The sequence below is a fragment of the Janthinobacterium sp. NKUCC06_STL genome (assembly GCF_019345455.1).
In the GTDB taxonomy this organism is placed as follows: domain Bacteria; phylum Pseudomonadota; class Gammaproteobacteria; order Burkholderiales; family Burkholderiaceae_D; genus Janthinobacterium; species Janthinobacterium rivuli.
Map to the genome: position 1 here is coordinate 228,158 of NZ_JAHKQY010000004.1, position 57,671 is coordinate 285,828.

28 protein-coding genes and 9 pseudogenes (2 of these 37 running past the window's edge) are annotated in these 57,671 nt (G+C 51.9%); 21 read left to right on the forward strand and 16 right to left on the reverse strand.

All coding sequences use genetic code 11. The annotated features are described in order from the left end of the window. The 6 genes from traF to KO539_RS16745 form a co-directional block, all read left to right on the forward strand. On the forward strand, window positions 1-476 hold the 3' portion of the coding sequence (gene traF, locus KO539_RS16720) for a conjugal transfer protein TraF (protein ID WP_219310611.1). 379 nt of this gene lie to the left of the window's left edge; the window shows 476 of its 855 coding nt (coding positions 380-855); the start codon falls outside the window, past its left edge; it ends in the stop codon at window positions 474-476. A 10-nt stretch (window positions 477-486) separates the two neighbouring features. Next, window positions 487-1,908, forward strand: coding sequence for a conjugal transfer protein TraH (locus tag KO539_RS16725; RefSeq protein ID WP_219310612.1), 1,422 nt, complete (start codon window positions 487-489; stop codon window positions 1,906-1,908). A 37-nt stretch (window positions 1,909-1,945) separates the two neighbouring features. Continuing rightward, window positions 1,946-4,810 (forward strand): conjugal transfer protein TraG N-terminal domain-containing protein, encoded by a 2,865-nt coding sequence (locus tag KO539_RS16730; protein ID WP_219310613.1) that lies wholly within the window; start codon window positions 1,946-1,948, stop codon window positions 4,808-4,810. Between the two features lie 449 nt (window positions 4,811-5,259). Next, window positions 5,260-5,838, forward strand: coding sequence for a hypothetical protein (locus tag KO539_RS16735; RefSeq protein ID WP_219310614.1), 579 nt, complete (start codon window positions 5,260-5,262; stop codon window positions 5,836-5,838). 32 nt (window positions 5,839-5,870) lie between these two features. After that, window positions 5,871-6,869, forward strand: a complete 999-nt coding sequence (locus tag KO539_RS16740) for a S49 family peptidase (RefSeq protein WP_219310615.1) — start codon at window positions 5,871-5,873, stop codon at window positions 6,867-6,869. A gap of 122 nt (window positions 6,870-6,991) precedes the next feature. Then, window positions 6,992-8,233, forward strand: coding sequence for an RNA-guided endonuclease TnpB family protein (locus tag KO539_RS16745; RefSeq protein ID WP_141169651.1), 1,242 nt, complete (start codon window positions 6,992-6,994; stop codon window positions 8,231-8,233). 754 nt (window positions 8,234-8,987) lie between these two features. Here KO539_RS16745 and KO539_RS16750 read toward each other — a convergent pair. The 4 genes and pseudogenes from KO539_RS16750 to KO539_RS16765 form a co-directional block, all read right to left on the reverse strand. Next, window positions 8,988-10,085 carry an HNH endonuclease gene (locus tag KO539_RS16750; RefSeq protein ID WP_219310616.1) on the reverse strand — a complete coding sequence of 366 codons (1,098 nt, stop codon included), beginning with the start codon at window positions 10,083-10,085 and terminating at the stop codon, window positions 8,988-8,990. Window positions 10,086-10,094: 9 nt separating this feature from the next. Further along, window positions 10,095-10,826 carry an NYN domain-containing protein gene (locus tag KO539_RS16755; protein WP_219310617.1) on the reverse strand — a complete coding sequence of 244 codons (732 nt, stop codon included), beginning with the start codon at window positions 10,824-10,826 and terminating at the stop codon, window positions 10,095-10,097. 194 nt (window positions 10,827-11,020) lie between these two features. Further along, window positions 11,021-11,686, reverse strand: a pseudogene (locus KO539_RS16760) (IS30 family transposase); the annotation flags it as partial. Between the two features lie 35 nt (window positions 11,687-11,721). Next, window positions 11,722-15,933 (reverse strand): DUF4365 domain-containing protein, encoded by a 4,212-nt coding sequence (locus tag KO539_RS16765; protein ID WP_219310618.1) that lies wholly within the window; start codon window positions 15,931-15,933, stop codon window positions 11,722-11,724. A gap of 56 nt (window positions 15,934-15,989) precedes the next feature. Here KO539_RS16765 and KO539_RS16770 point away from each other — a divergent pair. Then, a pseudogene (locus KO539_RS16770) lies at window positions 15,990-16,594 on the forward strand (DDE-type integrase/transposase/recombinase); the annotation flags it as partial. Window positions 16,595-16,659: 65 nt separating this feature from the next. Here the strand turns inward: KO539_RS16770 and KO539_RS30230 are convergent. Further along, window positions 16,660-17,856 (reverse strand): Fic family protein, encoded by a 1,197-nt coding sequence (locus KO539_RS30230; protein WP_219310620.1) that lies wholly within the window; start codon window positions 17,854-17,856, stop codon window positions 16,660-16,662. A 201-nt stretch (window positions 17,857-18,057) separates the two neighbouring features. Beyond that, window positions 18,058-18,232: pseudogene (locus KO539_RS16780) on the reverse strand (IS481 family transposase); the annotation flags it as partial. Window positions 18,233-18,736: 504 nt separating this feature from the next. Between KO539_RS16780 and KO539_RS16785 the strand changes: the two are divergent. Further along, window positions 18,737-19,510, forward strand: a complete 774-nt coding sequence (locus tag KO539_RS16785; RefSeq protein ID WP_157814846.1) for an HNH endonuclease — start codon at window positions 18,737-18,739, stop codon at window positions 19,508-19,510. 445 nt (window positions 19,511-19,955) lie between these two features. Here the strand turns inward: KO539_RS16785 and KO539_RS16790 are convergent, their stop codons facing one another. Continuing rightward, on the reverse strand, window positions 19,956-21,662 hold the full coding sequence (locus KO539_RS16790; RefSeq protein ID WP_219310621.1) for a type I restriction enzyme HsdR N-terminal domain-containing protein: 1,707 nt from the start codon (window positions 21,660-21,662) through the stop codon (window positions 19,956-19,958). Window positions 21,663-21,899: 237 nt separating this feature from the next. Continuing rightward, window positions 21,900-22,850, reverse strand: a complete 951-nt coding sequence (locus tag KO539_RS16795; protein ID WP_102295951.1) for an IS481 family transposase — start codon at window positions 22,848-22,850, stop codon at window positions 21,900-21,902. Window positions 22,851-23,035: 185 nt separating this feature from the next. Here KO539_RS16795 and KO539_RS16800 point away from each other — a divergent pair. Continuing rightward, window positions 23,036-23,275 (forward strand): annotated as a pseudogene (locus KO539_RS16800) (IS5/IS1182 family transposase); the annotation flags it as partial. Between the two features lie 104 nt (window positions 23,276-23,379). Further along, a pseudogene (locus KO539_RS16805) lies at window positions 23,380-23,721 on the forward strand (helix-turn-helix domain-containing protein); the annotation flags it as partial. A 610-nt stretch (window positions 23,722-24,331) separates the two neighbouring features. On the opposite strand, the gene KO539_RS16810 reads toward KO539_RS16805, so the two are convergent. Continuing rightward, a complete protein-coding gene (locus tag KO539_RS16810) occupies window positions 24,332-25,045 on the reverse strand; it encodes a hypothetical protein (protein WP_219310622.1) in 714 nt (237 codons plus the stop codon). Then, entirely contained in the window at window positions 25,042-29,541 is a 4,500-nt protein-coding gene (locus KO539_RS16815; RefSeq protein ID WP_219310623.1) for an AAA domain-containing protein, read from the reverse strand. Before KO539_RS16815 ends, KO539_RS16810 begins: the two co-directional genes overlap by 4 nt. 783 nt (window positions 29,542-30,324) lie before the next feature. On the opposite strand from KO539_RS16815, the pseudogene KO539_RS30715 reads away from it, so the two are divergent. Continuing rightward, a pseudogene (locus tag KO539_RS30715) lies at window positions 30,325-30,496 on the forward strand (RNA-guided endonuclease TnpB family protein); the annotation flags it as partial. A gap of 145 nt (window positions 30,497-30,641) precedes the next feature. On the opposite strand, the gene KO539_RS16820 reads toward KO539_RS30715, so the two are convergent. Next, complete coding sequence (locus KO539_RS16820; RefSeq protein WP_219310624.1) at window positions 30,642-34,604, reverse strand: DUF4365 domain-containing protein; 3,963 nt, start codon at window positions 34,602-34,604, stop codon at window positions 30,642-30,644. Between the two features lie 558 nt (window positions 34,605-35,162). On the opposite strand from KO539_RS16820, the pseudogene KO539_RS30235 reads away from it, so the two are divergent. Further along, window positions 35,163-35,613: pseudogene (locus KO539_RS30235) on the forward strand (IS5 family transposase); the annotation flags it as partial. Window positions 35,614-35,683: 70 nt separating this feature from the next. On the opposite strand, the gene KO539_RS16835 reads toward KO539_RS30235, so the two are convergent. The 3 genes and pseudogenes from KO539_RS16835 to KO539_RS16845 form a co-directional block, all read right to left on the reverse strand. After that, complete coding sequence (locus KO539_RS16835) at window positions 35,684-36,523, reverse strand: HNH endonuclease (RefSeq protein ID WP_219310626.1); 840 nt, start codon at window positions 36,521-36,523, stop codon at window positions 35,684-35,686. 11 nt (window positions 36,524-36,534) lie between these two features. Continuing rightward, window positions 36,535-38,019, reverse strand: a complete 1,485-nt coding sequence (locus KO539_RS16840; RefSeq protein ID WP_219310627.1) for an AAA family ATPase — start codon at window positions 38,017-38,019, stop codon at window positions 36,535-36,537. A 453-nt stretch (window positions 38,020-38,472) separates the two neighbouring features. Then, a pseudogene (locus KO539_RS16845) lies at window positions 38,473-38,823 on the reverse strand (integrase core domain-containing protein); the annotation flags it as partial. A gap of 252 nt (window positions 38,824-39,075) precedes the next feature. On the opposite strand from KO539_RS16845, the gene avs3a reads away from it, so the two are divergent. The 3 genes from avs3a (at window position 39,076) to KO539_RS16860 (ending at window position 47,102) form a co-directional block, all read left to right on the forward strand. Further along, a complete protein-coding gene (avs3a, locus tag KO539_RS16850; RefSeq protein ID WP_219310628.1) occupies window positions 39,076-45,435 on the forward strand; it encodes an AVAST type 3 anti-phage nuclease/ATPase Avs3a in 6,360 nt (2,119 codons plus the stop codon). Next, window positions 45,401-46,096 (forward strand): AVAST type 3 anti-phage proein Avs3b, encoded by a 696-nt coding sequence (gene avs3b, locus KO539_RS16855; protein ID WP_219310629.1) that lies wholly within the window; start codon window positions 45,401-45,403, stop codon window positions 46,094-46,096. Before avs3a ends, avs3b begins: the two co-directional genes overlap by 35 nt. A 604-nt stretch (window positions 46,097-46,700) precedes the next feature. Next, on the forward strand, window positions 46,701-47,102 hold the full coding sequence (locus KO539_RS16860) for an immunity 22 family protein (protein ID WP_219310630.1): 402 nt from the start codon (window positions 46,701-46,703) through the stop codon (window positions 47,100-47,102). Window positions 47,103-47,150: 48 nt separating this feature from the next. Here the strand turns inward: KO539_RS16860 and KO539_RS16865 are convergent. Then, a pseudogene (locus KO539_RS16865) lies at window positions 47,151-47,330 on the reverse strand (transposase domain-containing protein); the annotation flags it as partial. A gap of 35 nt (window positions 47,331-47,365) precedes the next feature. Further along, window positions 47,366-47,578, reverse strand: a complete 213-nt coding sequence (locus tag KO539_RS16870) for a hypothetical protein (RefSeq protein WP_219310631.1) — start codon at window positions 47,576-47,578, stop codon at window positions 47,366-47,368. 1,040 nt (window positions 47,579-48,618) lie between these two features. Between KO539_RS16870 and KO539_RS16875 the strand changes: the two genes are divergently transcribed. From KO539_RS16875 to KO539_RS16900, 6 genes are all read left to right on the forward strand, one after another. Continuing rightward, complete coding sequence (locus KO539_RS16875) at window positions 48,619-52,374, forward strand: hypothetical protein (protein ID WP_219310632.1); 3,756 nt, start codon at window positions 48,619-48,621, stop codon at window positions 52,372-52,374. A 96-nt stretch (window positions 52,375-52,470) separates the two neighbouring features. Next, window positions 52,471-53,235 (forward strand): abortive infection family protein, encoded by a 765-nt coding sequence (locus KO539_RS16880; protein WP_219310633.1) that lies wholly within the window; start codon window positions 52,471-52,473, stop codon window positions 53,233-53,235. A gap of 44 nt (window positions 53,236-53,279) precedes the next feature. Further along, window positions 53,280-53,555 carry a hypothetical protein gene (locus KO539_RS16885; protein ID WP_219310634.1) on the forward strand — a complete coding sequence of 92 codons (276 nt, stop codon included), beginning with the start codon at window positions 53,280-53,282 and terminating at the stop codon, window positions 53,553-53,555. Window positions 53,556-53,800: 245 nt separating this feature from the next. Then, window positions 53,801-55,606, forward strand: a complete 1,806-nt coding sequence (locus tag KO539_RS16890) for an ATP-dependent endonuclease (RefSeq protein ID WP_219310635.1) — start codon at window positions 53,801-53,803, stop codon at window positions 55,604-55,606. Continuing rightward, window positions 55,599-57,380, forward strand: a complete 1,782-nt coding sequence (locus KO539_RS16895; protein ID WP_219310636.1) for an ATP-dependent helicase — start codon at window positions 55,599-55,601, stop codon at window positions 57,378-57,380. The genes KO539_RS16890 and KO539_RS16895 overlap by 8 nt, the downstream gene beginning before the upstream one ends. A gap of 31 nt (window positions 57,381-57,411) precedes the next feature. Further along, window positions 57,412-57,671, forward strand: partial view of a hypothetical protein gene (locus KO539_RS16900; protein ID WP_219310637.1) — the 5' end (the start) only. It continues 430 nt past the right edge of the window; the window shows 260 of its 690 coding nt (coding positions 1-260); its start codon is at window positions 57,412-57,414; its stop codon lies beyond the right edge, outside the window.

Genomic DNA, 57,671 nt, shown 5'->3' on the forward strand with positions numbered 1-57,671 from the left:
TGGCGTGGGCCAATCCGGACCTGGACCCCACCACGCAGGGCCGGCCCGTCAATGTCCAGGCGCTGGAGGTATTTGAACAGGTGCAGATGCAGGAGCGGTCATCCGCCCTCGCCAACATCGGGACCGACCACATCCTGATGTTTTTCTTCCGTGGCGATTGTCCGTACTGCCATGCCTATGGGCCGGTATTGCGGGCATTCTCCTCGAAGTACCGTATCCAGGTGCTGCCAGTCAGCCTGGATGGCGGCGCGGTGCCGGGCTTTACCAATGCCCGCACCGACAACGGTACCGCCGCCACGCTCAACGTCAAGCAAGTTCCGGCGCTGTTTTTGGCACAGCCCATCACCGGCAAGATCATGCCGGTCGGTTTTGGTGTGCTGTCGGAAGGCCAGCTGGTGGAACGGATCGACGCCCTGCGGCCGCGCGCCGCAGAAGCCGTCGAAGCGCCGCTGACAACCAATTACTCATCTCGTTAAGGAGCTCATCATGCCTATGCGCAAACTCATCATCGCACTATCCCTGTCCACCAGCACCCTGTACACCCATCCGGCCTTCGCCGGTGACCTGAATGCCGAAGTCAACAAGATGTTCAACGACCTCGGCGCGATAGGCAACTACTCTGCGCCGGGCGCCTTCCGTGGCCAGGTCTACAACACCTATAGCGGCGGCAGCCTGATGCTGCGCGCGCCGAACAAGACATACCAACTCATGGCCATCAACTACCCGACGGCCAAAGCCGGCTGCGGTGGCATCGATCTTTTCGGCGGCTCGTTCTCCTACATTTCGGCGGCCGAATTCAAGAACATGCTCAAAAACGTCACCTCCGCGCTGCCAGGCGTAGCGTTTCAGCTCGCGCTCGAATCGGTGTCCCCGCTACTCGGCGGTATCACCAAGTGGACCAAAAACCTCGAGTCCATGATGACGAATGCGCAAATCAATTCCTGCAACACAGCCAAATCCCTGGTCTCGTCGGCCGCCGAGGCCACGGGGTTCAGCTCCAGCAAGGCCTGCGAGGACATCGCCGTCTCGCTGGGCCTCGAATCGGACTATGCCGCCGCAGCCGTTCGCTGCAAATCCGACAAGGGCTCCATTCTCGATACGGCACGCAAATCTTCCGATCCCCTGGTCAAAAACAAGGCCCCGTTCGTCGGCAACCTCACCTGGGAATCGCTCAAGCTCGCCGGCAACTACCTGGACGACAAAGAGCGGGAAATGGTCATGAGCATGGTCGGCACCGTCATTTTCTATCCGGAAGGACGAGACGACAACCCAATTGCTCCGACCTTCACTTCCATCTCCCAGCTGCTCTATGGCCAGTCGGACGCTGGCGGCGGGAACGTCCACCAAACAGTGTTGCGGTGCAACAATTTTACAACGTGTGACCAGGTTACCGTGGATCCCGCCTACGTCCACACGCCATTTACCGCCAAGGTTGAAAAACTGATGCGTTCTATCGCTTACAAAATCGAGACGCGCACACCGATTCCCAACATGTCGCCGGAGGTCGGTTTTGTGAACCAGACCAGTGAGCCTGTCTACCGCATGCTGTCGATCGGCGCATCGTTTCCTTCTGCCACAGCCAATGAGCAGCTGATTGCCACCTATCGGGATGTGATTGCCGCGGATTACGCCTACATGTTTCTCGAGAAGAACCTCAGGTTGGGTATGGGGGCACTCGAAAAGGATTTCACGTTAAACACCCAACAAAAGATAAGAGCGCAAGAAATCCGGCTGCGTGCCAAAGACATGCTGGCCCAGCTGTCCCGCGAAAAGGCCCTTGTCTACCAGAAAGTAGGCTCTATCACGGTGGTGTCCAACCACCTGGAACAACTGTCACGGCAAATGCGCGCGAATATTCCGCAGCAGGTACTCGATCTGCTGGGACGCCAGGCCGCCTATCTGCGTTGATAAAAAGTAGAGAAGTAAAAGAAGGAGGTAAATAGTCATGTGGGAAATTTTCGCTTACCAGAACTCGGACAGTTTGTACGGGCTGATGAATGCAGTGGCCGCCATGGTCGGCGCCAACACCTACCGAAATGCTCTCGGCATCGTTGCCGTGTGCGGCTTCGTGGCCGCACTGGTAGGCTATGCCTTCGCCCCGGAAAAGATGGTGGGCTGGAAGTGGCTCGCCTCGGTCGTCCTGGTATTTTCAGTACTCGTAGTGCCAAAGGTCACTGTCGGTATTGTCGACAAGACGGGAGGTTCGGCCGAAGTATTCGTCGACAACGTCCCGTTCGGCCTGGCGGTGCTTGCTTCGCTGACCAGTACGGTCGGCAATAGTCTGACGGAACTCGAAGAAACAGCCATGCAGGTGATTCCGGGGCCCGCCGGCATGCCGGATAAGCTGAGCTATCAGAACAATGGACTCATGTTCGGCAGCCGGCTGGTGCGCGAAACGTCCAAGGTCGTGTTCCAAAGTCCGTACTTCAGGAACGATCTGATTAATTTTCTGCACCAGTGCACGATGTTCGATCTGGCCTCTGGCTACCTGTCACCGGAAGCATTTGCGACCTCTGGTGACGTTTGGGCGCTCATGGGGGATCCCAATCCTGCCAGGTTTACCGGCGTCACGAATGCGGCCGGTACCTCGGAAGTGCTCACCTGTCCTCAGGCATATACAAAGCTATCGGCGAAAATGCCGGCCGAAGTTCAGCGCATCCAGGGCACACTGGCATTCCGCATGAATCCGACGCTTCCTGGGACGGTAGCCTCGGCCCTGATCGCGGACCAGATACAGCAAGCCTATCTGAAAGCAAAAATTGCCGACGCCTCGGCCAGCGCTGCTGATATCATCCGCCAAAACGCACTCATCAATGCTGTGAACGACACTAGCCTTCTGGCTGGCCAAAAGGACAACGATCCGGCCACGATGCTGCTGGCTGTCGGCCGCGCGCAGGCGGTGGTTCAGACCAATGCGGCGTGGATCAATGCTGGGAAAATAGCTGAACAAGCACTGCCCGTCATCCGTAACGTGGTCGAAGTGGTGGCGTACGCGATGTTCCCGCTGCTGATCCTGCTCCTTATGCTGGCTAACGGCAAAGATACCGTGGCTGGCTTCAAGAACTATGCGTCTGTGCTGATTTGGATCCAGCTTTGGCCGCCGTTGTATGCCATCCTCAACTACGCTGCGACCATGTATGCAATGCGCGATTTGGCCGCCGCGGCCAGCGTAGGCAACGGGGTCAACGCCCTGTCGCTGACTACTTCCTCGACCATTTTTTCCAGCGCCATTTCTGGCGAAGCCGTCGTCGGCTATATGACCATCAGCATTCCCTTCATTGCCTGGGCTGCCCTCAAGCGCATGGAGAACTTCGGCACCGCGCTCGTCGATGGCATGCGCCTGTTGCAAGGCAATGTGACCACTGCCACCAATTCGGCGGCAACAGGCAACGTATCTATGGGAAATGTCGCCATGGACCAGATGACCTTGGCGCCTGTCCGCTCGTCACCGTTCTTCAGAAGTCGGCAAAATGATTTTTCGGGGAACACGTATACAGGTGGTGAACTGTCTGGAATCACGGCAGGAAAAGCATTTGCCAATGAGGGGCCTGTTTCGAAGATCGTCGACGCCAAGATTACGCAACAGCACGTTGCAGCCGCTAGGAAGTCCGCTAGCGCGGCAAAGTCTGAGGCCATCGCAGCCACCAATGATAAAGCCGCAGTCCTGTCGGACGCGCTAACACATTCGCAAGGAACCTCTGGTATTCAAAACGCGTCTAAAGGTACAAACAGGGCTAGTACAGAAGGTTTTGGACAACGTACGAACGAGCTCCGCCAAGTGGCCGAGAATGTGGCCAAAGCAACTGGGGCCACCGAGCAGCAAGTAGCAACCGTCGCATTTGGCGGCGCTGTTGAGTTTAAGCCCGGCATACCTGGAGTCGGAAGCGTCGGTATATCTGCTCGTGGTGCCAAGGATTACGTCGCATCGATTGACCAACAACTAAAAGAGATCAAAAATAAACTAAGTAGTGAAGAAGTAACAAAATTTAAGGAATGGGGAGAAATGCTTGCCAAAAATACTAGCTTATTGAATTCGGTAATATCGGACCATAGAAATGGGCAAGAGATCGCTGCAAGATTGACAAATTCTGTTTCTAGATCTGAAAGAGCGGATGCAACGCTTCGAGAACAAGAAGAATATTCAAGAACTGTCTCCGGGGCATTTGAACGCGGTGAATTAATGAGCATCGATCTTGCAAAAAATCCTAAAAACATCGACTTGTTTGAAGCGCTACTCTCACATGGCGAGAGTAGCGCTTCCGCTCAAATACTATTTGATTCGCATTTAGGTAGTATCGCGAAGTCACCGATTATTCCTAGCACAAAATCTAATCTTCCGAATTCATTTAAAGCTGTTCGAGAAATTTATCATCGTGATAAATCCGACCTGTCTTTGAATCCGGATTTAATAAAAATTCACAAAAACAACAAATTAAAGGTGAATCAAAAACCTTCCGGGAAAATAGGGGGCAGCGGGGAGGTTGCCGATGCAAGCGGCACAAGCTTACAGCGAGAAGGAAAAAGCTGGGTTGAAAAGGAACAAGTGAGAATCAAAGAATCCCCATCGCCATTGCAGAAGGAAATTTCTAACAAATACGACGCTTTAGACCGAGAAGTAAATCAATCAAAGAAGGATTTTTACAAATCTACAGGCATTAAAGAAAACCCATCAGGACACATTGCGACAGATAAATCTCTTTTTGGAAATGCAAATGAACAAGTTACTGAAGATCCCGATGTCGTTGCCAAACATTTCCAATATCTAAAAAGAAAGGCGAAAGATAATTTGAATAAATTAATAAATAAATAGACGCACATTAATTCTCCCTAGATAACCATCTAGCATCTAAACTTGAATTGCCATGCTCATCGATTCTGTATGACGGATTTTTTATGAGATTTCCATCATAAAAATCGGTATCGTATCGATGAGCATGAGAGCGCAATGTGGTTTCCCCACTGCATTTGTGAAATTTCGTAATTATATAATGTATAAGGTAAATCAATTCATATAGCATTACAATAAAAATGAAACCAATTATCGAAAAAATGGCTGTTACCGTTGTAGATTCGCCATATCCGAGAACGCCACCGAAGATCGATCCGACGATTCCACACATCAATACTTTCTTTAAATGAATCATGAACTTCCTCCACGAACAGGTGACCAAGAAAGGAAATAATAGTGATATTTTTTCTTTTTTCAAGTATGTAAATATAAATTCAGACTGAATAACTTTACGGAAGGACATTAAAATCATGTATGGCTGGAAATTTTTATCAATTATGATTTTCCTTTCTTTAAGTCTTTTTTCAACTTCGTCGCATGCTGTAGCCTTCGCAAAAAAACCGACGGATGACTCGGTCTGCGATTTAGCGCCGAAGACCACGAGTCGGTTAGGGCAAAGGACCTTCGTTGAAGCCGGCACGCGCGATGAGAGCGAAATTTATGCTCGGCTCGCCCTTCGCTTCGTCACAAAGGCGTGTACAAATGGCCAGGTTTTGCTTTTGCACTCCGAGGATGGAACAGAGTTCGACGAGCAATATTTTCGCGCCGTTACAGCTCAGCTATGTAGCGCCTCTGCGGTAAAACGAGAATCTGCCGCTACTCAAGAACGCCCACATGCTTTCATGCTGGAATGCCCGATCTCGAAGATCAAAGAAGCCACCGCAGCATTAGCCGAAATGGAAAAAGCAAAACCGACGGAAGCCATGATCGCGGACGGTGCGCCGATGCGAAGTGCGCAGCCAAACCGGAGAGAAGAAGAAAAAAAAGCGTGTGGTGACAAGATGACCTGGGAAACTGTCGTACTGGGTTGGGGGGGCAGTTGTCGCTAACTTATCGCGCCTAGCCCCCCCAAGGAAACGCCATGGAAAACAAAGACGACAAGAGTCAAGCTGAACTGCAGGCCGCCAATCTCGCACTACTGATGTTGGCTGAGATACGCGAACAACGCGCGGGATTCAGGGAAGAACGCCTGGCGCTTGAACGGGATCGAAAATTTGCTCGCCGCCTCACCGTGGCGCTGAAGTCGTTGCTCGTTCTCATGCCACTCCTGTTCGGCCTGTACTTTTTCATGCAAATGTTGCAGTTTAAAATAGGTCCCTTCGGCCCGGTCATAGGCATAGTGCACATCGAAGGCGAGATCGCTGCAACCTCACTCGCGTCCGCAGACAAGATCGTGCCGGCCCTGAAGCGCGCGTTTGAGTCAAGCAACGTTACTCAGATAGTTCTGGCAATAGACAGTCCTGGCGGCGCGCCGGCCGAGGCCGAGCGTATCGGAAACGCGATTCACTCTTTTAGGAAAAAGCACCCGAAACCGGTAGTGGCGGCGATCAGCAACGTTGGCGCATCGGCTGCCTACATGATTGCCTTGCACGCCGACAAGATCATCGCCGGGAAATACAGTCTGGTGGGATCGATCGGCGCCATCATCGCGCCATGGCAGCTGTCGCGTGCGCTGGACCGCCTGGAAATCTCGCAGCAGGTATATGCATCCGGTCACCTGAAGGCATTCTTGAATCCGTTTACACCGCCTAGCCAGGACGCGCAAGCCAAGGCGCAGGATTTGGTGGACAGGGTAGGGCGAACATTTTTGCGCGAACTAGAGGAACGGCGCGGCCGCGTACTGCGGCACGACGTCAACTACGCCAGCGGGGAAATCTGGAGCGGGTTAGAGGCAAAGGAAATTGGCCTGATCGATGCCATCGGCACGGTGGATGACTTCGTGGATGCTCAAAAGGAGGGGACTGCATTCAACTTTGGACCACACCCTGGCGGATTTGGCCAAATGGGTGCCCTGATCTCAACCTCGCTCATTTCTTCGCTCGACGACATCATCGCGAGGCAGAGGTTTCAGCTCAGGTAGAGGAGGGAGAGCGGAGGTGCAATTCAGTACGGTATGCAATCCATGTCAAGCAAAAATACGGCGCAAATTGGTTAGCTTTCTTGTGGCCGATACTGCCTTTGCAGGAGTAAGCTTGAAAAATCATGGAAAGATATCAAGCCTACAGGTTCGAGTTGAGACCAACCGGCGAACAGGAGCGCGCCATGCGCCGCTTCGCCGGTTCTTGCCGGTTCGTCTACAACAAAGCCTTGGCTCTGCAAAAAGAAAATCACGCAGCCGGCAACAAATTCATCAGCTATGTGGCCATGGCGAAATATCTGACAGCATGGCGCAACAGTTCCGAAACCCCTTGGCTGTCGGACACGCCGTGCAGCAGCTCGCAGCAAGCTTTAATAGACCTCGATAGGGCATTTAAAAACTTCTTTGAGAAGCGTGCCGGTTTTCCCAAGTTCAAACGCAAGGGTACGGGTGATGCCTTCCGCTACGCGAGCTCGAAGGAGTTCAAACTCGATAAAGGTAATGACCGTGTCTTTTTACCCAAGCTGGGCTGGATACGCTACCGCAACAGCCGCGAGGTCTTCGGCGAGTTGCGCAAAGTCACCATTAGCAAATCATGCGGCAAGTGGTTCGCGTCGATTCTGACCCGTCGCGAGGTCGAACTTCCCTTGCCTAAAGCAGCGACGGCGATCGGCATTGACGTTGGGATCGCCCGCTTTGCCACCCTGAGCGACGGCAGCTTCATCGCGCCGCTCAACAGCTTCAAGAAACACCAGCAGCGCCTGGCGCGCTACCAGCGCCGTATGGGCCGTAAGGTCAAATTCAGCAGTAATTGGAGGAAGGCGAAAGCGCGCGTCCAGAAAATTCACACCCGCATCGTCAATGCCCGTAAAGACTTCCTCCACAAAATTACCGCAGCAATAACCCAAAACCACGTGCTCGTCTGCATTGAGGATTTGCAGGTAGGGAAAATGTCCAGGTCCGCCAAAGGCACTGTCGAACAGCCGGGCAAGAGGGTCAGTCAAAAGTCGGGGCTGAACCGCGCCATTCTCGATCAGGGATGGGGCGAGTTTAGGCGGCAGCTAGACTACAAGATGGCGTGGAACGGCGGTATGCTCCTGGCAGTGCCGCCGCACCACACTAGCCAGACATGCCCAGCTTGCGGCCACGTGTCGGAAGACAATCGGCAGACGCAGGCAAATTTCCAGTGCGTCAATTGCGGTTACACAAATCACGCCGATACAGTTGGCGCGATAAATGTGCTTGAGCGGGGGCACCGCTTGCTAGCCTGTGGAGAGATGGCGCAGTCAGGCCGCTCGAAGAAGCAGGAACCCGCCGAAGCGTGTCGCAACTCATCGCGCCGCGCTGTAGAAATCTCTGTCCTTTAGGCAGGGAGGATGTCAAATCCTGGAGCGGGGGCACCGCTTGTTAGCTTGTGGAGCGATGGCGCAGTCAGGCCGCTCGAAGAAGCAGGAACCCACCGAAGCGCTTCGCAACTCATTGCGCCGCGCCGTAGGAATCCCCTTCCTTTAGGGCGGGGGGGATGTCAAAATTGCTCGATGTATGAATTGGGAACCGGCTCCCTGTCGTCCAAGGCCTCCGCCATATAGGCGAATGACTGGGAGCTGATCGGCCGACCGCGTTGCATGGTCTGATCCGGCAACACGGTCGATCCGCATGGGTGACGCAACAGTTACCGAAGCAGTCTCAGGGTAATAGCCAACAGCCGGCCGCACCGGCGCCGTGGACCTGATCGACCATTTGCCGGCGTCGCCGCAAGGTTGACTAGCAACGCAGCACCTGGTCGCGATGAGGGCGGCACCGGGCGGAACTGATTTGGTTCATCAGTTGGTTCATGCGGCCAGCCGGGCAAGAAGGTCAGCCAGAAGTCGGGGCTGCACCGTGCCATTCTAGATCAGGGCAGGGACGAGTTCAGGCGGCAACTCTCCTACATAATGGAATGGGACGGTGGCACGTTGCTGGCCACGCCACCGTACCACACCGGCCAGACGTGTCCGGCTTAGGACGCGGGACGGGAACGGAGCGTACGCCACCGCATCAACAGTAAGTTGCTCCGGGTCTTATAAAAAGCCCAACTTCAAGCGACTTGCGAGCGGCTAGTGAGTTCGTGGCGATTCACTGTCAGCTCTGGAACACTTTTTCACGGTGATATTCGAGATATGGCGTAACTTCCTTAGGCAAAAAACGAAGTGGCATAGGTAGTCCTAACTCGGTCCTGTGCCTCTCGTGCAAGCGTGGGGAAATCATCATCTGACCATCGTTGCCGAAACTGATTAAGCCTATGTCAAACAAGGCGTCCAAGTTTGCCGATAGGAGCAAGCCATTATGCTCATCCAGCTTTTGCTTGCCCTTTGAAGTAGCCCAAGGCTTGATGTGAGAAGCAATGAGAAGTTCACGGCAATTAATGCCAGTGACGGCACACGCGCCACCCCAAATACGGATTAAGTCCTCACGGAATTGACCCTGACCACGCCGAGCATTGATGTAGGTTAGAACACTGGTGATTGGCTCACCTTCGTTCGCCATCTCCTCAGCACTGATCGGTTCGGATGGAGCGCATTGAATAGCGTCACTGAGACGTTGCCACTTCTCGCCACGCTGTTCTAAAGGTATCGCATCAAGAAAACGAGCTGCAACCGAACGCTCAAGATTGGTGTAGGTCCCGAACATGCCAAGCAGTTTTGCTTGACCTGTAATTTCCCTTGGATTGAGTGTCACAGGTTCGTCAAGCCACAAAAAATAATCATCGGGACACAGCCAGTTAGGTATCCAGTGTAGATCCTTCTTCCAGTCAGCCAAAAAATCTTTACGACTGCCTCCATACTGATGCTGAACATTAGGAACCGCCCAGGCATCGTTTTGAAGGTTGTTCAAAGAAAGGGCTTTAGCGAGCTTTTCACGTTGTTCTCTGTGATGTTCGGCAGCGAGACAAACGGCATTTCCAGCAATGCCTACAAGCTGTTGGACATTGTCATGCGAGACGGTCATGAAGACAAAAGTTTGACCAGCGTTTTCGTCAATTGGTGCATTGCCAAGACCCTCAGTGTGAAACACTCGGAAGCGCTGTTGTCCTTTCTGTAGCAACATCCGTGAGGAGTTGTTCCATTCCTCATGACCGTAGCCGGTGTCTTTGGGGTAGCCACTGGACGCAATGACCCCTGACGGCGCGACGTATGCTTGAGTGTTCCAAAAAATAGGCTTTTGAATGAAGAGCGCCATGTCTGTCCTCTACTTCAAGCGAACGAACAGATGAACATGAGGAGAATCTTCCCTATGAACCTCTTTGACCTCAACAAATGAGAGCTTCCGCATCAGCTCACCGAGCTTTTCACAGCCATAGTTCCGAGGATCGAAAGCTGGACTGTTCTTGATGATTAGAGCGCCCACACCAGCAAGGGCAGCAAAGCCATCATCTCTTGCAGCAGAAGTAATCGCCTTGCGAATAATTTCCTCCGTTTCACCGAGATTGATAGGTGTTGGTTTGGCAGCGCTTTTACCTGTTGGCTTGGTTGTTGATGCCGCTGCCGGCCGCAAAATTTCGGTATAGATGAACTTGTCGCATGCGGCTACAAACGCGGCAGGAGTCTTCCTCTCACCGAAGCCATAGACAACCAAGCCAGCCTCACGAATGCGCGTAGCTAGGCGAGTAAAATCACTGTCGGACGACACCAAACAAAAGCCGTCAAGTTGCTGCGCATGGAGCAAATCCATTGCATCAATGATGAGGGACGAGTCCGTAGAGTTTTTGCCAGTGGTGTAGCTGAACTGCTGGATAGGTTGAATCGCCATAAGATGAAGCGTATCTTTCCAACCCTTGAGATTGGTAGTGGTCCAGTCACCATAAGCACGTTTTACAGACGCCGTGCCATACGTGGAAACTTCTTCTAAGAGCTCCTTGATGATAGAGGCTTGCGCGTTATCCGCGTCAATCAAAACTGCTAATTTTGCGTTAGTGGTCATTGGTGCTTATCCTATTTATGGTTCTTAACCTGGTTCGCGCACGTCACGGATAGCAAGAGGGCGGCGAGATGACCGACCTTCTTAGAATTCCTGTTAAAATGGCAACCCACCAATTATAGCGAGTTGTTCAAAGGAAATGCGGCTTGACATGTCATTTCCACAGTAGGATATGTGTAGTCGTTTAATGGGCGGACTCAACCGGTCCTCGCAACACTAGACTGTTGAACAAATTTTAGGTATTCGTCCAGTACTTCTGCCGGGGTCTTCCAACCAAGCATTTTCCGGGGTCTAGAATTCAGCGCATTGGCAACAGCCTGGATTTCTAGAGCGTTCCACCGAGACAAGTCTGTACCCTTTGGGAAGTACTGCCGCAATAGGCTATTCGTGTTTTCGATTGTGTCGCGCTGCCATGGGCTATGCGGGTCGGCGAAGAGTGCCTTCACCCTGTACTCGACCGTGAAGCGGGCATGATCTGAAAGTTCTTTGCCACGCCCCCCGGTCAATGACTGCCACAAAAGGGTGGGCATGTCCGTCACGGTATTCTTGAGCGCATTAGCCATCGTGACAGCTCCGTAGTCAGCCAACGCGGGGCCATTTTTCGTCCTAGGTATCAATCCGTAGCCTTCCTCGCGAGGCAGGTGGACAAGCATGGTGAAACTGCTTGAACGCTCAACTAGCGTTCTGATCGCAGACCGGTTTAGTCCGATGATCAAGTCCCCCTCCCAATGCCCCGGGACCGCATGATCGTCGGCTTCTGCAGGCCGGTTGGAGATCATTACGTCCTCGCTCACATGTGCCCAGGCTTTGGCTTGTGCCCTTGCTCTCGGTACGCGCAATGCCCTCCCAGTACGCAGGCAGCTAGCTTTGAGGCCTCGTGGAAAACTGACTCAGTTATCTAAGGAATTTTGCGCACCCATTGGAGCGACTCCGCGAAGATGTGAGGCGTGACCAATTTTTGCCCGTATCCATAGTCCCTGACATTTTCATTCTCACTAATTAGTGGCGTAGGATCTGGTTGTGGAGCAGTAGGGGGCATTATTCCGTAATAGGTCACGTTTACCTTGCCACTTTCACGAACCCAACGACGCCAATAGTCTGGCTTCGATACGCAGGCTGGCGTCCAATGATCTACGAATATGGGAAGCCTTCCGAGTTTCTTTACGGCATCCTCGCGCCAAAGCTTGCAACAATTTTGGAATGCGCGCTTTGTATTTGAGCCGTCCTTAAGCCCTGACTCGAAGAATGTTTTGAGAGAACGGCGGCTAAAGCTCTCAGGCTTCACGTCATTGTTAATGGCTACGCATGCGATCATGAGTAGTCCATCGATCAACCTCACCGCATTTTCCTTCTCCGGCTGAAAACGTTCCAGCAACAGCTGATAAGTCTTCCAGAACTTAAGGCTGATAGAGCCATCAGCTCCAGACAGGGGGAGCGACATCGCGGTATTCCTGGCCAAGAGAGCCAAGGAGGTTTCTACGTTGGGTGGAGGATTGGAGGCCAACAATGTCTTCTCCTGCCAAACGGCGATCAGCGCGGCGATGGATATCGGGCTGTGGCTGGCGTCGAGTAACATTACCGCCATTAGACTTGAAGCATGTTGTAACATTTCTCCATACGTCTGGCCAAAACGCTCCCACATACCCTTGAAAATGGAAATACAAAGCTCTGAGGAGTGAAGGATGTCCTCGCCTTCTTTCACATTTTTTGCAGTGGACAAGCTGGTGGGCAGGCTGGCAAGCTGCCATCCTTGCTGGACTGCGATTCCAACGCCCCAGCTGCATAGCTGGCCAATCTTATCCGCTACCTGTCTCGAAGTTAGCAGTCCGTTGCTTTCCAGCGTAGCCAAAATATCCAAAACGCAGATGCTTTGAAAATCGCCATCATGCCCTTGACAATAAATTCTAAAAATGGAATCGTCGGAATACAAAAGATGCTGAGGTTGCTTTGACAAAGTTTGGATCTCTGCCGCAATTCGGAGGGAGGCGACACCGCCGTCTTCCGCATCTGCCTTGGCGCTTCTAGGTTGTAGCAGTTGTCCGAAGTGCTTCTGAAGACTGGCCTGTATTGATCGACATTTTTCTCCAGCGAATGATCCAAAAACAGGGTCGGCCAGCTTGCCGATTTCAAGCATCGTCCGCTGTGCAACGGCCACTTTGGGAAAAAGTTTGAAAATCAGGTCGATGAGGTCGAGGTCGTTAGCAACCAACAAAGAGAGATGATCCATCAATGGAATTTGATCCCGCATCTTGTCCCACGGGAATGCGTTCCATTGCCCCTGGATCATTTGCAGCAGTAGGCATTGATCTGTGCCTTTCGCTTTCTTGGATGCTTCCCACAGTGCAGGAAGGTCTCGCCCCAAATTTGCGTCGAGCTGCGGACGCCAGGCGAATGGCGCTCCTTTCGACTTTTCACTTAACGACTCTGCTTGCTGGCGGCGGACCTCAATGCTTTCGGGGGTATCCCCAACCAACCTCATCAATGTCTCCAACATTTCCTCTGGCGTCGCGTTTTCAGCGAAAGACGCAGAACGCAATACCTTCGAGTTCGGAAATTTTTCAGAGTAGCGCTTCAGCCTGGCTTGATATTCTGTGATTTGCTCTGCGTCGGGCTCTGTGGGATGAGGCGATGTCATGACCATCATTAAGAATGCGCTCTCATCGATTTCGTCGTCGGGGTCGATCAACTCTCCGATGCGCCAAGCAATTGCGTGCGCGCGCGGATCGGACGGATTCTTCGCTCGAACCAAATGATGAAGCAACTTCAGATGTTCTACTTTTTTGTCGGTCCCACTAGACAGAGCCAGCATTTTCTCCGTCATTGCCATTGCCTCATCCATAAAGCCGCATCGAATGGAGATGTCGATGTGAACCGTAAGAACGAATAGTTCCGATACACCTTTCGCAATTATCGGGGATAACAGCGCGCGCGCTTCTGCTGTGCGGCCCAACCGGTCTAATGCCAAAGCGGCGACCGCGGCCAATGTTGGGTTCTCGGCGAAACGCTCGCGGCCATCCTCCGCGAGTGCCAATAGCTCCTCCCATCTCCCCAGCGTCGTGTAGGCCTGCCCTAATTGCAAAAGTGGTTCGACCGGTAACAATCTGTCACCCATCAACACCTCTGCGACCGCAACGATCTTTTCAGCCTCGGCCAATTGATGAGGATTGAGCGCATGAAACAAATGAATCGCGAGCGAGAATGGCCGATTTTGGCTTTCAAACTCGGCGAAAAGCTCGTCGAGTGCCTGGGTTCGCTTGGCTTTATTTTTGGAGATGGTCGAGGCGTAGTTCCATACCGCGCGTTGATATGAAAGCTCTGGACTTCCTTCAAAAAGCGGTAACCATGTCTCGACTAAGTCCCCCCTGACCAAGCGGTCAGCGGAGGTTATGGCCGAGCTGAGAGCTTCTCCGAACATGGGATCGGTACGGTTAATTGTCGGTAGCTGCGTCTCGAAAAACGCCACACATTCGGCATCTCTTTTTGTGACGTGCAGCATGGCGGTCTTGCGAAGCATAGTGGTGGAGTTTTGCGGTTGCATCGCGTTGGAACTCAGAGCAAGATCAAAATCGCCTGTCTGGGTTGCCAAAGACTCTACAGCGGATTGCAGAGTCGGAAGGGATGGGCGCTTTTCTACTGCCTCCTTCAGAATCGCCAGCGCCTGTTCCTGTTTGCCGATGATTGAGCTGGCGGCGCAAAGAATATCTGCCAAAAATTCGACGTTGACTGGCCAGCCGCTTGCTCGCAGGCCATCCGCAGCCAGTTTCATGCCGCTCCAAGCATCGTGCACCAGATTCAAATTAACTTCGGGCCTGCCTGTCAGCGGGAGGGGGTGACTTCCGCTTTCCGAATCCAGGTTCAACGCAATGTTGAATTGGGCGCGGGCTTTGATGATCAAAAACAGAATGCGCGTCCCATCTTTCAAGTCTGGCAGCAGTAGGGCGGCCTCGCAGGCGGCGAGGGCATCTGTGGAACGTGAGCGCATTGTGCGGATGATGGCCAAGGCTGAGAGCTGCTCAGCACCGGAGAACGCTGACAACGTCTGCTCCGCTTCGTCGAATCTTTTTTCTGCGGCAAGAATGCGGGCCTTGATCGACAGGACTGCCGGTTCGGAGGACGTCAATTTGGCAAGTATGGCGCCCATATCACCAGGACTGTCTTCAGAAAAACCTATGCCAAACTTAGTCTCTGCCCAAGCAGCCAAATACTTTGGATGCCCTGGCGCGGCTTCCATGGCCTTCTCAAAGGAACCACAGGCCTCGTTTTGGCAAAGACGAGATAGGCTCTCGCGTCCGGTGAGATGCCAGTAGTCCGCGACTTCCAATGGAACAGCTTTGTGCATCAATGCGCTTGCCGAAACAAGTCGTCCTGCAGCTCGCTCGAACGCCCCGGTGTTCAAATCTTTTTCGACCTCGAACAAGAGCCAAGCCATTGATCCAGGCGGCCTGTCCGGCCACACAGTTGCCGGCTCCTCGGACAGGGACTCCATAAGGGCGGTGCTCCGCGCCGAGAATCCCCCGGGAAGCTTTCCGAGCAGGGCAGCTCGTTCTCTCTGGTCCATTGACGGGCTTCGCTTCTCAAGTGTCATGTCCAGCGAGGCTCCGATGTTCGCGAGCGCTCTAAATTGCGACAAGTCCTTGGACAGATCTGTGTCACCGTTCAGAGTGTTTTGTTTGGGAACGTGAAGGGTCACATAGAGCTGTTCGTCGGGAAGGTTGCGTGCGTTCAATCTGCGCAACTCGTCATGAATCCAGACGTAATAAAGCGGACATTTTATGGCGACGGCATTAGCGCTCAGATCGCAGAGGACAAGTAGTATGGGCTCTGTAAAGCGCGCATAGTAACGAATGGTCGGTGCTTTGAGTTGAATAGAAAAATGGATTCCCTCACCGTTTAGGTCGGGTATGGTCGTCCCTTTTAGCTGAACCCGGAACATGTCGGTAGCTTGGCCATTCTGCAAAGTTTGAACTTGGTAGTCGATGCCAAAATCGTCCGTGCCGTCTGTGCTCTTGGGAAGCCATGTTTCTGGACAGAGTGCTGTGAAGCATTTTTCGGCTCTGAAACCAATGTTCTGAGCGTTACTAGCAGTGGGGAGGCGGCCTGTATCGGACATTCGAGTGTTTTCCTTATATTGTCTCCATTGTAATCTGAGGCAGGTTGTTGTCGCCGTCATTCTTGTTGGGTAAGGCGCCCAAACGCCCAGTAAGCAGCCGCGTGCACAATGGCGTGGTGGCGGTGGACGAACCCAATCAGCGGTGGTGCTCGGACGGCTTCGAGATCGCCTGCGACAACGGCGAAGTGGTGACCGGTGTGTTCATGAAGGATTGCTGTGACCGCGAAATCATTGCTTGGCGCGCTTGGGCGGAACGTGGCATGCCTGGCGAACCCGTGCACGACATGCTGGTGGAAGCGGTCGAGGCAAGATTCGGCCAGGCCAGCGTCGGCTCGACCAGGCTGGAATTCTTGAGCGACAACGGCGGCGCCTATCGAGCCCATGAAACGCACGCGCTGGCGCGCGAGCTGGGCATCGAGCCGGTGCATACACCGGTATGCAGCCCGCAATCGAACGGCATGGCCGAGAGCTTCGTGAACACGTTCAAACGGGACTACGTCAGCCTGATGGACCGCAGCACGGCAGAAGTCGTGCTCGCCCAGTTGCAAGACGCTTTACGCATTTCAACGAGGTGCATCCTCATTCGTCGTTGAACTTGAAATCACCTCGCATGTACAGGAGGGAGCTGGCGCGCCGGGCTCAGGAAAGCGGCGCTAACTAAACGATTGGCTGTGTCTGGTTATATGGGGGCAAGATCATCGTAGAATTGGAAGGTTTCTAAGTATCTCATTCAGATTTCTGAAGATAACCAGCGTGCTTCACCGCTATTTCAACGAGGTGCTCAAAACGTTCAAATTTACCTTCATCCGCTTCGCGAAGTGCGAGGTAGTACTCTGCTCCATGATCCAGGACAGGGTCTTCAAGCAGGACCAGTAGTTCGCGAGCCTGGAGAGCAAGTATCGCCCTAGCGAGGCGGCCATTCCCGTCAATAAAGGGATGTATCCAAACCAATCGATGGAAGAAACGCGCGATAGAAGGAATCACCATGCCTGGATTTTCGAGCAGTCCTGAGTAATCGCGGTTCCAGTCATCGACGAGTACTTTTACTAGGCCCGCGACCTTATCCCAAGAAGGGCTTTCGATGCCGGGAGTCGGGGTACCGGTTGGGTCGACAAGCCAAACCTGAGTCTCGCGAAACTTGCCAGCTATTGCCGGATCAATCGCTTGGATCAACCGGTGCACATAACGAAGTAATGGAGCACTAAGATGGGTGCTAACAGCATCTTTTGGGTCTTCCAAGGCCCGCTTGAAGCTTGTGGCTGCAGCCGCCTCAAGCATTGCCCCTAGTGCGGTGTGCTCGCCCCGCACAGCACCAGCGACGACAGCGGCTGTGTCCCTTATAAGCGTTAGACCTTCCTGACCAAACCGGTCAATACGCCGAGCGAGAGAATCGATGGCCCGGGTTTGAACATTGAGAGCCTCTGTAAAGCTCTGGCCCGACGTCGCGAAGAAGGCAGCCTGCTCTTCATTGCTCATGGCCGCTCCCAAACGCCGAAGGCGGAGGCCGTATCCGGCCGGAGAGTCTAGCATTACGCGAAGACGCTCGAGGTGGTAAATCAGACAACGTTTGCGCTTGCCTGCTGCGATCTTTTCCAGCGTACTACGCTCGCTGACAGTCAACTGTTGGTTCGTTAAGAAAATAAAACCGTTTCTATGATGCTTGAGTGACTCTTCTAGGTCGGAAGTGAATTTCTTGGTGGTGGCTGAAAAAGTAATAGAATCGCGCGGGAAATGAACGGCAGCGACAAAGGAATTGCCTTCTTTGCTGCAGAGAATATCTTTCCCACCATCGGGGCCACCAAGTGGATGTTGAGGATCAACATCTTCAAACGCCTCTATCCGTAGTAAATCTGCACAAAGACGTTCAGCGTCTCCTGAGTCTTTTTCCCAATGTGACAACAAAATGGTGGTTGAAATATTCACTAATCCACGGCCCTTTCTGAATGATCGATAAACCTCTGCCGTAGCATACCACGGCCCGCAAACCAGCCAATAGGGCTAGACTGCCCTGTCGGCTTATCTTGTAGCCCATTACTAAGATTCTGTACAAACTCGAAAAGCGACTATTAATGCTTCGAAAATTTGGAACTTTGGAACTTTGGAGCTTAAAGGATTTAATATACATTAAATGTCCAGTCCCGTTTCATCATAAACGCGCTTCACGAATAGCTCCGGCTTCTTTTGCTGCCATTCTTTGAGCGCCTGGATGGGTGTTTTTTGCACCGATGACTCGTTGTGGAATGTGGTGGTTGTAAAGCTTTAAATAGTTGAACAAGGTCGTCTCCAGATCGGCCTGGCTATCGCCACCAGAGTTGATGGCTGCAGCGACTTGATTCTGACAGATGGCTTTCCCCCCAAGCGGACTTTCGCACAAGCATGTGACAATGTGTGAGTTTTTCGATTGGCAACTTGTTATGCTCTTGGGCGGTTAACGGCTGCGGACTCACTCGATCAACGCAACACTTTAACTTAAATGCATCATTGTAGAACGGAAATAATACGAAAGACGATTCGAATCGATTGCGCCGCGCCCCGCGAATCCTAAGATTAACGTCACAAGGCGTTTTGCTATGGGAAGGCACGGAACAGGGCCAGGCTAAGACGAGGAATATGATCGCACGAAACTAAATAACTGCACAACCAGCGGATCATTTAATTTTTTCACTCAGAATAACCCAAAAGAACGATATCAACTATCTGAATTTTTCAATATCGAAAATTAATAAATCTCAAAAAAACATAGTAGAATCGTATTTTTATCTTTGATTGACTTATTTCAATAAAATCTTGAGAGGAAATTTAATTGCTACCAGATACCTACACCATTAATACTGATCAGGTGACAAATCCCGGCGAAAGTCTGCATAATAGATGGTTGGAGCGTGGGATTGCTGTACTTAGTAGGGACGAAGACGACCTTGAAAAACTTGCTCAACCAGCTATTGGCGCAATAGTTTTGATGTGGGAAAACGGAATCGGAGGGGTTGCCGCAGGAAAATTTTCTGATAATGATGTACTGAGAGTCACTCGCACTGAGGACATAGTAAGCAAAAAGGAAGTCCGAGAGTTTCACCGAAAAGTAGATTGGTATGCCGATTTGAGGAAAAATCCGATCACAGCTACGGAATTTAGCAAGCTTCATGGAACAGATCCCAATGGGCGACTTCGGCGCTTCAATAAAGGAAAAGAAGAAATATTGGAATTAATAGAAACGCGTTCTCGTGATATTGAAAAAGAGCAATTAGAAACTAGGGCTGCCAAGTTCGCAGAAGTCCAAGTACGGCCTGATCAACAAGCATTTAGTAAGAGTGTTTTTATTGCGTGTGAAGGCCGTTGCATTGTAAGTGGCTGCAAAATTAGACAAGTTTTGGACGCAGCGCATAAAACTGGAAGAAATTGGCGTTCTGGACAAAATAGTGCAGGCGATGGTTTCATGATTAGGAAAGACTTACATGCGCTGTACGATAATAATTTGCTGTGGTTCGACGAAGACTGCAAGGTAAGACTAGCAACAAACGTTTATCCCGACTATGCACAGTATGAAGGCGTTCAGATATCTCCAGCGCATTGCCAGTAAACAAAGTGCCCGACACCACTTCTGAATGTATCGCTGGTAAATGAGTCTGCAGGTAAGCAAAAAGACAACGTGAAAAAATATCGCCCCTGCGTTCGTCGCGGATCGTTAACGTAAGATCACCCGGACCAGGGATAGGAGGGGCAGTGACGGCGCGTACGCCACCGCTTCAACAACAAGTTGCTCCCAATACTTCTAAAAGCCGCATTTCAAACGACTTGCGAGTGTCTAGTGAATTCGTGGCAATTTACTTTGACCTCGGCGATGGAACCCAGGCGGATCAGGATTTGTAGCAAGTGGAGCCGGTCGGACAGGTCGGCGTTCATGCAATGCATGTTGCCGATGTCCGCGTACGGATGCTCGCGGGGGCAGGTTGATATGACGAATACTAACTAAGAATTTCCACATAACCAATACTGCTAAAAGTGGGTGATATTTATTTGACGAATTAAATGAAAACGCGATAGCTGCTAGAAAGGTTCTGAAGTATATTGATATCACCGAAAAAGAACCGATCAGCTATTTCTTGAGTGCTCGGTCTATTACTGGGGGGGGCGTCAAAATCTACGGTTTTGCCCAATAGTTCATGTGCGATAAATGATCCATATTGTGCAATTTTTCGTATTTCCGCAGCATGATTCTCTATTGTGTATTGCTTCCATTTTTGAGATGAATTTATCATGCAAAGACAGAGATGGCCAAGATTGTCGTATGATATATATGCAATTTCGCTAGGAAATGCCTCGGGAATGTTTGTTGCATTTAGGGCTGATATATATTCACTTCCGTCTCCCAATTTTTCCTTCTCTAATCGCCAGCTATTTTTGGTGAGCTCTCTAGCCTTTTTTGAGTTGAAATTGTTGCGATCATCCGTACACTGAGAAATCATGTTCTTTGTCATGGTGTATGTCACATTGTCTAAAATTTGACCTCTATGAATATCTGGTGAGGATGTTAGTTGGTACCATGATAATTCGTCAAAATTATGTCGAAATAAAGCATGCTGAAGTTTCCCTATTTCATTTATATTTGATATTCTAACAAGCATTTGTTTGGCATAACGCCTAACAGATGCAGCATATAGATTTATATATTGACGATCAGGATTGCTAGAGAACCCATTTAAACAGTGAGCAATCAGTTTCTTGATTCCCATGGCTGTGGTGGGTCGATCTGCGCTTTCGTCTCGAAGATATGTCGGGAGCCAGTTTATTTCTTGACCTGAATAATCTAATGCGAAGAGGAAATGTAGGGCTCCAGCCCAATAATAGTCATTTGTTGCTGATGGGATATCAGGAAAAATTTTATAAATAACGTCGAAGCTATTTTTTTTGCAATGTTCGACAAGTGTTTTTGATATTGTGTTGATTTCTTCAATGGTATGGTTGATTGGAAGATGTATGTTTATTAGGTCGCAATAGTGAAGTTTTGATAAATAATTTATATGCTCGGAAGAATTGAAGTTTGCAGATTTGTTCTGGTAGTTTCGGACCACGACATCTCTTTTTTGATCGAGTCTTCCAGAAATAAGCTCCTGAAACTCGGAAAGCCTATCCATGTTTGTCTCGCAATCAAATACCTTATCCAATAATCGAAGAATTCGTCTTTTTTCGAAAAACCATACCTGCCAAGGCGAAAGTATTTTTCTTAATTTATCAAATTCTTCTACCAAATTCACTATTTCTATCTCCAAAATTGGAGCTTCTAGACTTTCTTCTCTATCAAAAACATGAAGTATTCTTCCATCGCTAATAACTAAAAGTGCGGCATTTATTTCGGGATGCGAAGCATAAACAAGGGCTTGATGTATTTCATCTTTCGAAAATTTCTTTACTTTCCTTTTTACTTTTTTTGCCTCTATCACCCAAAAATTTTCCCGCATTAAAATCATGTTGTAGTCGATTGATAATGCTTTCCCCATGACCTTTAACGTTTTTTCACGCTCAATTGAGAAATATGTACCTTTCTTATATCCCAGTGCCCGAACAATTGGATCAATGACAGTTGCCCTAACATCTGCTTCAGAGTAATTTGCAACATCAAGTCGTTCAATCTCTCGCAAACGGTTTAATTCTTCATCTGCCAGTGGGGCGAGAGCTTTTGAAGTGAGCAATAATTGCTCTAGGGATAAATTTTGTGGGTATGATTTGGTCATTCTCGTATCTTTGATTTAGGGAGGATTGCCGTAAATTACAGAAAGTTTCCTTTCGTGATAAGTATTTGAGGGGCACGGTATGCATTTTTTACAAACGAAACATATCTTGCTGCTATAGCCTGCTACGAGTCGAAAAATGGCGAAATATTGCACATATTTTAACTGTGAACTTTGCCGTTAGAGTAAGTTAGAGTCGCGCAACGTAGCGCAGCATGGATGGTCGCACGAGCGTGCGGTCTAGGTGTGAAGTTGCAAGAGGTTATTCTGGCCGGATCTGAGCCGTGACATTGGGGCCTTGCCAGCAATGCCCTGATGCGGCCGGTGCCAGTTGTAGTGATGGTTCCATTCTTTGAGCATGTTGGCCCGCTCCAGTGAGTTGTTATAAACAAAGCCGTAAGCCCATTCGCGCAAGGCTGACTGGATGAAGCGTTCGGCCTTGCCATTGGTCTGTGGCCGATAGGGCCGTGTAAAGCGGTGCTTCAATGCTATCTGGCTACAAGTGGCCTTGAATGACTTGGAGCGAAAGGCTGAGCCGTTATCGGTCAACAACGCTTTGGGGCGCACCCCGAGTGAGCAGAAATAGGCGTGGGTATTGGCGAGGAATCGGTTGGCATTCTCCTGGGTTTCGTCAGGATAGAGCTCCGTGAAGGCGATGCGGGCATGGTCGTCAATGGCGATAAACAAGACTTCCCAGCCGGCGCCGCGCGTACGGTCTCGCCGGTCTCCCGTCGCACGATGGCCGGTGGTTTCAATACGCCCGAGCTTCTTGGTATCGATATGAATCAGGTCGCCTGGTTCTGCATGCTCGTAGCGCTGCACCGGTTCGACGGGATCGAGATCGCTCAGTTTGGACAAGCCGGCACGCGCCAGCACACGGCTTACCGTGGCCTTCGATATCTGCAGGTACTGGGCAATCCTTGCCTGTGTCATGCGCTTCTTGCGTAGCTCGACAACCGTCAGTGCCTTGCCCGCGTCGAGTGCCAAAGGACTATGCAGCGGACGCGACGATCGATCCATCAAGCCCTCTCGCCCCTCGGCAAGGAAGCGCCCCAGCCATTTGCGCACGGTTGCTTCGCTCACGGCGTAGCGGGTAGCGGCCTGGCAGCTCGGCAGGCGGTTAAGCAGGACGTCTTCGACCATCTCGACTCGACGAATCAGCGTTAATCGGGCATTCTTATGGATGTTCATTCGGTTGGTTTCCTTGAGAACTGGGGGTTTGGCGATTTCCAGTGTCTCAAATCCAATCCGAATGAACCACAACAACCTATTGAAACATCACATCTAGGGAAGCACTGATTAATTCATCGCGGTCCGTTCCCCTGCGGTAGGCCGACCTGAGACAATAACGCTACGTTCACCCGATGTGATCCGTCATGCAAAAGACCTTCTCCGACCTTGAATACGCCGCCAAGAAAAAGCTGACGCGGCGCGACCGCTTCCTGGCCAAGATCGACAGTGTGACGCCGTGGAGCAAGTTGCATAAAGAGATCGAGCCGTTCTAGCCGAAGGTCGAGGGCGTTGGTCACCCGCCGATCGGGTTGGCGCGCATGCTGCGCATGTACGTGGCCCAGCAACGCTTTGGTACCTCGAACGAAGCCATTGAGGGCGCGGTGTTGATTTGCACCGAAAACTGACCCACTTAGCCGCATAATTTGCATCGAAAATTGACCCACGTTTAGCACACAATCCTACTTATCTGAATGAGTAGGGGATCGGAGTGATTGACGTGGCATTACTAGGAATTATTAGGCGCTGGCATCTTCGCGACCAAGTCTCATTGAGGGAAATCGCGAAGCGCCTCGGCATTTCGCGCAACACCGTCCGGCGCTATCTGCGCTCGGAGACAACCGAGCCCGCCTATGCGGAGCGCCAATCGGCCAGCGCCATCGACCCATACGCTTTTCACCTCGCAGGCTGGCTCAAGACCGAGGCGGCCAAATCACGCAAGCAACGGCGCAGCCTAAAACAGCTTCACGAGGATCTAACGGAATTGGGGTTCAAGGGGTCTTACGACCGAGTGGCGGCGTTCGCCAGGCAATGGAGGGAGGGTCAAACAGAGTGGGTCAATTCGGCGCGCAAAAGAACACTTCAGTCAAATAATCCAAGATATTCGCTAATCGGCTTTACAGTCACGTTCTTGGTGGCCTTTTGCCACCGATTACCTATAGGAGATAACTTTGAAAATCACATTTAGCTGGACGCAACTCCCAATTTCCGATGAGACGAAAGCAGCGACAGAGGACACCATTTGTGCAGATATCTCGACTGTACATTGTCCCTTTCGGCAATGCCACAACGGAGCACTGAGGATCGAACTTGTACCAGCCGGCCCGTACCACGATGATCTTCTTGGAAGCATTATGTGTACATGTGGAGCCCTCGTAGCTGTATTGACAGGGAAGGTTGACGGGTCGCGGATCGACTACAGTGCCCCCTTGCCGCAATCCTTCGCGTACTCGCTCACCACTAGCCGTGTTTAGTTTTACATTAGATATCAGAAAGGACAACCGGACGGCTGCCTCTCTTGCGACTTGCAAAAAAATGACGTGCAAACCTGCAGTTGGATGTGTAACTAGGCAGCTGGCTGTGCGTGTAAGTCGTTGCTACGCTCATTTCGACGGGGCGTGACCGTTACCATACAAATCATCGCCGCGGGCCCTAACGGTTGGCTACCTTTTGCTTTGCATATGCTTGGCTAACAAGACATAAGCATCAGCAATGCCTTTCAAGGCCACTTGTGCGTGGTCCTTTTCGACACCCGAACCAGGCCGATATTGGAAAACTAATCTCTGCCGTGCCCCTTCAATTTCGCTCCAGGATGCCTCGATAGAAACGCCAAACAGCGCAAACGCTTGTTCTAAGTTGGAACCCAATTGGGAAGTCTCAGTAGCAGAAGGCAGCCGCTGATCTACCTGGGAGGGCAGAATAAGAGGTAATGCTGACGACACGCTTACTGTTTCAGAAGTGTCGATCGCAGCGTCGGAAGTCCGTTGTGATGCCAATGGTGTACTGGTGTTTGTTGTCACATCCGTGTCCGTAGCAGACACCTGCCGACCATTTGTAGCTAGCATCTCTAGCAGCTTCTGTGCTTTAGGGGAATTCCTAGTCCCAAGGACCTCAACCAATGCTGCTCTTACATTGGCATCATGTAGATGCGAAACTGTAAGCATTTCCAGCTCAGGTAAAAGAAGAGATTGAAACGCACGCGGCGACGGATTGCTGGCAATGACCGCTAGAACCCGCTTGCAGAGTGCAACGGCCTTCGGCGTAGTTCGGTGCCTGAGCTCTTTCACAAGCTCCAAAGCAACAACGGTAGCGCCATTCGACGCATCAAGTTTATCGCACAGCTCCACAATCGAAAGATTCAACAATGGCCGGCTCATGCAACCTCCGAACTTTCCCCATCTGCATGCAATTCGATTACTTGCTCGGGCACGATAGTTGCCGAAGGATCGATGATGCGTTTCTCGACATATCTCGTGTTATCCACGGACTCCGCACCGATCGCGTCAATCCCCATCTTGGCCAACGTCGCAAACAAATCTCCAAGTACCTCGTCTTTTCTCATGTAATAACTGGAGGCAAAGCAACGCCAGAAAGTCCAGCCTGCGCGCTCAAGTACCCGTTGACGCGTCATATCATCCAGCCACTGGCCAGGACCATGGAAGCGGTCTCCGTCCAGCTCAATAGCAAGACGCCGGTCTTCTGCACCCTCCACCACAAAGTCGATTTTGTATCCACCGACCTTCACCTGGGGTTTTACGCGATATCCTTTGGTGGTCAGTATGTCGTACACCTCACGCTCAAAGCCTGAGTCGCACAAGTCCCTCAGATTACTGACAAGATGAGCATCCTGCGTGAACGGGGAGGAAAAATGGCGGATGAGCTTAGAGCGAAGGTCGTCTGACTTCATGTCAGCATCATCGACCGAGCGGAAAAGCATCATGCGTTCCCGAGCCCGTGATGCTGCAACGTTATAGCGCTGCTCGAAAGTTGCAGCACTACTTGTTGCCTTGTCGCCCTTGGCTGAGACCATGGACACCAGCATAATATCTCGTTCGCCCCCCTGAAATGTCGGTGGAGTACCCACCATGATGTGGCGTTCCAGAATATCGTTCATTGGGATGCGTTGATGCAACAACCCGTGGATATGTGCCGCTTGCGTGGTTCCCTGCAACGTCACAACACCAATAGTGCGTCCAACCAAGGTTGGGTCTGCAATGATGCACTCGATTTCGTCGATGATGGCATCTGCTTCAGGCGGGTTAATATCGCCTTTGCGGTATCCGCTTTTGACGTAAACATCAATTAGGGGCGGATCGAGACGCTGGGAGCGGCTTGGTATACGCAGAGGCCGAATCTCGTTTTGATAGAACTCTCGGTTCGAAAATTCAATAATGGCCGGGACACAGCGGAAGTGCTCCTTCAGCATGGTTGAATTGCCGGCAAAAACAACGCGAGCCAGATCATAAATAGATTTGTCTGGCGTCATCTCGGAGCCATGCGGCTGCTTGGCCAGGAACCGATGATGCAAATCTTTGATTTTTTCCTCTGCCATCCCGACTGCGCCAGGTGACACCTGCTTATGATCTCCTACGATAAGGAGTTTCTTTCCACGTAGGAGAACTGGGAATGCCCAGATATCTGATTGAGACGACTCATCCACGATGACCAGATCAAACAATCCCAATTCGGCGGGAATACTTTCCGAAACACGCCATTGCGGCATGACCCAGCATGGGACGGCCGAGTACGCGCGAGTCATGGCCTCACGTGCATTGCGACGGTGGCGAATCGCGCGAATCCCGGTACCGCGACCCACGGACTGAATGGAGTTGAGATATTGCTGTAATGCTTGCTGCACCGACTCAGGGGAGTTGTTGTACACCCCCAGCCAGGTCTTCGCAGAAATCAGCTCCTTATATGCAGTACTCAGCGATCGTTCGGTTTCATGCCGCTGTTCCTGCAGTTTTTTGAGCTTCTCATGTACGTCAATACTGTCCAGGAATGTCCTTGCACAGCGCCAATACCAAGCCTCGAGCCAATTTGTCGGCGTCACAGGATCTATTTCACCAAGCGCAGGTTCCAAACGCAGGCGTGCCGCCCACTTCGGTGCGCCAGAATTCTCAACTCGGCTTGCAACTTGGCTCACCGTATCGAGTTTATCTCGCAGGCTCAACACGTGACGCAACTCGGATAATTTTTCGGTCCATTCCAACCCAATGTATTCAGGTGTACGCGCCGCATTGCCGACTTCATGACGCAGAAATGCGCTCATCGCAATCACAATAGCTCCGCTCTTGTGTTCGAGCTTCGCCTGGAATCCCGCCACACGGGAGCCGGCATAGTTCAAGCGGTTCTTGTCAAAGTGCTCACTGAGACTCGCAAGCAACTGCCCAATTTCTGCAATAGTGGCTGCGGGGACCCGTCGGCCAAACACTGCTTCAACCTGAGCAGGCAAGGCGACTTCATAGGCCTGAACGAACTCGCGGAGCCGCCCGATTTTCGTTGCAATGTCAGTCAACTGGCGCAGTGAATGGGTACCGGTTTCAACGTGTGGTAAATCGTACTCTTCAGCAACGGCATTCCAGCGCGCCACTAACTGGCGCACATCCTTACGAAGCTCGCACGTAGCGGCAACAGCTTGCCATGCCTGCTTGTTGGCGGCTCTTTCTCCAGAAACAGTCACCGTATTAATGATTTCCCGGGCCTCCTTCTTACCAAATGGAAGCGAAAAAGGACTCCTTCCTTGAGTCAGGCGCCCCAATGCATCGATAAAGTCTTCATGCAATTCCGCGTTCGCAGCAAGTTCAACCGGCGCCCTCATCAAATTCCTGCGGCAAGCTTCCAATTCATCGACAACAGACAAAAGTTCATTCAATTGCAACAAGACGACGTCTGGCTGTATCGAAGCGTATGCTTTTGACAATTTCGAAACCCAAGAGTGCCCATAGTCCGCCACTTCGCGTTGGAGCGTCAGGTAAGCTTCCAAGAACGGCGCAAGCGATTCGGCCTTTTGGAATGTCTCCAACGTAGCGTCGACCAACGGCAACGTGTCTCCCGCTTTGACCTTGGATTCAATCTGGCGTGCACGCACCAGATCGTTGTGCAACGTCGCTAGCTCAGGACCGAAACAAAAGTCCTCTGCGGCTGGTAGCTTGGCCGACAAATAGGCAATATCTTTTTTCAGTGATACGCGTGCAGTATGTGCCGCGGCAATATCGCTTTCTGCAAAGGGCACATTGCCGTGTCGTCCAGCATCCAGGACGTCATCGAGCCAACTATAGATCTCCTCGTTATCCAGAACAAAATGCGCTAAATCGGGAGGATTCATCTCTTTGCCATGCAAGATGAACTTGCTCATATGCTGGCGTGCGAACTCTGCAATGTTTGTGTCAATGGCAACTAGCTGCCGGTGCATCTCGTCCAAATGCCGCTCGGAGTTGCTAATTTCCTGGGCCACTCTTGCTGGCTGCAAAGCGCTTACCCGAGTTGCTATCTCCTGAATGGAGGCCTCAAACTGCTTCATGCCAGCCTTGTCTTCGGAGAGAAGCGCGACGCAAAGGGGCCGAATTGACTCCGGAAGCTTTTCCTGAACCACTGAAAGAGCAGCTTCGCCCTTGGATGTCACGAGGACACGTTTGCCTTGCGCCAGGTAATGGCTGATGATATTGGCGATCGTGTGCGTTTTGCCAGTTCCAGGCGGACCTTGGACGACAGAGCCATTCCCAGTCTCCAATTGCTGAACGATGGCTACCTGTTCATCATTATAGGGAAGCGGAAAATATAGCTCGCGAACGCCCTCAGCGGAACTGCTCGAGGAAAGGCCGCGAAACACAATTTTTGCCGGCGCCTTTACTTCAGTGCTACCCCGCTCTACGAAGCTGCGGATGACGTCAGGCACCACTGCGCTACCTTCCAACATGGAAATCAGGCGCTCAATGTCTTGCAACAAAATATGCTCAGAGCGCTTACGGGCATAAAACACCCATGTGTCTGTGACGCAAAGACTCTCGCTTGCCTCGGGCATACTCCGATCTTCAGGCGTGGTGTAACGGCCGTTGGCATCAAGATTAGCCACGGCATTTTTCAGCACGCGGTCAAAGGTATTCGAGTCGTATGGGGTAATGCTGTTCGCCGAAGCCGTTTGGTCAGCCTTCCAGAAACCCATTACGGCAGGAACGCCGCTATTCTCAATCTCGGCGTAGCAGTCCAACTCCAAGCGCGGCTCCGTGTCACGTGGCCGCACCTCAAGTGCATAATTACGGTCATTCAAGGTCAGGTCACACAATTGTGTGATGAGAGGATGCTTAATTGTTTTGGCCTTCCCCTCCGGCTTCCAAATGGTGTGACCAATGCCCCACACAAGCTCGATGGGGGTTTCTGCACCCTCGGTAGTCATATGCTGCTGGAGCGAAAAGAGTTTGGCGTAGATAACCATGGTCTTACGCCGCTCACGTTCCACGATGGCCCAGGGCGTCCAGAGGTGTTCAACATACCATTCAAAAAGCTCTTTGATCTCAGGGAAGTTGACCAATTTCAAAGACGCCGCCTCTGAGTCCGCCTTCTTGGAGGTCTTAATCATTACCTCTTTGCGAAGCTCTGGCTCTTTGGTTGGCAACTTCGAAAGAATTAGCCAGCTCATCAGCTCTTCCTGAGGCGGAGGCGGATTGACTTCCATCAGCCGCGGAACGCGCAGCCACACATCGTCTCCATCTTCGACCTGATTGAATTCGAGTCCGGGAATTGCCCGCATCTCCGATTCAAGCACCGCAAAATATTCAGTTGGAACCACAATGGGAGCAGATTTGGTAAGTGTCTCAACGTGTTTGATGTAATCAAGCACCTCGATTACTGCCGCATTTTTAGTTATAGTCATCAATTAAATACTTTTTATCATCAATGAAATCGCGCGCTGGCCGGTGGCCAGCAACTGATCAACATCTTTTAGGTGAAAATTTCCAGCCATAGCGAGACCGGAGCGCTATGCCGTTAATGCGTTTTTGATGACACCTGTACTACATCTGCTCATCTTTGAAGCGAGCTGATGCCATTGTAACTTGCGCTTGCCAAGCGGATAAACTGACTTTGATACTTAATGAAAAAAAATGCACTCTGAATCGCCACGAGTTCGCTAGACGCTCTTCAGACGCTCAAAATACTGCTTTTCGCAATTGAGCGGGCTGGGAGGCTCATGATGAGCAGTCCACCACCAGCGTGCAAAGTCCCCGATCTGGCCCAGCACACGAAGCAGATGACGGGCCAGTTTTTCGTAGCCAACTGTGCCGCCACAGCGCGCAAAAGCAGGCGCTCTGCTGCTGCTTCGGTCAGCTATGCCATCCTTCGCAGGCAGTCATATGTAGGGAAGGTCAGCTTTTGCTTGAGCGCGGCAAGAGTCTCTACAGGGCAGGGAGGATACCTGTCATCCGAGGCCTTCGCCACATCGGCGAATGACTGGGAGTTGATCGGCCGACCGCGTTGCACGATCTGCTCGGCAACACGGCCGATCCGCATGGGTGACGCAACAGTTACCGAAGCAGTCTCAGGGTAATAGTCAACAGCCGGCCACGCCGGCGCCGTGGACCTGATCGACCATCTGCCGGCGCCGCTGCAAGGTCGACTAGCAACGCAGCACCTGGCCGCGATGTAGGCGGCACCAGGTTCCTCAGTTGGTTCATGCGGGCAACCGGGCAAGAAGGTGCGCCAAAAGTCGGGGCTGCACCGTGCCATTCTCGATCAGAGGTGGAGCGAGTTCAGGCGGCAATTCGTGTACCAGATGGAATGGCGGCATGTTACTGGCCACGCCACCGTACCACACCAGCCAGGCGTGTCCGGTTTAGGCGGCAGTGGGACGGGAACGGCGCGTGCGCCACCGTTTCAACAACAAGCTGCTCCCAATCCCACAAAAATCCGCATTTCAAACTACTTGCGAGTGTCTAGTGAATTCGTAGCGATTCAAATCAGAGTAAGGCCAAAGCATTAACGTTCTCTAACTGCCCTTAATGCTGCGTCTTGCGCTGCTTGTGAGTATCCGCGGACAAATGCTGCCTCTTCGCTGGTTTCTGGGGTGAATGCGGAACCTATTCTGATCCGAAGCCGTTTGCTTCCCTCTAAACGATTTATCAAATCCATTTCCGAACTTATGTATCCTAAGGAAATTGTTGCGTCCTTCTCTTTGCCTTCGTCCATCTTGTCCCCGTGTTCCATTTCGACGAGTGCAAAGTAGACTCTCCGAAGCTGCATGGAAAAACTCAAACTGTTTTCAGCCAACTGCATTGCCGTCAAGGCCACCACTAAGGCAATGTTTTCGATGGAGCTTACACACTCAGCTCGTAGCTTGGACTTCGCGCACCAGATATCCATTGCCGCCGCCATTTTATTCAATGAAGTATCTGAGTTTTGAATAATGTGCGACAACAGCAGGGTAGCAGCCGTCAGGCTTTCTTGAAACGATCTCGACGGGTCCCAAATGCCATTGAGCACGGCCATCGCGTTGGAGTCAGTGCGCAGGACTTTAGAGGCTTCGGTCGGCGAGCTGACTTGATCTAACGATGCAGGGAGGGCATACGCGATAAACCTTGGCTCGATGCACACCCCGACCTTCCAAGTGAATAGCATCGCAATTTTCCGTGCCGCATCGCTTATCTCAAGCGCCCCCGAATCGACGAGGGCGCTAATGATGTCTAAAGTGCAGAGCTCCGCTACCTCGGGACGACCTTCGCTGCAATAGATGCGAAAGAATAGGTCGTCGGAGTAGAGCTGAAATTCCTCCTTCTGTACTATCGCCTTGACTTCTTCCGATGCCCAATGCGGATAGTGCTTTTCAGCGAGCTTGACGGCATGCGGCTGCTGGATTCTCTCAAAATTCGCCCGCAGAACTTGAAGCAACGTAGCGCACTTCTCCTGCGAGACTCCGCCGGCAAGTTGAGTTGCTAGCTTTGAGATTTCGTGGATAGTCGCTTGGGAAATCGCGATCTTTGGAAAAATTTCAAACAGATGCTCGAACAGGCCCAGGTTATGAGTGACGAGGAGAGCCGTGAAGTCGAGCAACGGTATTCTTTTTTGCATGTCCGTTATAGGAACGGCTTTCCATTCAGGCTGAGCCATGACGAGCTGATATTGTCGCTCCTCGTGCTTTGAGCGTTTTCCAATTTCCCAGAGCGATGGGAGGTCGCTGATACTTCCTAGGATGTGCTGGGGACGCCAAGCGTAAGGAATCGGTATCTCTCCGCGTTGCAGCTCGCGCGCGAGCTTCGTTTGCTGGTTGATGCGATCTTGGTTGAACAGGTCATATCCCAGGAAATTCTTGATCGCCTGCATAACCTCTTCCCCAGTGGCGTTCTTGGAAAGCTCGCCCCTGCGAATGATGTTCGACTTTGGAAATCGCTCAAAGAAGTGGTCATATCGCATGTTCAACTGTTCGTCGTCTGTTTTTTCAGGCTGTTGTGGCCTCACCAATCTGGCCCTGAGAATCATAGCCAAAAACATGCCTTCTTCGACCTCATCCTCTTGATCGCAAAGAGTCCCATATCTGATGGCAAAGTCGAAGGAGCGGGGATCGGAAGGATCTGCCATGTGGATAAGATTGAACAGCAGACGCAAGCTGTCGAGCTTTTGTTCCTTTCTTTCCGCAGTCGACAGAATGGAAGACACGGTCGCCACGGCCTCTTGCCAAAAGCCGCAACGGACGACGATGTTGATGTAAGTGTTAATGGCCAAAGGATCGGAAATGCCTTGGGCAATTAGTGCCTTCAAAGCGTCCAATGCCATGGACGTGTGCCCTAGTTTTTCAAGAGCAAGAGCTTTAAATGCGGCCAAGCGCGAGTTTTCTGAAAACCGTCGCTGGGCATCAGCGCAGAGATCGTGGAGTTCTTGCCATTCGCCTAAAGTTGTGAAGGCCCGAGCGAGCAATAGGGCCATGCGAAGATTGATCAGCGATGCTGATTTCAGCCGGCTGGCCACTTCTTTGCATTTTTGTGCCTCCGCCTGAGACGTTGGATTGAGAATCGCAGTGAGCTGTTGCGCTATCGCTATCGGCTGGCCGAGCTCTTCATATCTTTCCCATAGTATTCCGGATGCCTCCTCGCTTGCCAAGGAATTGTCCTCCACAGCTGAAAAATACTCGGCAAGTGCGGCGTATGGTTGCAAATTCTCGCGACTGTTTAGGATTGAAATCCATTCATCTCGCTGACTGATTTTGACGATGCGGTAGGCTGAGAGGGAGGCCATCGCAGCGGCTTCTCCAAATGATGGCAAATCCATATTCATACGAGGATGTAGCTGCTCGAAGAGTGCTACGCACTCTTCGTCGCGTTTCAAATTGTGAAGCAAAGTGACGCGATGGCTTGAGACGAGGTCGTCGAAAGGCAGCCGCTCATTTGCTTCCAATGCCAATTTTAGGTCTCCGCAATGAACGGCGACCACCTCAAGTGCTCTTTGAAGACTAGTCAAATGAGGTCTCGCGCTGCTCGCGCTTTTAATGAGTGGTAATGCCTCTTTTTGTTTGCCAAGCATGATGGCGGATGAACTCCAAATGTCTGCTAAATAGTCGATGTTTGGAGGCCACCCGACACGCTGAAATTCTTTGACCGTAGTCTGGATGTCTTCCCAAACCTGTGCGAGTAGATCAACATTGGCCTTTGCTGGTCCTGAGGGAGGTAGTTGGATGTCATAGTCGCTGGAAACCAAATTGAGGGCCAAGCTGAACCGAGCCCTGGCGCGCAGCATCAAAAAAAGCTGTCGGCCATATTTGATGGTCCCACTTTGTTGAATGCCTTGTTCGCACACGTCGAGCGTCTGCTCGAAGTTGCTCTGCATGCAATTAATGATGGCCTTCGCCATCGAGCTTTCGACGCCATGGAAAGAGTTCGCGCATTCCATGGCTTCGGCAAACTTTCTCTCGGCGGCGAGGACACGCGCGCGCATACCAAGCGTCGTTGGGCTTGTATCTGTCAACCTCTGCAAGACGTGTGAAAAGTCTGCTGGAGCGTCGGGAGCTTCATCCTCTTTGTAGCTCAGTCGAATTTCGCTTTCTGCCCAAGAGACTATATGTCTCGGTGAGCCGTTCTGTTCAATTGACTTGGCATAGGCGCTGTGAGCCGATTCTTCGTCGCCTTTCAATTGGAAGAGTTGTCCACGCAAGTGCCAGTAGTCTGACTGCTCTAGAGGCAACGCGGTTGGCAGCATCTTTTCGGCGGCGTCAAGCGCCGAACTCGCACCGGCCGCATCTCCGTCTTTCAGGTGATGATCCGCCTCCTTGAAATGCCATGGCATTGTTCCAGCCTTCGGGCTCGGCCATGACTCCTCAGGACTTTCAGTCATCACCTCAAAAAAACTGCTACCGCGCTCGGCGAAATGTGCTGGAATGTTTTCAATTAAGATAGCCCGCTCGTCGTTGCTCAGATCGGGGCGCTTCTCCTCCATCGAAACATCTAGTGCTTGCCCGACTCGGCCAAGCTTGAGCATGCGCTCCACTTCGCTGGACAGATTGCTCGAATTGGTAAGCTGATTTGCTACGGGAACACGTAGGGTCACGCTGTCCTTGTCCAGGCTAACTCGAAACAACTCTTCATGTATCCAGACGTAATAGAGAAGACAATTCTTGGGGACTTCGGGGGAGACGGTGAGATCGGCGAGGATCAAAATCACAGGCTCGTTGGTTTTTCTGTAGAGGTTGATCGTGCTGGTTGCTAGGGAGATCGAGTAGTACTCACCGCTTGCATTGAGTTTCGGATGCAGGGTTCCTTTTAGCTGGGCCCTAAAAATATTGCGTGCACATCCAGCGCGAAGATCTTGAATCTGATAGTCGAAGCCAAAATCCTCCGTTCCAGCCAACTCAGTTTCGGCCCAATCAGTCGGCATGTTCGCGACGAAGCATTTCTTAGCTAGCATGCCGATCCTTTGGGACTCGCTGACCTCTGGAAGATTTTCTTGTTGCGACACGGTTGTCTCCAAATTGCAAGTTGGATTATGAAGCCCGCTACGAATTCGAGCAGGTCCTTGACAAAATAGTTTGTTGCCAAGAGTATCATCTTGATGCTATTTGTTATTTTTTCAAGATAGACTTTGCACCGTTTAGGCCATAAATAAGGAATCCGCAGTGAGCAAGAGAGAAAAATCCCGGGCCCGCACAGTCGCCGATCCTATCGATGCTTTTGGGGCTGTGTACCAGCCTCGGACTGAAGGCGAAGCGTTCTCCGAACTTGCGACGCTGTGCCGCTCGCCGGGCTTCATCCATGCAATAGCTCGTACGTGCCTGACAGACAACATGATTGGTTACGTTGGAGGGGCAACCCTAGGATAAGTAGGGGAGTTTCGCGATTTGCGTGGCTCAGCCCTTGCTCAAGGCTTTGGCTGGGTTAGTGAAATAGCGACCAGATCACACCCGCCGGAGGACATCGCTTGTCACTATCCCAAGACTTCGATTTCTGGCGGACAAAATTGAATAGCCATGACTTAACCTGCTAGTTTAGAGCGTCTAACAGAACGTCGTCCAGAGCCCCCAATCCGACCGACCGCGGCAAGCTCGGTTGCAAGCACCATTTGCTCGTCGATCAACGCGGACTGCCTCTGGTGGCGAGCATATCAGGGGCTCAGGTACATGATTCCCGCATGCTCATTCCCCTGCTTGAGGCCGCCCCTTCAGTAGCAGGGCTTGCCGGCCGTCCACGCAACCGTCCGGCCAAACTGCATGCGGACAAGGCCTATGCTTCGCGTGCCCATCGGGTCTGGTTGCACTGCCGTGGCATCGCTCCACGCATAGCCCACCACGGCATTGAATCGCGCGAGCGCCTGGGGCAATAGCGATGGGCGGGTCGAACGCACGCTGGCCTGGTTGCACCGCTTCCGCCGATTACGCATCCGCTACGAACGCCGTGCCGATATCCACCAGGCGCTTCTCTCGCTTGCCTGCATACTCATTTGCTGGAGATGCATTCAGCGTCTTTGCTAGGCGTTCTCAAGCTTTCGTGTCCGATTTCCGCGACACTTAGAAGAATTCACCGATACATCGTTGCGGAAATCTAGCGTATTTTCACTGTTCTAAGAAAGCCCCCATCACAAAAATCTTGTGACCCAGCTAGGCTCGAATACAGCGCAACTTTCCAATGGTTTCCTGAAAGTGTTACTCGAAAGTCATTCGCCTCTTGTTGCAACACTTGTGCAACCTCAGCGGCACCTCCATTTCGATAAAATCTTCTAAGAGCTGGTCGCTTGCGACTTATTTCTGCGGCTGATTTTTGCACAAATCTCTCATTAAGACCGAGTTTTCTGAAATGCCTACCGAACAAAATTGAGAAATCTGGGTTGGCTGGATCGCTGCTGTTAGTGAAACTAAGGATGACTTCTCGATTTACAATTACTTGAAGTTGAATGAAATCAAAAGCCGGAAATGTGTCAAAGTATGAGTGCATGAAGAGTCGTGCACCGCCATCAAGGAATTGCGATCGCTTGTAATGTGAGTTGCAAATATGGCAAATTGGGATTAAATTAAGAGGGTGGACCGCAAACTCTGGATACGTTTCTTTTGGTAAGTAGTGGTCCAACGTTTTAGGGTCATTTATTCCACAATAAGGGCATTCGTCAAAGTCTTCAATATTAGGGTAAATAAGATTATCACGAATCGAACGCATCGTGGCTGTCGGAGAATTGTAGGCATGCAATAGAGCTTTTTCCCGGACGCCCTTAATTCCCGCCGATGCGATTGTCTGTAGCGCATCAGTATTTGCCTGGTACGATGCGTAAGCGGATGATATACGCCGACGTAGCCTTCCTAAACGTGCCGATACTTCACCTCGTTTCTCGCCTGTTATTTTGTCGAAAAGCGCAAGAGCGTCCATGCCCGGAACAGGTAAATTTCGCATTCCAGCTCCGATTATTCCGTCGATTCGATCAAGAATGAACGAGCTGTAAGGCCGAGTTTCTTTCCGAATAGGATATTGATCTCTTCATTCGACATTCCGTCACTTGAAAGATTTCTTAATACTGTATAGAAGTTGGCCTCTTCGAATGATAGACCAAACACCTCTTCAGTTAAAGTTGAGATTTCCTCCCCAAATGACTCAAGACTTAGGCTCTTGACAACGGGGCGGTTTGGCGTTCCCGAAAGCACTTGAACAAATCTAGACGGCGTCTCTTGCAGTATAACCGGCGAATGCGTTGCAACGATTGCATACGAATCGTATTTGGTAAGTACGGTCCTCAGTGCATGCATAAAGGCGGCCATTAAAGATGGGTGAAGATGCGTTTCCGGCTCATCAATGATTACAATAGATGTTGGTTCTATGTGCTCAACGATTTTTGCGAGGATTGAGAGAATGATTTTTTGACCTGAGCTCAGCTTGCGAAACTGCGATCTCAGTGTGTCCAGATTCACAGAGGAAAATGACGGATCTGAGAGAATATGCTCCAGACAGTTTTCCCAATCTTTTTTGGCGCCTCGATCCTCAATGGAATCAATGGCCTCCATAAACTCGCTTGCGACTTCTTCGGAGCTTTTGATCTTATACTCTCCTTTTCTCGTTCGTTCGCGTAGCCCACAGTATTTGTAGCCAAAGATATGCCCCTCTTTTTCTAGCTCATTAATTTCTTTCCTGGTTTTTCCGGGGATTTCAAACATGTCGAATGCTGAATACGAGACAACGATTGTGTTTCCAAAGTTGGGCCGACCCGTCGGAAATTTTTTAGTACGAGCGTCGATTAACTCGTCTTGATCATCGTATCCATACCCTGATATTGCTTTCGCTAAGTCGCTTAATATCTGAGTTTTCCCGGTGCCGTTTCTGCCGATTACGACATTTATGTTTGACGGAATCTTAAACGACGTAGGGTCAAAGAACTCAAAACTAATAGTGTGAACTGCTTTAAATCCCGGCAATTTTGTTTTAAAATCAAAGGAATATGATGCTTTTTGAGCTGGCCCTGCAACTGAAGAATAAAGGTTCCGCGCATATTGTAAAGCTTGTTCGGCGCGAGTGAATCTTATTAGCGAAGTCGTGAAATACGTTAAATCTTTGAAATCTTCGTAGATCTGTGGATCGTATGCGCAGTCTCGAAAAGCCGTCAAAACTTGGTTTTCTATTTTCGATCCTAGACGACGCAATGCATTATAATAATCCGGGCTTTGCCCAAGAGAACAGAATGTAGTAGGGAGTAAAGATATTCCATCTTTAATTGCCACTCTCCCAGAAGTTTTGTTTTCGGCAATAATTTTTACTTCGCCGATATGGCGTTTTTTTCCTTTGATAAAAAGGTAAAAATCAAAGGCTGCCTGGACGCCATAATCGTCCCACGAGTCCTTTATAAGGACTGCATAAATGTCCTCGTTCCGCTGCGTGTCATCTGATGTATAAATCTTCATAGGGTTATTTTAGCTAGCTGAAAAACAATAGTTACCCGCAACTTCACAGCTTGAAATTCGGCGGAATTTATCCTCTCTAATCATTCACTGTTGGGGGCCACTATAGCTACATCGTTATTCTTTTTTAATTTAGAAAGCTGTATTCGGGGCCATCGCGGCATTGCGACGCTCGTGTTCGAAAACGAATATTGTCGCAAGGGAAAACCTCATGCTTTTCTTGTTGCAACAGTATCGTACACTGAGCTATTCCGGCCGTCCAGCACCCGCTAGAAAGGCGCGCAGAAGCAAGACGGTCATCGCTTGCGAAGAAAGCAGCGTATGCGTACCGGTTTCGCCAACGTGTATTCTTCCAAGTCGATAAGTTGAGAAGCGAAGATAAACGGAATGCAGACATGGTCCGAATTTCTGCTTTGGGGTGCGAATTCAAGCGATCAGCGCAAAACACTGCTCAAATCACTGAGCCAGTGTTTGGTAGTTGTCCAGGTCCGTTTGATCATAAATTCGCTTTACGAATAGGTTCGGCTTCTTTTGCTGCCATTCTTTGAGCGCCTGGATGGGTGTTTTGACACCGATAGCCCGTTGTGGAATGTGGTGGTTGTGAAGCTTCAAATAGTTGCGCAAGGTCGACTCCAGACCAGTTCGACTGCCGAATCGGGTTTGCTGCAAAAGCTCGCTGATACGTCCGTTGAATCGTTCGACCATGCCATTCGTTTGCGGATGCGGTGGCGACGCCAGACGGTGTTTGATGCCCATGGCGGCGCAGACTTTATCGAAGGCGTGCTGGTCGCTGGGTTTCCAGTCTTTTGTTGTGCTTTCAACGTGGAAGTTGAACGTTTTTCGAATGAGATTAGGCCGACAATTCGAATGTCAACAACGGAACGCGCCATGTTGGACTTGGCGACAGTTATGCCCTATAGTCAGCGCAAAGCATAGCTCGCTAGTGTTGTGAATCCATTTCATGCAAGTTTTGCGAACGTACTTATTATTGGCCCGACCGAATAGTTGGAAGGCGGGGGTACGCCGTCGCGATACTTCGAAGTCAACCTGTCTGTCCTCATGAACTCGAAAACTACTACCTCTAGCGCTGCGACCACCGACGCTGAATTGGTGCGAGCGAGCAGAGATGGCGACCAGTTCCACTACCACTGGGCTGCCCGCCACTGCCTCTCTCTTCTGCCTGGCGTTAGTGACTTGGTTGCCATTTCCATTGAAGGTGCATCGGCCATCGAGGGGCCTGGCTCGGTCAACGAAGGTGATGAACTTATCGATGTGGGGTTCTACTTTGGCAGCGAGAGGTTTAAGGAGGCACGCCTCGTTCGCTATGTACAGTTGAAGCACTCAACGAAGCGTGCGCATGAACCTTGGACTGCTAGCGGGCTGAGCAACACGCTTAAGGGCTTTTCAGAGCGGTTTGCGAAGCTGCGTGAGACGTTCAGGTGGGATGAACTCAAGGACACCTTGTGCTTCACCTTCACGACCAACCGTCCCATCGATAAGAAAGTGATTGAATCGCTCGAGGACCTCGCAGCGGGCAATACTGCGCGACACCCTTCAGTCGTGACGACGCTGCTGGGGTATATAAAAGGGCCAGATAGTGAGACGGCAAATTTTTTCAAGCTCTTCTCAGTTGAAGCGGGCGAGCCCGACCTCTGGAATCAGCGTAATCTACTATTCAAAGACGTAAGAACATATCTGTGCGAGACTGGCTCGGAAGCGCCGCTTCAGCTCAAGGAGTTGGTGACGAAGAAAGCTACAACTGAGCAAGCTTCGAACCCATCTATCCGTCGCCTGGATGTACTTCGTGCGCTCGGGACTGATGAGGCGGACCTTTGGCCAGCACGGTGTTTGATTGCAGGTCCTACTGATGGCGCACTTCCGCGGGAGCAAGAGCGAGAGATTCGCGCGATTCTGGAGTCCGCGACTCACCCTGTCGTCCTGCATGCAGAAGGTGGCATCGGGAAATCAATTTTTGTGTGGCAGCTTTCCAAGTCGGTCCCCGAAGGTTCCGTCGCGGTGCTTTACGATTGCTTTGGCGATGGGCTTTATAGAAGCGCACAACACTACCGACACCGAGAAAAGGACGCGCTTCCGCAAATAGCAAACGAGCTTGCCGCTCAGGGGTTGTGCCATCCGTTGATTCCAGTTCGCGGAACGGATAGCAAGCAGTACATGCGCGCATTTGTGGCAAGACTGGCTCAGGCAGTCAGTCTGCTTCGGGCCAAAACTCCCCTTGCCAATCTCTTTTTGATTGTCGATGCTGCGGACAACGCGGTTATGGCAGCTAGAGAGTTTGACGATGCGGCATTCGTGCCCGACCTCATTCGCACGGCGATGCCGGATGGTGTGAAGCTTGTGTTCAGTTGCCGAACCCATCGGCGTAACTATTTGCAAGCACCTCCTGACGCGATTCACGTTGAACTTCGCCCGTTCAGCCGTGAGGAGACAGCTAGACACCTAAAGATATACTATCCAGACGCGACTGATAGCGATGTCGCCGATTTCGGTTTTTTAAGCAGTTCCAACCCGCGAGTTCAGGCGGTGGCACTGAGCCGTAAGCTGTCATTAGAGGACATGTTGAAGGCGTTAGGGCCTTCACCCTCGACAGTTGAGCGGGCTATCGCCGACCTGCTGGCGGAAGCGGTCGAGAAGCTAAAGTTTCGAGATAGCCATGTCGAAGCTGAGCAAATTGAACTAATCTGCCAAGGCCTAGCCGTGCTGCGGCCATTGGTTCCAATTGCAGTTCTTGCTGAGATTTCAGGCACCACTGAAAGCGCAGTACGAAGCTTCGCCTTTGACTTGGGGCGACCGCTGCTGGTGAAAGGTGGAAGCCTTCACTTTCTAGATGAGCCTTCAGAGACATGGTTCCGGCAGAACTTTCAGCCTGACAAGGAAAAGCTGGCGACGTTCTTGCATCGATTAAAGCCTTTAACAGCCAATAGCTCCTATGTTGCATCGGCGATTCCTCAATTGCTTCTGGCAGCGGGGCGAATGGATGAGCTGGTCGAATTGGCTCTCTCTTCTGAAGGCCTACCCACATCGAACCCGCTCGAACGTCGTGATGTAGAGGTACAGCGCTTGACCTTTGCGCTGAAGGCTTGCCTACAAGAGAAGCGCTACGCTTCAGCAGCAAAACTCGCACTCAAGGTCGCGGGTGAACTCGCCGGGGTCGCGCGCCAGAATGACCTAATACAGGGAAACACTGACATCGCGTCTGCGCTTCTTTCTTCAGACCGTATCGACGAACTGGTGTCTCGGCGCGCATTCCGAGGAACTTGGACAGGCGCTCATCACGCCTATGAAGCCGGATTGCTGGCGGGGCGTGTGGAATTCCTTTCTGAAGCACGAAGCCGCTTAAGGATGGCAATAGATTGGCTTTATTCGTGGGCACGCATGCCGCATGAAGCACGCGAGAAAGCGAACGAGCGCGTCGAAACTAGCGATATGGCCGAACTGGCGATGGCCAGGTTGCTAGCGGAGGGACCGCAAGACGCCGCTAGATTTCTTAGGAGGTGGAGACCAAGGACTCTTTCGATGGCCGTCGGCCGCATTCTGGCGCGTCGCATTGTGGACCTTGGACGATACGACCTTCTTGACGAGTTGGCGGAACACGGCGCGCGAGATATCTGGCTGATGCTGGGACTGGCAGTCGAAGCGTGCGAGGGTGGTCACTCTCTTCCGACCAAGCCGGTGGAGACGCTCATGCGTGCACTAGCTAGCCGCCGAATTCAACTGCATGACCCGAATGGGGCGACCGCCAAGTGGAGCGTGCTTAACGGTGTCACATCCGCTGTTCTACAAGCGCTACGAGCGCTGCCTCGTGATGACGCGACATGGGCAAACGTCATACGCCGCTACCTGCCAGAACATCCACCCAGAGAGCTGGCGGCCCGTCACACCGCAGACAGGTCTGCGCTACTGAGGGCGTACACCCTGGAGGCTGAGTTGTTGGGGAGGCAACTCGTGCACATTGACTTGGCCCCAAAGGAAATCCGGGAGGAGCTGGAGAAGAAGCAGAGCCACAGCAGAAGCTCCGAAGCCGAAGCGTTTGACAGGTCTACCGGCGGCATCTTGGCTTGGTTCCGTCTGAGTGCGCAGATTGCCTGTGGAAAGATTCCGCCAGATTTCAATGCGGCCGCCCAGGAAGCGCTCAGTGCGACGAATGCCGCTTGGTCTAGAGGTTACAGCAATGTCTCCAACCTTCACCAAGTCGCTGCAGTAGAATGGCTACGGGCGATGCGTGACGCGTCGATTTCGGACGTCACATTGCTGGACACATTTCGGAAGTGGTTTAATGAGAAGGCAGACAGTTTCGGGTCCACTACCATGGCGGCTATCTGTCGCTTGGCAGCCCGCAAAAAGGACTTCGAGAGCCTTGCGCTCGAAGTGTCTACTCGGGCCTACGAAGCGATAGAGAATCATCGTGAGCATGCTGAGTCCAGAGTTGAGTCCTACCAAACTCTCGCGCGCGCCATTTTCCCGGCCAGTAAAGCGGAGGCCCGCTCCTATTTCGAGCGAGCGGTGGAGATTTCAAGCCGCATTGGGCAGGAGAATTCAGACCGATGGGGCGCGCTCCTTTGCTTGGCCGAAGCAAGCGGTAAGAACAGCTCAGCCCGACCCGAGTCCGCCTACAGGCTGGCGCGAGGCGCAGAGTTAGCGTACGAATATGTCGAAAGAGACAAACATTTCGACTGGAGCCACACCATTGATGGATTATTGGATTTGTGTCCGGCCTCAACGATAGCAACTCTCAGCCGGTGGAGAGACCGCAACGTCGGCTATGCAGACAGACTGTTGAAAAACGCAATCGACCGCCTAGTTAAGCGCGGCTTGCTACCACCGATTGCGCCGATTGCGCTGTGCCCGATTGGCGACGAGTGGGCACGCGCGGAGGATCTAGCGAAAGCTCTCGAACACGAGTCCGCTAAGGACGTTCAGCGTAAAACGCTTGGCGTTGGCTACCGCTACCTTAGGGTCAGCTCGCCGTCGGAGAACGAACTTGAGCGAGTTTCAACGCTGGCACGCGCTTGTGACTTCGTGGCCTCCGACCTTGATAGGCTTCTCGCGGCAGCGAGAGAATCCACGACTGATATCGGGAATTCCGCAGGGCAGTACGTACCGAAAACGTCGGAGAAGCGTAACGACCCTGATTGGAATATCCTCTTCAACGGAGTTGACTTCACAAGTTCCGTGGAGCTGCGCACTGCCTACTTGCTACTTAGAACCTTTGACCCGCCTTATAAGAATGATGAGTTCTACGGAGAGGCACTGCAGCGATGTGGCTTGGGCGGCGCCGCCGAGTTCTGTCTAGCCGTCGCGCAGTGGCCAGAATTTGGGAACTATGAATTAAGGCATCTCTTAGATGTGCTCGGGAGGCAAAGTACTAAGCCGGTCGCTTTGCGCAAGGCGATGGCAGGCGTAGCGCTAGCCGTATGTAAAAGAAGCCCCGAGTGGGCTAGGAGGCGGAGGTGGGGCAGCTCGTTCCCATACCGGCAGCTCATCAGCGAAGGCATTGTGACCGATGACCAGATTGTTGAAGCTTCGCTTGAAGGATTTCTTGTCAAAGTCACGACGCTTAACTCAGGAGAGCTCTTTCAGATGCTGGAATCGCTGTCTCACCTTTTGACGAGCGATGAGGCCGACGATGCGCTGCACTTCGGGCTGTCACTTCACGAGATGGACATACGTCCTGAAGATGGAGACGGTCCTTGGAGCGATGCCATGAAGCCGAATGGTAGCTGCGAGTGGGCGGTGGCTGGTTATCTCTGGGCCGCTTTAGGCTCACCAAGTACGTCTGTGCGCTGGCAGGCTGCACACGCCGTCCGGGCGACCATCGAGCTTGGTTGGTTCCCGGTACTGACTGCGCTGGCGAAAGTGGCAGCCGCCAGTGGGCCGAGCGCTTTCGTTGATAAGCGTTTTGTCTTTTACGAATGGCATTCTCGGCTATGGCTCAACATGGCGCTAGCTCGGTGTGCGGCTGAGCACCGTGACAAGGTGCTTCTCTTTGGCGATTATCTCCTATCGTCAGCCAAGGAAGAGCACGTGCTGCTGCGCCATTTCGCAGCCGCCGCTTTGCGCGAACTGCCTGAAATCTTGGGTGACGGAAGCACGCTGGGCGACCCCGAGAAAATCAACACAAGTGAGTTACCGCTCGTTGAGCATTCTTCCTATCGAGAACCGGAGACTGAGCCCAAGGCATCGGGCGACGAGACTTACGAGGTAGTTGATGAATACCACTTTGGGATAGACATTGGCCCATATTGGCTTACTCCTCTGGGCCAAGTCTTCGGTATCTCGCCAAATGGAATTGCCCGACGCGCCGCCCAAGCCATACGCGAACGGATGGGGGGGCTACCCATTGGGCATAGCCACGACGCGCGCTACAAGCATGGCGTGTTTGCACACGAGCAGACTAGCCACTCACATGGAAGCATGCCCCGCGTTGAAGACCTTGCGGCGTACAGTGCGTATCACGCAATGATGATAGCGGCCGCGAGGCTGCTTAAAACCCACCCGGTCGGCAGGGTGACCTACAGTAGCGAAAATGAATTTGACGAGTGGATTGAATATCAACTACTTACGCGCAAGGACGGCAAGTGGGCGGCGGACAGACGCGACCCTCAATTTACCAAGATTCCCCCAGCACCGGAGAAATACGGCGACAAAGATTGGCGCTGGCAGATAACCACTGACCATCTCGATAGTCTTATGGAGACCGACGAGGGACTGCAGGTTGTAGCCGGGGAATGGGCAAGCGGTATAAATGAGTCCGTGGAGACCATTTCCGTAAACAGTGCGTTGGTGCCAAAGCGCTCTGCGGCAGCATTTCTCTGCGCGGCGCAAACTTCCTCGGACCCCCGAGGTTACTTCTTCCGATTTGAGGAAGACCGAGTGGCGCTTGACGAAGATGAGGCCACGAGGTCTGATGGCGAAGCCCCTGAGCCGGCATCGGCCGGGCACCAGAGCGGTCAATTCAGGCTACGTCGGTGGAAGTCTGACCGATGCGAATCCTCTGGTGTTGATGAATACGACCCCTGGGGTGAGCGCGTACGTGTTCCCGGAGATGAGCCGAACGAGGCCACCATCTCAACGATGGGCTTACGTTCCGTCGATGATGGGTGTAGGTGGGTGACCGGGAGCGGTGCGCTTATGCGCAGTGAGACGTGGACCCAGTCGAACGGTTACGGTCGCGAAAAGGAAACAATTCCGGGTACCCGCTTGAGCGCTGACAGAGCTTTTTTGAAGGAGCTTCTCGCCGCCAATCCTGGGTACTCCCTTGTCGTTGGTCTCAGGCTGCATCGACGCGTTCCTAGCTATGGCTCAGATAACGATGACCACAGCTCATACGTGCCCCCTTACAACCGCTACTACCTAATTGAAGAAGATGGAATCACTAGAACGCTCAAGAGCAGTAATTGAACTCGGCAAGCGGCTTATCGCACAGCTGAAGCTTGGAGATGACGAAACTACTCAGTGGATGGCGCACGTGCTCGCTGAGCGCATCCACGACGCTGAAAAGGCGCCTCCTGAGGACAGAGTCACGGCCCAGAACTCCTGTGCGGAATTGGTCTTTCAGTTGTGGGCGCGGAGGTACAGCCTACCTGCTGGACTTCGTCCCTTAAAGAAGTTGGAGCCACTCCTGCGGACGCTTGACAAACTTGATGCCAGCAAAGGGCCGCGATTTCGCTTCATGCACGAGCCGCCCGCAGACGTTGAAGTCGAAGAGGATGTCGCGAAGATGCTCAACTTAGCCGTAAAACTCGACGATGCGGCGCGGATTTTGGTGCAGTACTTCTTGGCCATTGCGGCTGAGCAAGCCTCAGAAGAATCGAAGCCTTGGATAAAGAGCGCCACCGATGCGGAAGCGGATGTGACACTCGAAGCCCGCATTGTCAACTTCGTTGATAGTGGCCTCGACTGTTCCTCGGACGACGCGGAATTTGCCCGTGAAACATTGAAAAACAAGATTCAGAAGCTGGAGATGTTTGCATCTCTAGCCGCTTCCCATGCAGCAGACCTGAGAGCAAAGCACAATATGCCGGCCGATGACGTGAACGACGCCGAATCGTATGATGAATGATGGGACCGCTGGCACTATGCTGCGATGCGCGGGAGTAAACAGCTTGGTAAGTGTCAGCTATCGTTAACTTGGCCATACATAAATGACGGAAGCAAGCATTAGGTCCCCGTTTGCAATGGCAGCCTGAGGTGACTCGCCACGAGTTCGCTAGACACTCTTCAGGGTTCTGTCGCGTTGTTGAACAGAGGGCGAAGTTATCCCGGCATGGCACTTCTACACTCAAATTGGACGGGACATTCCTGCCAGCACATAAAATTGGTCGGCGAACGGCGTCATCACTGTGCGATCCATTGCGAATTGGCCCTTGCGGATCATGTGCATGAGTTCGACGAAAGCAGCTATGCCCTTACAGCGCACAGAAGCAGGACCTGTGCTATCGCCTCGGCCAGCGATGCCATCCTTCACCGGCAGTTATGGCTAGGACGGCCTGCTTTGCTAGAGCGCGGCAGAAGTCTCTGCAGGGCAGGGGGAGATAGACAGGCCAGCCCCGATCTCGTCGTTGGATCAGGCAGCTACGAGGTCGCGCACCTGGAGCCTGGGAGGATACCGTCTGTATTGCTTGGGGCATAATCGAATATCGATTTTAAATTTACGCTGAGAGAAAATGACAAAACCAGATATATCTGACGATGACGATTTTTACGACCAAGGCTTTGATAGAAACGGCTTCGTGTCAGTTTGGGCAGGCAAGATGGAACCACGGCTTGAATCTGAGATCGACGTATTGCAAGAACTTTGTGGCGTCGGATATTACCGACTCAGCGATCAAGAATGGAGCAACCTCGATTTTGAAGAGGTGCCGTTGCAAGCGTTGCTTAAGGATGTTTCCTACTCCAAATCATTTACGGACAATGTCCTACAGGCCGCTGAAAAAAAAGAGGTTTTCCAAGCGCGTTGGGTAGTTCTGCAGTACGAATTTCACTATGATCCTACAAAGGTTACGCGCCAGATTGCGGATGACCCAATATTTATTGGTGCATTTCCTTTTACGACCGAAGACGAATAGCAAAACGGCCGTCAAAGTTGGCACAATACCTTGGAAAGCGGTGTGTTTTCAGGAAGGTGCCAGCCGTCCGGCGTAATGCCAGGGCAGGAATTCGTCGACCCGGTTGGCCCAGTGGTCAGCGATGCGCGCGAGCACATGGCGTAGCCAGGCCTCAGGATTGACACCATTGAACTTGGCCGTCCCGAACAACGAGCAGATCAGGCCGGCGCGCTCGCCGCCACTGTCGGCGCGTTCAATGAACCCCGTGCAGTGACAACTACCCTTCATCCTCCGAAAAGGCTTTTCCCCAGGATAGACCAAATGTCCCAGGTGTAGATGGGGTGGACATGAAGTGCAGCGGCAATAAGCAGCTGCGCGCCAAATTCAGACGCAACGAATTGCTCCGTCAAATCCTTAAACAACTTGTACCAATTCAGCAGGGCGGGCGCATTTGCCAGAGCAATTGCGCACGTGGATGGTTTTGTTGGTTGTTTCATAGGTTAGTCTCCAAAAGGTTGAAAAAATGGGCGATACCCTAACTACAGCTACTGGATTTATCTTTCTTCGCCTTCCGCCCTCGGCTGATTACTTGGCCGGCGCGACATGCGACTACCAGTGCGATTGCGTAGGCTGCGTGCCTCTCAAACTTACTGTCACGACATGCCGTCCGTACAAGCTCTCAACACATCATCCTGAAAAAGCGACTTGCTTTCCTCTGGTGGGTTTTCCATGTGTTGAATCTCTGGCCGATGCCAATGGCGCAGTAATCCAAGCACTGGCGCATGAGGCAAGCGTGGACCTGGCGGCTAAAACAGGCGTCTAGCTGGTTTAGCACCGGGATTTATCCCCAGCGGCTAAATCAGCGCACTGCTGTCAAAAAGAGTGGTCAAAGGAAGGGAGGTAAAGCGAAGTGGATGCCAGCCAATGAAAGCGATGTACCCGACAGGTACGGTCACTGGCAGTTAATCCTGTAGTGGGGGTTTATTGCGCTGCCCCCTTGTGAGGGGCACTGGTCAGATATGGAGACGTCCCTGAATTGGGAAACTCTTTTGGAGCCGGTCTCTGTCTATAGTGTGGGTTAGGCGTTGTGTTCTGTATATTATGTGACTTCTACCGGAGCGGACTGCGACTTGTCCTATTAGGGTACCAAAAGGTGCGAAGTGCCCTTTTCCGCAATCTAGTCGTGATTAGTCAACTAATCACGACGAACCCGCTGGTAGGTGTAGCGCCTCGCATTTCAAACCGACCGTGCTCGCATTCGACGCCGATCTCGGCTCGAATTAACTGCAAATGACGGAGGGCCATGCTCACGCTATTTGCAATTGAGCTTGCATTCGACGGCGCCGGCTCACCGGGCTTTTTAGTCGAAGCCAATCCCAGGCATTCTGAATCTGTTTCGCGCTTGGAGCGGTGCGGATCCAGGCTCAATCTAGGCTAATGCGCTATGGTAACAATCCGCACTCTCGCTGAGATATAATTGCATATTAATTAATCATTTCTAAATAGGCTGACTGCCTCGCAGTTTGGAGAAAGCAATATGCAATGGATCGACGAAAGGGCTCTTGAGGCATGGGCTGATCGGATGAACGCCCGTGACATGCTGATGGCCATGTTAGCGGATCTGATCCGCATAACGATTGACGACGCGTCCAGATTCCGTTTTCCGAGTGGCGAGGTTAGCCAGTTGCGAGGATGGGATGGTGACTTGGAAACGACTGAAGCCAAGAGCTTAGTGCCAGCTGGCAAGTCCAAGTGGGAGTTTGGCACTGGTCCCGGGGCAGCAAAGGCAACTGCCGACTACGCAAAAAGAACTAATCAGACGCCGGTTGCCGAGATGGCTGAGAACACCCTGGTTCTCGTCAACCTCGGCTCGTGGAATACGCCGAGAAAAAAAATTCCAGAGTGGGAAGACGATTGCCGTCGGCAAGGCAAATGGAAGGACGTCAAATACCTTGACGGAGTTTCGCTAGTTCAGTGGCTGAAAGACCATCCAGCAATTGCTGCCAGATACTCTCGTGATGTTCTCGGGAACTCTCCGCAGGAGGGCGCCTTGAGCACCGACGAATATTGGGAAGAATTCAGCACACAATTCAAGCCGCATCTTACTGAGAAGCTTGTTATCGCCGATCGGCAGCGAGAAGCAGACGAGTTGATCGCGAAGCTTTGCGGGCCTGCTGACTCATTCATGCTTGGTGCCGAAACATCTGAAGAGGTGATTGCCTTCGCTGTGGCGGCAATTCGAAGTGCTGCACCGGTCGTTCGCGAATCACTTGAATCCAGAACGCTGATTGTCCGAACTCAAGCCGCTGCTCGATTCTTGGAGATGCATACCGGGCTAGTCTACATCGCAACGGGTGGGGCAGAATCACTGGTTGGGGCGCTCGGAAAAAAATGCCCCACGCTATCTGCTGCGACTGGTGTATTGGCCAAGCGTGGTGCTATGCTAAAGCGCCCAACCGCCTCGGGCATGGTGGATGGCTTCATGGAGATGGGACTTGATCACGGCCAAGGTTATGAGCTAGCACATCGATGCGGGCGCAGCTTGACCATCTTGAAGCGGCTGATCAACAACAAGCCTCCGGTTGACCCGGTCTGGCTGCAGCATGCCTCTGTACTTAAGCCAGCATTTCTCGCAGGCGGGTGGTCAAGCGATCTCGAGAATGACTGCGCCGTTTTGAAGGAACTGGGAGACTACCCGGCCTACGTGACGTTGGAAGGCATGCTGATGCCTACGCTTAGCTTGCCTGATCGACCCGTGGACAGAGAAGCTGACGTCTGGCAGGTACGAGCCCCGGTGGATGCATTTTTCTTCTATGGCAGTCATCTGACCGAAGCTGACCTCGCACGATTACGTTGCGCAATTGTTAAGGTGTTCAGCAAACAGCCGGAACAGCCGTCGCGAGACCAAAAATTTAACCAAGCGAAGGCTGCGGCCGCGGACTACAGCAGTTGGCTGCGCGATGGACTTGCGTTGTCATTACTCATTATCGCGTCCATGCATTCAATTACGGGGCTACATGTCAAAGGCAAGACGCCCCAGCAGTACGTCGACGATGTAATCAGCGATCTGTCGGATTGGGGAAAATCGCATCATTCGATTCTGCGTCTCGGCGATCAAACTGCGCTACTCGCAGAGGCCGCCCCTAACCCTTTTTTGAAGGCCCTCGAGTCTATGCTCGAGGGCTCCCCTGAGCAGATCTCACAGATATTCGAAACCGGTCACGACCACCTTTTCGGCTCGTGGAGTCCTCATGTGCGTGTCCTCTGGGCGCTTGAGACAATTGCTTGGGATCCACGATACCTCAATCGTGCCACAATCGTGCTAGCCAAACTTGCACAGCTGGATCCTGAGCCGGATTCGAATCACGTTAACCGGCCGATCAATAGCCTGCGCGATATTCTGTTGGGCTGGTCACCAAACACCTACGCACTGCAACCCCAGCGTATCGCATGCCTTGATGCTATTCTGAAGGTGTGTCCCGACGTTGGGTGGCAGTTGCTCAAGAAACTTCTGCCGCGTCATCATGAATCCAGCTCTCCGACGCAGCATCCGAAATTACGAGACTTCGCACCGGAAAAACCTGAAGAGATTACCTTTGGCGTGGTGTGGGACTTTGAGGCTGCTGTCATAGATCGTGCGCTTGCCGTTGCTGGCGATGATGAGACCCGCATTGATGTCTTCGTCAAAGTATTAGGACAACTTCAGCCATCAAATCGGACGAAGATACTCGCCTGCATCGACAGCTACCTCGCTGCTCACCAAACGGTCGAAGGCTGCAATGTATGGCACACACTCAAGGATGAGGCGGCTCGCAATGAGTACTTTAGTAATTCAGACTGGGCTCTTAACAACGACGAGCTAGTTGCTGTGCAAGACGTGGTCGAACGACATCGGCCAGTTGATCCCCTCGTATCTGACCGTCATGTATTTGATGACTGGACGCCGCACGTTGGCAAATACGAAGCAGGCTTAGACGACTTCGATGACTCCACTGACCTGCGAAGGGTCGTTCTTCAGAAAGTGCTTGACCGTGACCGGGTGTCCGGCATCTTAAGGCTCGCGGGGATGGTTAAATTGCCGGACCTACTTGCTCAGGAGCTAGGCCACCTCAACATCACGCTTGACCAAATGTTCGAGCTCATGAAAGGAGCACTCGACAGCTCTTCACCGCCAAGTCTTTCTTACTACGTATCAAGCGCTGGCTACTACAAATTCGGCGACCAGTGGAAAGACGCATTCAAGGAACGTGTTTTAGGGCAAATAGCAGATGACGCTGTAAAAGCTAAGCTCTTACTTGGTTGGCCGGCTACACCTTCGACTTGGAACTTTTTAGAAAACATTGGCGGCAATGTGCGTGAGCACTACTGGCGGAACGCGGGCTTTCTGCCATTCCAGGCTCCTCTCGACGAGTTATTATTTGCTATTGAGCAGTTTCGAGGCGTCGGACGGGACATTGACGTATTGAGCCTACTACATAAACGCGGCAAAGATTTACCATCAAGTTTACTGATGGACATGCTTGAGCAAGGGGTAGTCCAAGTAGGCAGCGGAAGTAAACAATTAGGTAATATGTTGCCGTACTACATCGGTCAGGCGCTGAAGGAAGTGAGAACTCGAAGCGATATTGCAGAATCGGAAATAGCGAGACTGGAGTACGCCTACCTGCCTTTGCTACGTTATGAGAATGAACCTCTGACCATTTTCAAAATTTTAGCATCTGATCCCGAGATATTCGTCGATGTGCTTTCGCACGTTTTTAGAAGCAAGATTGCACCGCCGGACCAAGTCACCACCGTCGAGATGAAAGGCCGAGCAGAAGTATCATTCGACTTACTCTCAGCATTTAAGACCGTGCCAGGTCTGTATAATGGAAAAATCGATGCTCAAGTGCTGTCTGAGTGGGTTGTTAATGTTCGAACACTTGCAGGTGACAAGGGTTTCAATGAAATCGGCGATCAGCGCATTGGTTACGTTCTCGCTTACGCACCGCAAGATGTCGATGAGCCATTTTGGCCACCATCAGCGGTGTGCCAAGTAATCGACGCGGTGGGTGCTGAGCATATTGAACGAGGGTTTGCCATCGAGTGTTTTAATAAACGCGGCGTCTATAGTAAGGGCGTCAACGAGGGAGGGGAGCAAGAGCGAAAGTTGGCTACTCGTTACCGAGAGTGGGCAGAGTTGACCTTGGTGTACCCACGGACATCGGCGATGCTGCTAGGCATATCGGATAGCTGGATTCGTCATGCGGAGAATGAAGATGTTCAAGCTGAACAGAGCAAGATGAAGAGGTAGAATGAAAAGAAGATATGTCAACTTGTTCTGACGAAGGAAGATTTGCGAGAGATTCTCAATCGTATTAATGTACGTGACTAGCACAAGGAAAAGAACATGTCGGCATTAGATGAATTAATTGAAGATGATGTCGCGCGGAAGCGAGCCTTTGTCGCATTGAAAAAAGCTATCGATAGGTGTTTTAGTGTCTCGGACTGGCGCGAATTTGCAATGGAACACGATGTTCCGTACATTGAGGGCCACGGACGGCTGTTGCGAAGCCTTCAGTTCGGTGACGACGACTATGGCAGTTCAATTCTTCAGGTTCTCAATTACATGGGGGACCACCATGAAGATGCGCTCAGAATTCTGATGCGTCATGACAAACTAGAACGCAAATTGAAAGATGATGCTCCAGAATTGTACGCGGCCATCCATGATGATGTTGCACATATTGTCGTGGAAGATGAGAGCCTTACAGCTTCTGAGGTCGTGCGTCGGGCCCTGTCAGATGCTAAGGAATTGATTCGATCAACGGGTGCCATCAGTGCTGTTGATAGGGTTCATACGGCCTTACATGGATATTTGCGAGATATCTGCGACGAAGAATCGCTTAGCTATCCAAAAGACGCTAGCGCGCAACAACTGTACAAGGTAATCCGTACTAACCATCCATCCTTCTCGGCGGCTGGCACCCATGAGGAAGAAATCAAGAGAATTGGCAACAGTATGGCCGCAGCTTTGGATGCGGTGAATACATTGCGGAACCAAGCGAGCGTGGCGCATCCCAATGCAGATTTGCTGGACGAAATTGATGCAAAACTCGCGGTCAACGCCGCACGTACATTATTTAACTATGTAAGTGGAAAAATTTCTGAGTAATTGCAATTTATATATTTCATAACGCTTTACAAGGGAAATTAAAAATGACTGCAGAAGTTAGAATCGCTTTCGATGGTTATAGCCTCATTCGGTACAAAGTAGACCAGAAGAGCTACCAAGATAAACTTGAGATAAATCTTCCAGAATATTCGCTGTTGTTCACTATTGCCCCTGACAGTCCAATGTCGGTAGGATTTCCTTTTGCCATAAATATGCTTTCTGGCATAAATTTTTCTTCGGATAAAGTAATGAACGCCGTAAAAGAAATTTGGCCATCAGTGATAAATACTGCATATTCTAACGACACGACCGAACTTTGATAATCCAACGAAAGGCAAGCCGGGTAGGTTGGTGCTGTCGTTGTTGCGCACTGACCTGGTGATAATCGACGAACTCGGCTAATTGGAAGACTGCGAAGACGCTTACCAATAGACGTCATAGTCGCCGACTGATGCGGATTGTTATCAGTAATGCCGGCCCAGAATTTTCTTGAATATTTTGTTATAACCTGCGGTAAACTGAGCAGGTGTGGCGAAATGGCAACCCGATTTGGGTTGATCACAGTTTGACCAAATTCAAAAACGGAGACATAGTGCATCTGGCAAAATTGAGTGTTCGCAACTTCCGCAATTTCGAGTCCATCGACATCCCCTTGGTCGGCAGCGTTGTTTTATTGGGCGCTAACCGTGTCGGAAAAAGCAATCTCCTCTTTGCGTTTAGGCTGGTGCTCGACGCCACACTTCCCGATTCAGCGCGGCAGCTGAAAATTTCCGATTTTTGGGACGGCTGTGACCTGACGAAAGACCAGCAAATCGAGGTCCATGTCGATCTGGCAGATTTCGACGGCGACGACGCACTGGTAGCATTGCTGACTGATTTCCGGACTGCGACCGATCCCACGGTTGCCCGACTCAGTTATATCTTCAGGCGCAAAGCGGAAGTAGCAGGCGTGCCGTTGTCGAGCGAGGACTGCGAGTTTATTGTGTTCGGAGGTGGCGACGAAGCGCGCGCCGTTCCGAGCCGGGTACGCCGCCGCATCGCGCTTGACATGCTTGATGCGTTGCGTGACGCGGAAGGTCAACTTGGGTCTTGGCGTAATTCGCCGCTACGCCCATTGCTCGAGGATGCGGTGGCGGCAGTGAGCCGGCCGGACTTGGACCTGGTGGCAGCAGATCTGGAAGCGGCGACCAAAAAGATGGAAGGCTTCCCGTCTGTGCAGGGCTTGGAGGCGTCCTTGCGTGCAGGCATCCTCGACCTCGCTGGCAAGGCTTACGATGTGGACGCGCGCCTGCGCTTCGCGCCAGCCGATCCCCTGCGCCTATATCGTTCCCTCGGCATGTTCATTGACGGTGGCAAGCGGGGGATCGCTGAAGCCAGCCTAGGTTCTGCCAATGTCGTTTTGATTGCGTTGAAACTGGCCGAGTTTGCATGGCGCCGCGCGAAGAACGAGCGCAATTATTCTTTGCTGTGTATCGAAGAACCTGAGGCCCATCTGCATCCGCAACTGCAGCGTGCGGTTTTCGACAAGCTGTTCCAGACCACCGACACCGCGCAGGCGCTGATCGTCACCAGTCATTCTCCGACGCTTGCAGCTGCGGCGCCCTTACGCTCGATCGTCAGTTTGCGTGTCGTGAATGGCGCATCCAAGGCATTTTCGCTTGCTGCGCTTCCTGTGTCGCCCGATGAAATCGACGATATCGAGCGCTATCTGACCGCGACCAGATCGGAATTGCTGTTTGCGCGTGGCGTGATCTTTGTTGAAGGGGATGCAGAGGATGCGCTGCTGCCTGGATTTGCCCATGCAATGGGGATGGATCTGGACCGACTCGGAATTACGGTCTGCAATGTCGCCGGAATCAACTTTATTCCATACGTCAAGCTTGCTGGAAGTCTCGGTCTGCCGTTTGCGGTCATTACCGATTGGGATCCGCTTGATGGAACGAAACCTCCTTTAGGTAAAGCGCGGACACTTGGGATATGGGACGCTTACTGCAGCGTCTCTGGGACGATCCCCATGAGCCCGGATGACCGCTCACGGTTTGAGGGGGCGGACTTCGCCACTTTTAGCGCCGGATTTGCGAAAGCGGGAATATTTCTTAACGACCAGACTTTTGAGGTGGCAATCGCGCAAACACCCCAGTTGCTTGATGTGCTGTTGACCATCCTGAGCGAACAAGGCTTCGGGGCCAAGCGATCTGCCCGTATCACAGCTTGGCAATTTGGAACCGCAGTCGATCCGGACCAGCTACTGGCAATGGTGTCCGACATCGGCAAGGGGCGGATGAGTTCAAAACTGGCCAAGAAGTTACCGGGTTTGAAACCGCCTGCCTATATTGCCGCAGCAATCGATTTCGTAGCGTCCCGTGTCTAAAAGTTTCGCCCTGACAGAAGCACTGGCGCAGCTTGCCGGCAACTCGGAACAGGACGATGCTGCACGTGTGCGCACGCACTGTGTCGTACTGGCGGGGCCGGGCAGCGGAAAAACCAAGACGCTAACGACAGCCATGGCGCGCACCTTGATTGAGGATGTTGCCGACCCACGTGGCGTGGCATGTATCACCTACAACAACGAGTGTGCCATTGAACTGGAGACGCGACTGGCGAAGTTCGGCATTCAGACTGGCGAACGTACGTTTATCGGTACGGTACATAGCTTTGCACTGACACAGGTAATCGCGCCTTATTCGCGATGCATAAAAGGCGGTTTTTCAGGTAATTTTCGTGTTGCAACTGCTCAGCAGACGCGTGCAACGGTCGAAATGGCGTACAACGTTGTGTTCGGTGATGGCGGAAATCCCGCGGATCGTTGGCGATTTGCCGAAGTAAAACGTCGTCGCGATGTAAACCGCACGCTGCCTGCCTGGAAGGAAAACAACCCCGAGCTTGCCGATTTCATTGAGGCTTACGAGGCGGAGCTGCGCCGCAACAGCCTAATCGATTTCGACGACATGCCGCTCCTGGCGTACCGTATGGTCAGCGAGCATAGGTGGATTGGTGACGCATTGCGCGCGCGCTTCCCGGTACTATTCGTGGATGAATACCAAGATCTCGGACACGCGCTGCACGAACTGGTGCTGTTGCTATGTTTTGCGGGAGGCATTCGCCTGTTCGCCGTTGGCGACGTTGATCAGTCGATCTATGGTTTTACCGGTGCCAACCCTGAACTCCTGCAAAGCTTGACCAGGCGGGCTGACGTTGAAACTATCCAGCTGAAATTTAACTATCGCTCCGGATCCAAAATTATTCGCGCATCATTGGGGGCGCTAGGAGAGGAGCGTACCTATTGCGGGGTCGATGGTGCACCAGAAGGCGTGGTGACATATTGCCCGGTCGTAGGCGGCCATGCTGAACAAGCAAAGCACATCGCAGATGTTGTTGTGCCCAACTTGCTGATAAGTGGCTTCCACTTCGAGCAGATCGCGGTCCTTTACCGTGCAGCCAAGCTGGGAGACTATGTGGCTAATGCGCTCAAGGCAACCAATGTTGCATTTGTCCGTACCGATAATAACGCGCTCGTAAAGCGGAGTTCACGCCTTGCGCGATTCATTGAGAGTTGCGCTGAATGGGTAACTGGGGGATGGCGTGGAGCAGACCCTCCCTTTAGCCGCTTGCTCAGACAAGCTATCGGCTTGATTTACGATGTCCGGGCCACTGAGAACGAAACACAGGTTGTATCAGATCAATTGATACAGTTTCTTCGCCATGGTATCGATGCCAACGAGACCACGCATACATGGCTGCTTCGATTACACCAGCAACTGATTGTACCCTGGCAAAAACTTACCAGGAATGCGCACCAGGAGTGGAACCTCTGCATGGAGATGTTAGAGAAAACCGATCCAGCACTTGGACGTGACATCCCACTCAACGTCTTCGCAGGCCGCATGGAGGGCACTGGCAGGGTAACCTTAAGCACCCTACACAGCGTCAAGGGGCGCGAATTCGACGCCGTCATCATGTTTGGCGTGAATAACGGAGACTTCCCGAATTGGCACGACAATAAAAATGCCGTGGCAACTCGCGAAGCGCGTCGCCTGTTTTATGTCGGTGTTACGCGACCGAGAAAAGAGCTTTGCCTGGTGTACGAAAAGGGAAATCACTCACCATGGATTGCTGAATTGCACGAACGAAGCAAACAAAACTGAAGGTAATCTAGCTGCTCCATAGCGCCCTTTTATGCGCATGAACCTCCTCATTCAGCCATCTATGTCACCTAATATCGAAACCCTATTGCAGCGCTCGGCAGAGTTTGAACTTGCACTGCTCGCAGAATTTCCTGAACTGGAACTACGATTGGCTGATAGCGGCCCTAAATTGGAACTCGTGGGCATTGCAGCCATGGTCTCCTTAGAACACGGATCTGTGCTCAGGAAAGCATTTGAAATTGGGGCGCCAAATACTGGCGCTGCGCTATTGCGCCTGCAGTACGAAGCGCT

Excerpts from the sequence above, each read along its gene's own strand:
- KO539_RS16880 (WP_219310633.1), top strand. The coding sequence starts at position 52,471 with ATGTCGGCATTAGATGAATTAATTGAAGATGATGTCGCGCGGAAGCGA.
- KO539_RS16875 (WP_219310632.1), top strand. The coding sequence starts at position 48,619 with ATGCAATGGATCGACGAAAGGGCTCTTGAGGCATGGGCTGATCGGATG.
- KO539_RS16870 (WP_219310631.1), bottom strand. The coding sequence starts at position 47,578 with ATGAAACAACCAACAAAACCATCCACGTGCGCAATTGCTCTGGCAAAT.
- KO539_RS16860 (WP_219310630.1), top strand. The coding sequence starts at position 46,701 with ATGACAAAACCAGATATATCTGACGATGACGATTTTTACGACCAAGGC.
- KO539_RS16810 (WP_219310622.1), bottom strand. The coding sequence starts at position 25,045 with ATGAGCCGGCCATTGTTGAATCTTTCGATTGTGGAGCTGTGCGATAAA.
- avs3a (WP_219310628.1), top strand. The coding sequence starts at position 39,076 with ATGAACTCGAAAACTACTACCTCTAGCGCTGCGACCACCGACGCTGAA.
- KO539_RS16730 (WP_219310613.1), top strand. The coding sequence starts at position 1,946 with ATGTGGGAAATTTTCGCTTACCAGAACTCGGACAGTTTGTACGGGCTG.
- KO539_RS16725 (WP_219310612.1), top strand. The coding sequence starts at position 487 with ATGCCTATGCGCAAACTCATCATCGCACTATCCCTGTCCACCAGCACC.
- avs3b (WP_219310629.1), top strand. The coding sequence starts at position 45,401 with ATGGAATCACTAGAACGCTCAAGAGCAGTAATTGAACTCGGCAAGCGG.
- KO539_RS16765 (WP_219310618.1), bottom strand. The coding sequence starts at position 15,933 with ATGTCCGATACAGGCCGCCTCCCCACTGCTAGTAACGCTCAGAACATT.
- KO539_RS16735 (WP_219310614.1), top strand. The coding sequence starts at position 5,260 with ATGTATGGCTGGAAATTTTTATCAATTATGATTTTCCTTTCTTTAAGT.
- KO539_RS16840 (WP_219310627.1), bottom strand. The coding sequence starts at position 38,019 with ATGAAGATTTATACATCAGATGACACGCAGCGGAACGAGGACATTTAT.
- KO539_RS16755 (WP_219310617.1), bottom strand. The coding sequence starts at position 10,826 with ATGACCACTAACGCAAAATTAGCAGTTTTGATTGACGCGGATAACGCG.
- KO539_RS16795 (WP_102295951.1), bottom strand. The coding sequence starts at position 22,850 with ATGAACATCCATAAGAATGCCCGATTAACGCTGATTCGTCGAGTCGAG.
- KO539_RS16740 (WP_219310615.1), top strand. The coding sequence starts at position 5,871 with ATGGAAAACAAAGACGACAAGAGTCAAGCTGAACTGCAGGCCGCCAAT.
- KO539_RS16835 (WP_219310626.1), bottom strand. The coding sequence starts at position 36,523 with ATGCGAAATTTACCTGTTCCGGGCATGGACGCTCTTGCGCTTTTCGAC.
- KO539_RS16885 (WP_219310634.1), top strand. The coding sequence starts at position 53,280 with ATGACTGCAGAAGTTAGAATCGCTTTCGATGGTTATAGCCTCATTCGG.
- KO539_RS16815 (WP_219310623.1), bottom strand. The coding sequence starts at position 29,541 with ATGACTATAACTAAAAATGCGGCAGTAATCGAGGTGCTTGATTACATC.
- KO539_RS16750 (WP_219310616.1), bottom strand. The coding sequence starts at position 10,085 with ATGGCGCTCTTCATTCAAAAGCCTATTTTTTGGAACACTCAAGCATAC.
- KO539_RS16790 (WP_219310621.1), bottom strand. The coding sequence starts at position 21,662 with ATGACCAAATCATACCCACAAAATTTATCCCTAGAGCAATTATTGCTC.
- KO539_RS16745 (WP_141169651.1), top strand. The coding sequence starts at position 6,992 with ATGGAAAGATATCAAGCCTACAGGTTCGAGTTGAGACCAACCGGCGAA.